This window comes from Bradyrhizobium sp. SZCCHNRI1029 (assembly GCF_032487555.1).
In the GTDB taxonomy this organism is placed as follows: domain Bacteria; phylum Pseudomonadota; class Alphaproteobacteria; order Rhizobiales; family Xanthobacteraceae; genus Bradyrhizobium.
Genome location: NZ_JAUEUK010000006.1, coordinates 1 through 57,286, shown reverse-complemented (window position 1 = coordinate 57,286; position 57,286 = coordinate 1). Strand labels below are relative to the sequence as shown.

The following is a 57,286-nucleotide window of genomic DNA, read 5'->3' as shown; positions in this document are numbered from 1 at the left end:
GACACCAAGCGCTATATCGAGGCCGCCAAGCTGACCCCCGAGCAGCGCCACCAGATCTATGAAGGCAATGCACGGCGCGTGTTCCCGCGGCTCGACGCCGCGTTGAAGGCCAAGGGCAAGTAATCTAAAGGGCAGGCGATATGAGCACCCCCATGAACAATCTCGGCATCGTCAAGACGAAGATCACCCGCGCCGACAAGGCGGCGGTGGAGAAGCTGTCGAAGTTCGGCGTCGCCACCATCCACGAGGCGATGGGCCGCGTCGGCCTGATGCAGTGCTACATGCGTCCGATCTATCCGACGGCGAAAATGTGCGGCACGGCCGTCACCGTGCTGCTGCAGCCCGGCGACAACTGGATGCTGCATGTCGCGGCCGAGCAGATCCAGCCCGGCGACGTCGTCGTCGCCGCCTGCACGGTGGAGAACACCGACGGCTTCTTCGGCGATCTGCTGGCCACCAGCTTCCGCGCCCGCGGCGCCCAGGGCCTCGTGATCGACGGCGGCGTGCGCGACGTTGCTGATCTGACTGAGATGCAGTTCCCGGTGTTCTCGCGCGCCATCTCGGCTCGCGGCACCGTCAAGGCCACGCTCGGCTCGGTCAACATCCCGATCGTCTGTGCCGGAGCCGCCGTCAATCCCGGCGACGTCATCGTCGCCGATGTCGACGGCATCGTCGTCGTCCCGGCGGCGGTTGCGCATCAGGCGGCCGACGCCGCTGCTGCGCGCGAGGCCAACGAGGCCGACAAGCGCGAGAAGCTGGCGTCGGGCGTGCTCGGCCTCGACATGTACAAGATGCGCGAGCCGCTGGCGAAGGCCGGGCTCAAATACATCGATTGAGCATGACCGCGGCGTCCAACCCAAATCCTTCGAACCGATGGCATGTCGGGCTGATCGGCTACGGCGAGGTCGGCAAGATCCTCGCCGAGGATCTGCGCAAGGACGGCGTGCGCGTCTCGGCCTATGACGTCAAGCTGGCCGACTCGCGCGGCGACGCGATGCGTGGCCACGCCGACAGCATCGGCGTGACGCTGGCCGCATCGCATGCGGAGCTGGCGGCGGAGGCCGACTTCATCGTCTCCGCCGTGACCGCCAGCCAGGACGTGGCCGTCGCCGAGGCCTGCGCTGCAGCCATCAAGCCTGGCGCGTGGTTCCTCGACTTCAACTCGGCCTCGCCCGGCGCCAAGCAGCGCGCCGCCGCGCTGATCGACGGCGCCGGCGGCCGCTATGTCGAGGGCGCGGTCATGACCTCGGTGCCGCCCTATCGCATCAAGGTGCCGCTGCTGCTCGGCGGCGCGGGCGCGCGCGAGTTGGCGCCGCTGCTCAACGATCTCGGCTTCGCCGCCAAGCCTGCCAGCGACAAGCTCGGCGTCGCCTCGGCGACCAAGATGTGCCGCAGCATCATGATCAAGGGGCTCGAGGCGATGGTGATCGAGAGCTTCACCACCGCGCGCGCCTATGGCGTCGAGGACGCGGTGCTGGCTTCGCTGAAGGAAACATTCCCCGGCATCGACTGGGAGAAGCAGGGCGCCTATTTCTTTCAGCGCGTGATCGAGCATGGCCGCCGCCGCGCCGAGGAGGTGAGGGAGGTTGCCGAGACCGTGCGCGACATCGGGCTGACGCCGTGGTCGGCGGAAGGCACCGCCGAGCGCCAGGCCTGGGTCGCCGATCTCGCCGATGAGGGCCTGTTCGGTACGCGCGGCACCAAGGAATTCGCGCGCAGCCCGGACTGGCGCACCGAGGCCGATCGCATTCTCAACAAGATCAAGTCCAAGGAGTAGGGAACCTCATGGAGTTCCAGAAGACCCCGGGATGGCTCGATTGGTATGACGGCCCGTCGAAGCCGCGCTTCAAGGTGCCGGCCGGCAGTGTCGACGCGCACTGCCACGTGTTCGGCCCCGGCGCCGAATTCCCTTATGCGCCCGAGCGCAAATACACGCCCTGTGACGCCTCGAAGCATCAGCTCTATGCGTTGCGCGACCATCTCGGCTTCGCCCGCAACGTCGTGGTGCAGGCGACCTGCCACGGCGCCAACAACCGCGCCATGGTCGATGCGCTGGTGCATTCGAACGGCAAGGCCCGCGGCGTCGCCACCGTCAAGCGCAGCGTCGGCGACGCCGAGCTGCAGGCGATGCACGACGCCGGCGTGCGCGGCGTCCGCTTCAATTTCGTCAAGCGCCTCGTCGACTTCACGCCGAAGGACGAGCTGATCGAGATCGCCAACCGCATCAACAAGCTCGGCTGGCACGTCGTGATCTACTTCGAAGCCGTTGATCTGCCTGAGTTGTGGGACTTCTTCACGTCCCTGCCGACCACGGTCGTCGTCGACCACATGGGCCGTCCTGATGTGACCAAGCCGGTCGATGGTCCCGAGTTCGAGCTGTTCGTGAAGTTCATGCGCGAGCACGGCAACGTCTGGTCCAAGGTGAGCTGCCCGGAGCGTCTCTCGGTCAAGGGACCGCCGGCACTGAATGGCGAGCAGAACGCCTATCGTGACGTGGTGCCGTTTGCGAAGCGCATCGTCGAGACCTTCCCGGATCGCGTGCTGTGGGGCACCGACTGGCCGCATCCGAACCTGAAGGACCACATGCCGGATGATGGCCTGCTGGTCGATTTCATTCCGCATATCGCCGTCACCGCGGAGCTGCAGCACAAGCTCCTGGTCGACAACCCGATGCGGCTGTATTGGCCCGAAGAATCCTGAAGGAGGGAAGCGATGTCGCTCGACAAACCCTATACCGACGTTCCCGGCACGACCATCTTCGACGCGGACATGTCGCGGATGGGCTATCACCTCAACCAGTTCTGCATGTCACTGATGAAGGCGGAGAACCGCGCCCGCTTCAAGGCCAATGAGCGCGCCTATCTCGACGAATGGCCGATGAGCGAGGAGCAGAAGCAGGCTGTGCTCGATCGTGACCTGAACCGCTGCATTGCGCTTGGCGGCAACATCTACTTCCTCGCCAAGATCGGCGCGACTGACGGCAAGAGCTTTCAGCAGATGGCGGGCAGCATGACCGGCATGACCGAAGACCAGTACCGCGAGATGATGATCAAGGGCGGCCGCTCGGTCGAGGGCAACCGCTACACCGGGGAGAAGAAGTAAATGGCAAAGATCTCCGCAAGCGTCTTCACCTCGCACGTCCCGGCGATCGGCGCCGCCCTCGACCTCGGCAAGACCGGCGAGGATTATTGGAAGCCGGTCTTCGCCGGCTACGACTTCGCCAAGCAATGGGAGAAGGAGCAGAAGCCGGACGTCGTATTCCTGGTCTTCAACGACCATGCGACCGCCTTCAGCCTGGACATGATTCCCACGTTCGCGATCGGCACCGCGGCTGAATATCAGCCGGCCGACGAGGGCTGGGGCCCGCGCCCGGTGCCCAAGGTGATCGGGCATCCGAAGCTCGCCGCGCACATCGCGCAGTCGGTGATCCAGGACGATTTCGATCTCACCATCGTCAACAAGATGGACGTCGATCACGGCCTCACCGTGCCGCTCAGCCTGATCTTCGGCCAGGTCGATGCCTGGCCGTGCCCGGTGATCCCGTTCGCGGTCAACGTCGTGCAATATCCCGTGCCGTCGGGCCGCCGCTGCTTCATGCTCGGCAAGGCGATCCGCAAGGCGATCGAGAGCTATGACGAGCCGCTCAACGTGCAGATCTGGGGCACCGGCGGCATGAGCCACCAGCTGCAGGGCCCGCGCGCCGGCCTGATCAATCGCGAATGGGACAACATGTTCTTGGACAAGCTCATCAACGATCCGGAAGGCCTGTCCAAGGTGCCGCATATCGAGTACGTCCGCGAGGCCGGCAGCGAGGGCATCGAGCTCGTGATGTGGCTGATCGCGCGCGGCGCCATGAGCGACGTCAACGAGACCAAGAAGGGCAACGCGCCGACCGTGCGTCACCGCTTCTATCATGTGCCGGCGAGCAACACGGCCGTCGGCCATCTGATCCTGGAGAACAACTGATATGGCCAAGACCATCAAGGTCGCGCTCGCCGGCGCCGGCGCCTTCGGCATCAAGCATCTCGACGGCATCAAGAACATCGACGGGGTCGAGGTGGTGTCGCTGGTCGGCCGCCGCTTCGACCAGACCAAGGAAGTCGCCGACAAATACGGCGTCAAGCACGTCTCGACCGAGCTCGCCGACAGCCTCAAGCTGCCGGAGGTCGATGCCGTCATCCTCTGCACGCCGACCCAGATGCATGCGGCGCAGGCGATCGACTGCCTCAAGGCCGGCAAGCATGTTCAGGTCGAGATTCCGCTCGCCGACTCGCTGAAGGACGCGCAGCAGGTGGTGGAGCTGCAGAAGGAGACCAAGCTGGTCGCGATGTGTGGCCACACCCGCCGCTTCAATCCCAGCCACCAGTTCGTGCACAAGAAGATCAAGGCCGGCGAATTCCACATCCAGCAGATGGACGTGCAGACCTACTTCTTCCGCCGCACCAACATGAACGCGCTGGGCCAGCCGCGCAGCTGGACCGACCATCTGCTGTGGCACCACGCCGCCCACACCGTCGACCTGTTCGCCTATCAGGCGGGCTCGCCGATCGTGAAGGCCAATGCGATCCAGGGTCCGATCCACCCGACCCTGGGCATCGCCATGGACATGTCGATCCAGCTCAAGGCCGCCAATGGCGCGATCTGCACGCTGTCGCTGTCGTTCAACAATGACGGCCCGCTCGGCACCTTCTTCCGCTACATCGGCGACACCGGCACCTATATCGCCCGCTACGACGATCTGGTGAACGGCAAGGAAGAGAAGATCGACGTCTCCAAGGTCGACGTCTCCATGAACGGGATCGAACTGCAGGACCGCGAGTTCTTCGCCGCGATCCGCGAGGGCCGCGAGCCCAACGCCTCCGTGGCCCAGGTGCTGCCCTGCTACCAGGTGCTGCACGATCTCGACGTGCAGCTCGCCAAGGGCTGATACTTCTTCCCTCCTTGCGCGCGTTGCGCGTGAGGAGGGCTTCTACGATGGCGCAGATCTACGGCGCCTTGGACGGCTTCAGCTTCGGCAGCGTCGCGACGATCTTCTGCTTGCCGTCGACGATCTCGGCCAGGAAGCTCTCACGGTCGATGTCGCCGTTCTGGTCCCAGCTTGCCTCCATCAGCATGCCCGGCGCCTTGTCCGGCGTCAGCGTCAATCCCTTCATGGTGGCGCCGAAAGCGTGGCCGTCGAACTTGCCGATCATCTCGGTCACGTATTTGACGAGATAGACCGCGGTATAGCCCTTGATGCCGTTATGGTCGGGCCAGTAGCGGTAGCGCTCGTTGAACTTCTTCGCAAAGGCCTGGATGGCAGGAATGGGCGCATCCGCGCTCAGGCCGACATGGCCGCGCACGCCGTTGGCGGCGGGGCCTGCGAGCTCCACGACCTTCTGGCTGAGCAGCGTTGTCTCTCCAAACAGCGGCACCGACAATCCCTGACGTTTGGCCTCGATCAGGAAACGCGCGCTTTCTTCCTCGTTGGTGTAGACGAAGATCGCGTCGGCCTTGACGTTCTTCAGCTTGATGACGTCGGAGCCGAAATCGACCTGGCCCTGTTCGGTCGAGATGTCCGACACCACCTCGATGCCGCGGGCCTTCATCTCCTTGACGAAGCTGTCGCGGCCGCCTTTGCCGAAATCGTTGTTCACCCAGACCACCGCGACAGACTTCACGTTCAGCTGGTCATGCAGATAGTTGGCGATCTTCGGCATGCTGAACTGCTGGCCGAAGGCGGTGCGGAAGATCCAGGGATTGCCCTGCGTCGTGATATCGGCGGCCTCGGCGCCGACGATCTGCGGCACCTCGGCCTGCTGCGTCAGCGCCATGTTGACCTTGACCGAGCCCGAATAGATCGGCCCCAGCACTACATAGGGCTCGCGGTCGAGCACCTTCTGCACCTGGGCCCGGGAGACGCCGGGATTGCTCTGGGTGTCGAGGTGCTCGGTCGCAATCTTGCGGCCGAGAATGCCTCCGGCATTGTTGATCTCGTCGACCGCCAGGGCGACGCCATCGCGCCAGTTCGTGCCCGACACGGCTCCGGGGCCGGACAGCTCGACGACATCGGGAATGTAGACGGTGTTCTCTGCCCAGGCCAAACCCGTCCACAATGACATGGCGGCCGCCAAGCCGCTCAATCTTCCCAGATGCCTCATGACGTCCTCCCGATTGTTTTTTGCTTATGATGATGAACTTGCGGGTGCCTCTGCAAAACCCAGTAGTCGCGACGGCGTTCGCCATAGCAGCCGGTGCTGATCGTCCGGGTCCGGAAAGATCTCGGTAATGCTGGCCAGCAGCGGCCCGTAGTCGAGGCGTTCGGGCGCGCGCAGGAACGGCCAATCGGAGCCCCACACGCAGCGGTCGAGCGTGAAGGCCTCGACCAGCGCGGCGATGAACGGCCATGTGTCGGCGTACGGATAGGGCTGGCGCGCGAATTTGTAGTAGCCGGACAGCTTCACATGCGCGTCGCGGTCGCGGCCGAGCGCGAGCAGGGCCTGGAAGGATGGGCGTTGCAGCCCATGCTCCACGGCAGGCCGGCCGCAGTGATCGAACACGAGGCGGACCGTCGACCGCTCGATGAGGGGCAGCAGGTCGAGCAACTGATCCTGCTCGACCTGGACCTGCAGAAACAGATCGAGGTCGGTCAGCTTGTCCAGCAGCGGCGCGGCGTCACGGTAATAGTCGGTGCCATGAAACGGCACGTTGAAGGCGACGCCGATGACGCCTGCGGCCTTCAACCGCTCCAGTTCTCCGATGTCGACGTCCTTCTCGACGACCGCGACGCCCTTGAACCTGCCATCTCCGAGCCTGAGTGTGTCGAGCAGGATGCGGCTGTCGGAGCCATAGCCGGAATTGGTTGCGACGATCAGCGCGTGCCGGACGTCGAAGACGTCGAGCACGCGAATGAGATGCGCGGCGGGCGCGATTTCCTGGCCGGTCGGACGATAGGGCGTATCCGGCGCGTAGGGGAAGCGCGCGGGATCGATGGCGTGGATGTGGCAATCGATCCTGGGGCCTGCCGGAAGTGCCATGGTCGAGCCCTCTCTGACCGACGTTCAGAACGTCGCCTGAATCGCCTTGATCAGTTCGGGCGTGACGTCGGGCAGAACCCCGAACCAGGCCTCGAAGGCGAGGCGGGCCTGGTTGAGCAGCAGGCCGAGCCCGTTCACCGTCGTGCAGCCGCGCCCGCGCGCGTCCACCAGGAAGGGCGTTTCGAGCGGTGTGTAGATCAGGTCCGCGACGAGCGTCTTCGCGGACAGTCGTCCCAGATCGATCTCCAGTGCGGGCTTTCCGATCATGCCGCGATCGGTGCTGTTGATGAGCAGCGCGACATCGGCGACTGCCGCCGAACGATCATCCCACGCCACCGTGCTGATGGCCGTCCCGAATTCGGCTGCGATGGACTGCGCCTTCTCGGTGGTGCGGTTGCTGATGCGGATGTCGCGGGCGCCATTCTCCAGCAGCGCCACAACGACCGCGCGCGCTGCACCGCCGGCCCCGAGCAAGAGAACAGGGCCTTCGTCGGCGCGCCAGTTCGGCCTGGCATCGCGCAGGCTCTGGACAAAGCCGTTGCCGTCATTGTTGAAGCCGCTCAGCGTGCCATCCGCTTCGACCACGATCGTGTTCACGGCGCCGATGCGTCGTGCGGTGTCGTTGACCCGGTGCAGCAGCGGCATCGCCGTCTGCTTGTGCGGCATGGTCACGTTGCAGCCGCGGAATCCGAGCGCCACCAGCCCAGCCAGCGCATCCTTCAGCCGCTCCGGCTGAACCGCGAGCGGGACGTAGGCGCCGCGCAGGCCGTGCGCGTTGAGCCAGAAATTGTGGATCGTGGGCGAGCGGGAATGAGCGACGGGCATGCCGATGACGCCAGCCAATCCGAATCCATTCGCTTGCGACATGCTGCGCGATGACCTCCCTTTTCAGATATCGACCTGTTCCGGCCAATGTGAAACCGTCTTATGAGCAATGACGCGCACAGGCAATTGAAACATTCGGCCACAAATCCTTGTCGCAATGCAGCGCATCATGGCTCAACGTCCAGTTCATGGGCGTCGTCGCGTGACCCGCCCCCCTGGGCAAAGCCAGGGGTGATTTCTATGATTGCGCAAGTCTGCCTCGACGACCGTCCGCCGGATACAAAGGATCGCCATTGACTGTCCAATCTCCGCCACCCGTGGCAACAGAAACCTTCACCGACGCGGCCGCCGCGGTGGCCCGGCTCGAAGAGATCTACGAGCGCAATACCGCTTTCCTGCGCGGCCATTTCGAGGCCTATGCCAACGGCGTCGTGCCGGCGACACGGATCCGCGCGACCTATCCCTTCGTGCGGCTGACCACCGCAAGTCACGCCCGGCTCGACTCGCGTCTCGCCTATGGCTTCGTCGCGGGGCCCGGCGTGCACGAGACCAGCGTCACGCGGCCGGACCTGTTCCGCTCGTACCTGACCGAGCAGATCCGTCTGTTGATCGAGAATCATGGCGTGCCGGTCGAGATCGGTGAGTCGGCCGAGCCGATCCCGGTGCATTTCGCCTACCGCCGCGACATCAACATCGAGACGGCGCTTCCGCACCACGAGAGCCCGCTGGTGACGCGCTCGCTGCGCGACGTGTTCGACGCTCCGGATCTCGCGACCATGGACGATGCGATCGCCGACGGCACGCTCGGACTGAAGCCCGGCATGCCCGAGCCGCTGTCGCTGTTTCGCGCCGCGCGCGTCGACTACTCGCTGCGCCGGCTCTATCACTATACGGGCACCGACCCGGACCATTTCCAGAACTTCGTGATCTTCACGAACTATCAGTTCTATGTCGACGCCTTCGCGGATTGGGGCCGCCAGCAACTGGCGGCCGGGCAGGGCGCAGCCGAGGCCTTCGTCGAGCCGGGCAACGTCATCACCCGCAATGCCCGTCTCGGCGGCGGCACCACCGGCTCCGCGCCGGCGCGCACGCCGCAGATGCCGGCGCTTCATCTCGTCGAGCCGGGGCACCAGGGCATCACGCTGATCAACATCGGTACTGGTCCGTCGAACGCGCGTAACGTCACCGACCACATCGCGGTGCTGCGGCCGCATGCCTGGCTGATGGTCGGCCACTGCGCGGGCCTGCGCAATACGCAGCGGCTCGGCGATTACGTGCTGGCGCACGGCTATGTCCGCGAGGACCATGTGCTCGACCAGGAGCTGCCACCCTGGGTGCCGATCCCGGCGCTCGCCGAGGTGCAGGTCGCGCTCGAGGAGGCCGTGGAGACGGTCACCGGCTATTCCGGGTTCGAGCTGAAGCGGGTGATGCGCACGGGCACCGTGGCCAGCGTCGACAACCGCAATTGGGAGATCTCCGGCCCGGCCGTGATCCATCGCCTCTCGCAGTCGCGCGCCATCGCGCTCGACATGGAGTCGGCCACAATCGCCGCCAACGGCTATCGTTTCCGCGTGCCCTACGGCACCTTGCTCTGCGTCTCCGACAAGCCGCTGCATGGCGAGATCAAGCTCGCCGGCATGGCGAGCGACTTCTATCGCCAGCGTGTCGGCCAGCATCTCCAGATCGGGCTGAAGGCGCTGGAGCTCTTGAAGCATCAGGAGTCGGAGCGGCTGCATTCGCGCAAGCTGCGCAGCTTCGCGGAGGTGGCCTTCCAGTAGCGGCCTTTGGCCGCCTGGGATTAGCGACTCCGGCGCTCGTCGAAGGCCTGCCGCGCCTGCTCGACCTCCGGCATCTTGGCGATGGTCCAGGCATAGAGCGCGCGGAACGGGGGCTGCAGGGTACGGCCGAGCGGCGTGATCTCGTACTGAACCGCGACCGGCGAGTCCGCGATCACCTCGCGGGCGACGAGGCCGTTGCGCTCGAGCCGGCGCAGGCATTGCGTCAGTGCCTTCTGGGTGACGCCCTCGAGCTGCTTCTTGATCGCGTTGAAGCGCAGTGGACCGGAGTCCAGCACGGCCAGCACCATCATCGACCATTTGTCGGCGATCTGGTCGATCAGCACCCGGCTCGGACATTCCGACGAGAAGTGCTGCGGCTTGCAGCGGAGCGGGGCGGTCTGTGATGTCGATGCGGCGGTCACGACAGCAGTTTCCTCCGATATACCTGAGCGACTTCGGGTGCCTGATTGACTTCAGGTTTACGAAGTATACTGGAGCGGTTCCGAACGCAATGGAGCCCCCTGAATGTCCGACCTCGATACCAGCGTGCTGTTTCGTCCGTTTCGCCTGAAGTCGCTGGAGCTGAAGAACCGCATCGTCATGGCGCCGATGACCCGCAACGCCGCGCCGAACGGCGTTCCCGGCGAGGCCAACGCTGCCTATTACCGCCGCCGCGCCGAAGGTGGCGTGGGGCTGATCCTCACCGAGGGCACTGTCGTCAACCGCCCGGCCTCGCGCAACGAGCCCAATATTCCCTTCTTCCACGGCGATGCCGCGCTGGCCGGCTGGCAGAACGTGGCGAGCGCCGTGCACACCGCCGGCGGCCGCATCGCGCCACAGATCTGGCACACCGGCTCGACCAAGGGCATGAGCCGCTGGGAGCCCGATGCGCCGGTCGAGAGCCCATCCGGGCTGGTTGCGCCCGGCAAGCCGCGCGGCAACGCGATGACCGAGAACGACATCGCCGACACCGTTGCCGCATTCGCGCAAGCCGCGGCCGACGCCAAGCGCACGGGCTTCGACGCCGTCGAGATCCATGGTGCGCACGGCTATCTGGTCGACGAGTTCTTCTGGTCCGGCACCAACCAGCGCGAGGACCGCTATGGCGGCGTCACCATCAAGGAGCGCTCCCGCTTTGCCGGCGAGATCGTCGCCGCGATCCGCAAGGCGGTGGGTCCCGATTTCCCGATCATCCTGCGCGTCAGCCAGTGGAAGCAGCAGGACTATGCGGCGCGCCTCGCCGAGACGCCGGCGCTGATGGCCGACTGGCTGCAGCCGCTGGTCGCGGCCGGCGTCGACATCCTGCACTGCTCGCAGCGCCGTTTCTGGGAGCCGGAATTCCCGGACGTGGACGGCGAGAAGGGCCTGAACTTCGCCGGCTGGGCCAAGAAGATCACGGGCGCCGCGACCATCAGCGTCGGCTCGGTCGGCTTGTCCGATGAATTCTTCTCGGCCTTCGCCGGCAAGCCGTCGACGACGGCCGATCTCGATGCGCTGCTGGAGCGCATGGCCAAGGAGGAGTTCGACCTCATTGCGGTCGGCCGCGCGCTGATCAGCGATGCCGAATGGGTCGCCAAGATCAAGGCCGGCGACAAAGCGGGCCTGAAGGGCTTCAGCGCAGCGGATCTCGGCGCGCTGGTTTGAGCTCTTGTAGACCCGTTGGTGCCCCTCGTCCGGCGTAAGCGGGGCGAGGGGGCGTACCGTCAGCGAGGCGCGAGCTCGAGCCTGCCATTAGTCCTCGCGATGACTAATGCACCGTCAGCTCGAGATACATCGGGCTGCGGAAGGTCGAAGACGGCATCCAGGGCAGTTGCTCCTGGGTGCGGCGATAGTCCGGCACGACCTTGTGCAGCTCGTCGAACGCGATCCTGATCGCCATGCGCGCGATCGCCGATCCCAGACAGGCGTGCACGCCGCCGCCGAAGCCGAGATGGCCGCGTGGCTTGCGCCTGATGTCATAGACATCCGGATTGGGAAACTGCCGCTCGTCGCGGTTGGCGGAGCCGTAGGCGAGGCAGACGAAATCGCCCTCGCGCATGGTCTGGCCGTGCAGGGTGACGTCCTTCTGCAGGCAGCGGCGGAAGCGCTGCGCCGAGGTGTTGTAGCGCAGAGACTCTTCCACGGCGTCCGCCATCAGGTCGGGATTGGCGACGACGGCCCGGCGCGCCTCCGCGTGATCGGCGAGATTATACGCCAGCATCGTCATGAAACCGCCGAGCGACTCGATGCCGGCCATGATCAGCGTGGTCGTCGTCAGCAGCACCTCGCGCTCGTCGAGCTTGTCGCCGTCGATCTCGGCCATGCTGAAGTGCGAGATCAGGTCGTTCTGCGGCCGCGCGCGGCGCTCCGCGATGATGCCGGCCGCATAGTCCTGCATCCAGTTGTAGGCTGCGATGTGCTGCGGTCCCTTGGCGCGGCTCACCGGATCGCTCTGCACCATCAGCACCGCCTTGTCGCGCACCGTCTGCTCGTCGCCGAGCGGCAGGCCGAGCGCGGCGAACAGCACGCGCACGGTGAATTTCGACGAGAATGCCTCGATGAAGTCGAACCGGTCCTGGCCGCGCAGCGCCTCGGCGCAGTCGCGCGCGATGTCGCGGATCGGGCCTGACAGGCTCTCCAGATTGCGCTTCATGAAGGCATGCTGGACGAGGCCGCGCAGCCGGTCGTGGCGCGGCGGGTCGGTGGTGCCGAGCGTCGCGCCGGCACGGTTCGGCAGCTCGGTCATCAGGTTGCCCTTGGCCGACGAATAGGTCTGCCAGTTCGTTCCGGCCGCCGCCACATCGGCATAGCGCGACAGGATCCACACCTGGGCCTGCGGGCTCCAGAAGCAGGGGTGTTCGTCGCGCAGCGTCTTGTAGAACGGGAACGGGTCGGCATCGACCGCAGGCGAATACGGGTCGAACGCGAACATGTTGGGCCTCCTCTCCATTGAGTGTGGTCGTTGTTGTTCTTTTCATTGATCTAGCCGAGCCGTGGCCGCGGCGTGAGACACGAAAGCCGGCCAAGACTTGTACTTTTCCGACATTCAGGGTTAGCTCTCGCTCATGCCCCGCTTTCGCACCAAGCCGTCGATCCCCGCGTTCGCGCTGTACGGCGAAGCGTCGGCCGCGCAGCCGGACATGCTGCATGTCGAGCCGATCCAGGTGCGCAGCAAGCTGTATCGCTGGGAGATCGAGGCGCACACCCATCAGGGCCTGCACCAGATCCTCTGGGTCGGCTCCGGCCCGGCCGAGATCGCCTTGGACGAAAGCCGCGAGCGCTGTGCCGGCCCGGTCGCCGTGATCATTCCCCCCGGCGTCGTCCATGCCTTCCGCTTCTCGCGCGACACTGACGGCTATGTGCTGACGTTCAATCCGCGGGCGGTGGTGGAGGGCGACGTGCCGGCGACCGGCGAGGCGTTGCGCGACTTGTTCGCAACCGCGCAGATCCTGCATCTCGACGCACAGGCGGTCGCGACGCGGCGCATCGCCGCGCTGTTCGTCGACCTCGCCGACGAGTTCGCCGCCGCCGATTCCGCGGCCTCGCCGGTTCCGCACTGGCTCGGTCGCTCGATCGTGTGGCGGCTGGCGCAGCAGAGCGCGCGGCAGTCGCAAGGCGCGCGGCGCGGCAGCGGGCATGCCGCGCTGTTCACCCGCTTCATCGTGCTGGTCGAGGCGCATCACCGCGATCACTGGTCGGTGGCGCGCTACGCCGACGAACTCGGCATGACGCCGGAGCGGCTCAATCGGTTGACGCGGGCCGAGACCGGTCAGTCCGCGCTCGACATCGTGCATGCGCGGCTCGCGCGCGAGGCGTGCCGGCGGCTCACCTATATTGCGGCGCCGGTGTCGAAGCTGGCGTTCGAGCTCGGTTTCAAGGACCCGGCCTATTTCTGCCGCTTCTTCAAGCGGCACACCGGGGCGAGCCCGCGCGACTATCGCCGTGCGATGGGCGTCGGAGACGACGCGGCGCCGCCGGCAGGCTGATCGGCGCCGCCGATACCATTGCGGCGTTCGTTGTGCATCGCGGCATGGTGTCGGAAAAGTGCAAGAGAATGCCGCGTCCATCCAAGTGATCCCTGCGCATTCCTTGCTAAAATCCGCGACTGAAAAGCATACCCAACAAGCCTGCGTCTGCGAATCCGGGAGAACACGCCCATGAAAGTCCAAGTCTGCATCATCGGCGGAGGCCCGTCGGGCCTGATGCTGTCGCAGCTCCTGCATCTGCAGGGCATCGATACGATCATCCTGGAGAAATCCAGCCGCGACTACGTGCTGTCGCGCATCCGTGCCGGCGTGCTCGAGCACGGCTTTGCCGAGCTGATGCGCGAGGCGCAGTGCGGCGAGCGCATGGACCGCGAGGGCGAGATCCATCACGGTTTCTACATCGCCCATGACGGCAAGCTCGATCGCGTCGACCTGCACAAATACTCCGGCGGCAACTCGGTGATGGTCTATGGCCAGACCGAGTTGACGCGCGATCTCTACGAGGCCCGCGACAAGCTCGGCGGCAAGGTCGTGCACAACGCGGCCGACGTGACGCCGCACGACATCGCTTCCGACAAGCCCTTCGTCACCTACCGTCAGGACGAGGAGGTCGTCCGCATCGACTGCGACTACATCATCGGCGCCGACGGCTTTCATGGCGTCAGCCGCAAGTCGATCCCGCACGACAAGCTGACGGAATACGAGCGGGTGTACCCGTTCGGCTGGCTCGGCGTGCTGTCGCGCACCAAGCCGGTGTCGCCGGAGCTGATCTATGCCAAGCACGAGCGCGGCTTTGCGCTGTGCTCGCTGCGCTCGCAGGTGCTGAGCCGGTACTATGTCCAGGTGCCGCTCACCGACAAGGTCGAGGACTGGAGCGACGACGCGTTCTGGGAGGAGCTGAAGCGCCGGCTGCCGGCGGAGATCGCTGGCCGTCTGATCACCGGACCGTCGATCGAGAAGAGCATCGCGCCGCTGCGCAGCTTCGTCGCGGAGCCGATGCGCTACGGCAGGCTGTTCCTGGCCGGCGACGCCGCCCATATCGTGCCGCCGACCGGCGCGCGCGGGCTGAACTCGGCTGCGTCCGACATCTATTATCTCTATCACGCGCTGCTCGACCACTACAAGAAAGGCGACGATCGCGGCATCGACGGCTACTCGCAGCGGGCGCTGGCGCGGATCTGGAAGGCGCAGCGCTTCTCCTGGTGGATGACGACGCTCTTGCATCGTTTCCCCGACCGGCTGTCCTACGACGACAGACTGCAGGACACCGAGCTCGCCTATCTGTTCTCGTCCGAGGCCGCGCAGCGGTCGCTGGCGGAGAACTATGTCGGGCTGCCGTTCTGAGCGAGGTCAACGCGACGCAGTTCGCCTGCGCTGCTTGATGGCACCACGCATCAGTAGCCTCGCTGTCGTCCCGGCGAACGCCGGGACCCATACCCAGGGAGCGGTTTGAGGCAGGCTGGCGATTGGCTTTGTGCCCATCCGCCTGCGGCTGCTTCGGCTGGTGCAACTTCGCTCAGCTCGAGATGGAGGGGGCAAACGATCCGGGACGCGCTGTCGGGATTGGCGCCGGCTGCCTCAGTTTGTCGGCTTCCCCGCCCGCCCTCAAAAATGAGTTGCGTACCTCAAAAACCGCGCTATGGTCCTCAACCCAAAGGGGAGGAGCATGAACGCGCCGCTGACATTGCGGGATATTGCGCGGCAGGCGGGCGTGAGCCTCGCCACTGTGGATCGCGTGCTGCACAACCGGCCGGGCGTGCGCCCGGATACGGTGCGACGCGTCAAGGACGCGATGGAGCGCAGCGCGTTCCAGCCGCATGCGGCGGCCTCCGAACTCGCCCGTGCCCGCGCGCGGCGCTTTGCCTTCGTGATGCCGTCCGGCGCCAATCCCTTCATGCAGCAGATTCAGGCGCATCTCGGCGATCTGACGAGCTGGATGGCCGCGCGCCGGCTCACGGTCGATGTGGTCACGACGGACGTGTTCGATGCGGCCGTGCTGGCCGCGAAGCTCGAGCAGCTCGTCGGTCAGGTCGACGGCGTCGCGGTGGTGGCGCTCGATCATCCGAGCGTGCGCGCGGCGATCAACGATCTCGTCGAGTCCGGCGCCAAGGTGGTGACGCTGGTGTCGGACGTGCCGTCGTCGCGACGGCATCATTATGTCGGCATCGACAACATCGCCGCCGGCCGCACCGCGGGCGCGCTGGTCGGACGCTTCGCCGGTGGCAGGGCGGGGCGGGTCGCGATCATGGCCGGCTCGCAAAGCCTGCGCGATCATGCCGAGCGCATCTTCGGCTTCGGCCAGGTCCTGGCGGCGGAGTTTCGGCAACTTGAGGTTTTGCCGGTCGCTGAGGGGCATGACGTGGACGATCGCTCAGAGCACCTCATGCGCAAGCTGCTGACCGAGCATCGCGACATCGTCGGGCTCTACAATGTCGGCGCTGGCACGGCCGGCGTCGCCAAGGCGCTGACCGAGTCGGGGCGCGCCGACAACATCGTGTTCGTCGGCCACGACGTGACGGCACTGACGCGCAAGCTGCTGTTGAACGGCGTGATGGACGCGGCGATTTCGCAGAACCCGGGACACGAGGCGCGCTCCGCGGTGCGCGTGCTCCTGGCGCTGGCGCGCGGCGAGCCGATCCTGAGCGAACAGGAGACGATCCGCATCGACATCGTGATGCGGGACAATCTGCCGTGAGCGGATGGCCGCGATGACGCGGTCGGCCTGAGCACGGAATGAGAAGAGACCGAGGTGCTGGTTTCGAGGCGACGGCAGATCGCCGAAGCGCCTTGCGGTCGGTGGGAGGAGTGGAGACGTGTTTCTCGGACTGGATGTCGGCACATCCGGCGTGAAGGCCGTGCTGGAGGACGAGACGGGCGCGCTGATCGCGAGCGCCGCGCGGCCGCTGGCGCTGTCGCATCCGCAGCCGCTGTGGTCCGAGCAGAATCCGGATCACTGGGTCGAGGCCGTCATCGGCGCGGTCGATGATCTCGCGCGGGAGCGTCCGCGCGAGACCGCTGCCGTCAGCGGCATCGGCCTGTCCGGCCAGATGCACGGCGCGACCTTGCTGAACCGCACCGGTCGGCCGCTGCGGCCGGCGATCCTTTGGAATGACGGCCGCTCGCAGGCCGAATGCGCCGAGCTCGAACGCCGCTGTCCCGAACTGCACGCCATCGCCGGCAACCTCGCGATGCCCGGCTTCACCGCGCCGAAGCTCGTCTGGGTGGCGAAGCACGAGCCGAAGATATTTGCCGAGGTCGCGAAGGTGCTGCTGCCGAAGGCCTATGTGCGCTATCGGCTGTCCGGCGAGATGGTCGAGGACATGTCGGATGCGGCGGGCACCCTGTGGCTCGATGTCGGCGCGCGGCGCTGGTCGGAGAAACTGCTGGCGGCGACCGGGCTCGGTCTCGATCACATGCCGCGCCTCGTCGAGGGCAATGAGCGCAGTGCCGTGTTGTCGCCCGAGCTGGCGCGGCGCTGGGGCATGGGCGCTGACGTCGTGATCGCGGGCGGCGCCGGCGACAACGCGGCGAGCGCAATCGGGCTCGGCGCCATCACGCCCGGCGATGCCTTCCTGTCGCTCGGCACATCAGGCGTGCTGTTCCGGGTGACCGACCGCTTCGCGCCAGCGCCGGAAGCGGCCGTGCATGCGTTCTGCCATGCGCTCGGCGGTCTCTGGCATCAGATGGGCGTGATGCTGTCGGCCGCGGCCTCGCTGGCGTGGCTGGCCCGCCTTCTCGAGACGCCGGAAGCCGCGCTGCTGGCGCCGCTCGGTATCAGCGTCGAACGTCCGAGCCCGGTGCAGTTCCTGCCTTATCTCGACGGCGAGCGCACGCCGCACAACGATGCCCATGCCGCCGGCGCCTTGGTTGGCCTGCGCAGCGCAGCCGGCCGCGGTGATCTCGTGCAGGCGGTGCTGGAGGGCGTGGCGTTTGCCTCACGCGACATGTTCGCCGCGCTCGCGCGCAGCGCGCAGCCGATCACAGAGCTCGATCTCGTCGGCGGCGGCTCGCGCTCTTTGTTGTGGGCGCAGATCATGGCCGACGTGCTTGGCGTCACCGTGCACCGGGTCGAGGAGGGCGAGGTCGGCGCCGCCATCGGCGCCGCGCGGCTCGGCCGTCTTGCCGCGACCGGCGCAGCACCGGCCGATGTCTGCCGCAAGCCGCAGCGGCTGCAGAGTTTCGAACCCCGCGCGCCGCAGCGCGCGGCATATGACGCCGCCTACGCGCAATGGCGCAAGCTCTTTCCTGCTCTCAAGGAGTAACGTCGTGAACGTCCAGGCCCCCTTCTTCCAGACCGGCGCGACCGTCAGCTATGGCGGGCCCGAGTCACGCAGCCCGCTGTCGTTCCGCTGGTACGACAAGGATCGCGTCATCCGCGGCAAGCGGATGGAGGATCATCTGCGCTTCGCGGTCTGCTACTGGCATTCGTTCTGCTGGCCGGGCAGCGATCCGTTCGGCGGCGAGACCTTCCTGCGGCCGTGGCAGCATGGCGACGACGCGATGGCGATGGCGCGGGCCAAGGCCGACGTGGCGTTCGAATTGTTCCGGCTGCTCGACGTGCCGTTCTTCACCTTCCACGACGTCGACGCCGCGCCGGAAGGCGCGACGCTGAAGGAGTCGGTCGCCAATCTCAACGCCATCGCCGACCTGTTCGAGCAGAAGATGGCGTCTGCCAAGGTGCGGCTGCTGTGGGGCACCGCCAACCTGTTCTCACATCGCCGCTACATGGCGGGCGCCGCGACCAATCCGGATCCGGACGTGTTCACCTACGCGGCGGGACAGGTGCGTGCCGCACTCGAGGTGACGCATCGTCTCGGCGGCGCCAACTACGTGCTGTGGGGCGGCCGCGAGGGCTACGAGACGCTGCTCAACACCGACATGAAGCGCGAGCTCGATCAGCTCGGCCGTTTCGTCGCGCTGGTCGTCGAGCACAAGCACAAGATCGGCTTCAAGGGCCCGCTGCTGATCGAGCCGAAGCCGAAGGAGCCGACCAAGCATCAGTATGATTTCGACGTCGCCACCTGCTACGGCTTCCTGCAGCGTTATGACCTTTTGAACGACGTCAAGCTCAACATCGAGCAGAACCACGCCATCCTCGCCGGCCATTCGTTCCAGCACGAGATCGCGCTGGCGCAGGCGCTCGGCGTGTTCGGCTCCCTCGACATCAACCGCGGCGACGATCTGCTCGGCTGGGACACCGACCAGTTCGCGATGAACGTGCCGGAGCTGGCGCTGGTGTTCCACGACATGCTCAAGGGCGGCGGCTTCACCACGGGCGGGCTGAATTTCGACGCCAAGATCCGCCGGCAGTCGATCGATCCGGATGACCTGCTGCACGCCCATGTCGGCTCGATGGATGCCTGCGCGCGGGCGCTGATCGCCGCCGACGAGATGCTGACCGACAGCGCGCTGACCGCGCCGCTGGCGCGGCGCTACGCCGGCTGGGACGGCGACGAGGGGCAGGCGATCCTCGCCGGCCGCCGCTCGCTCGCCGAGCTCGCCGACCGCGCCGTCAACACCGGCCTCGATCCGCAGCCGCGGTCCGGCCGGCAGGAATATCTCGAAAGCGTGGTGAACCGCTATGTTTGACGACAGCAGCCTGCGCACGATGACGAATGACGCTGAGCGCGCCGTGACGAGCACCGCCGCGCAGCCGGTCCTTGAGCTGAAGGGCATCGGCAAGCAGTTCGGCGCGATCCGCGCGCTGCAGGGCGTGGATCTTTCGATCGGCTCCGGCGAGGTCGTCGGCCTGATGGGCGACAACGGCGCCGGCAAGTCCACGCTGGTGCGGATTATCGCCGGCAATTTTCCGCCGAGCCAGGGCACGATCCATTTCGGCGGCCGCGAGGTGCATTTCCATCGCCCGATGGATTCGCGCAGCGTCGGCATCGAGGTCGTGTACCAGGACCTGGCGCTCGCCAACAACCTCACGGCAGCGGCCAACGTGTTTCTCGGCCGCGAGCTGAAGCGCAATTTCGGCCCGCTGGCGCTGCTCGACCACAAGGGCATGGAGGCGCGCGCGCTGGAGCTGTTTCGCGAGCTGCGCTCCGAGACGCGGCCGCACGATCTCGTCAAGGACATGTCGGGCGGCCAGCGCCAGGCGGTGGCGATCGCGCGCACGCGGCTGTCCAACGCCAGACTGGTGATGATGGACGAGCCGACCGCGGCGATCTCGGTGCGCCAGGTCGAGCAGGTGCTGAGCCTGATCCATCGCCTGAAGGAACAGGGTATCGCCGTCATCCTGATCTCGCACCGCATGCCTGACATCTTCGCGGTGTGCGATCGCGTCGTGGTGATGCGCCGCGGCGAAAAGAAGGCCGACAAGCCGGTAGGCGAGACCAGCCCCGAGGAAGTGACCGCGCTGATCACTGGCGCCAAGGAGGCGGCGTGATGTCCGTTCCATCCGAGACCAGCTCCGCCGGCACCGACGTCACCTTCACCAATGTGGGCGTCATCAGATGGTGGCACCGCGGCGTGTTCGCCTCGCAGACGGCCTACGTCACGCTGGCGCTCATCGCCCTCATCATCGTGATGAGCTTCGCCAGTCCCTATTTTCTGACCGAAGGCAATCTGCAGAACGTCGCCAAGAACTTCTCCTTCATCGCCATCGCGACGCTCGGCATCACCTTCGTCATCATTACCGGCGGCATCGACCTGTCGGTCGGCTCGATGATGTGTTTCGCGGCGATGATCACCTCGATGGTGATGACGACGCTATCGACGCCGGGGATGCCGCTGTCGTCGCTATTCGTGCATCTCGCCGCGGACGGCAAGACCGTGGTCGCGAACGTGCCCGGCCTGATCCTGATCGTCTCGGTGCTGGCAGGCCTGGCGGTTTCGCTGGTGGTCGGCCTGATCAACGGCGTCTGCATCGCCTTGCTCGGGCTGTCGCCGTTTGTGACCACGCTCGGCATGCTGTCGATCGTGCGCGGCCTCAGCTACGTGATCTCGAACGGCAAGGGCAGCTTCCCCGGCGGCCCCGACGCCGATTATTTCTATGCGCTGACGCAGGGCGATGTGTACGGCGTGCCTGCGCCCTTCATCTATCTCATCGTGCTGGCGCTGGTGATGGCGCTGGTGCTGCACCACACCGCGTTCGGCCGCCACGTGTTCGCGATCGGCGGCAACGAGAAAGCCGCGGAGCTCACCGGCGTCTCCGTGCCCCGGGTGAAGATCGAGGTCTATGTGATCGGCGCGCTTGCCGCCGGCCTGCAGGGCATCATCATCTCGGGCTGGCTCGGATCGGCGCCCGCGAACATGGCGACGTCCTACGAGCTCAACGTGATCGCCGCGGCCGTGATCGGCGGCGCCAACCTCGCCGGTGGTCTCGGCGGTCCGCTCGGCGCCATCGTCGGCTGCGTCCTGCTTGAGGTGATCCGTAACGGGCTGGTGCTGGCGCAGGTCAACTCCTACTGGCAGCAGACCCTGGTCGGCGTGATCATCATCGCCGCCGTGCTTGTGGATCGTATCCGCGCGCGCCTGCTGTGACGAATACTGGCCGGGGTGACAATCGCGTCTATCCTCACCCGGAACAGACAATGATCAGGGATAGACATGGAGGAGGGAAACCCATGAAGAAGCTGCTCTATGCGGTCGCATCGCTCGCGATTTTGATGGCCCCGGCGCAGGCCGAGACCAAATACCGCTTCGCCATCGTGCCGAAGGCGATGAACAATCCGTTCTTCGACGTCGCGCGCGACGGCTGTCTGAAGCGCGCCAAGGAGCTCGGCAATGTCGAGTGCATCTACAAGGGCCCGGTCGAGCACGAGCCGGCCACGCAGGCGCAGATCATCCAGGACTTCATCACCCAGAAGGTCGACGGCCTCGCCATCTCGGTCGCCGACGTTCCATCGATGACGAAATCGATCGAGGCGGCGACGGCGGCCGGCATTCCCGTCATCACCTTCGACGCCGATGCGCCGGGCTCGAAGCGCATTGCCTATATCGGTACCAACAACAAGGACTTCGGCCTCGCGCTCGGCAAGCAGCTCCGCGAGCTCCGGCCTGAGGGCGGCAAGTACGCCGTCGTCTCCGGCGGTCCCGGCGCCAAGAACCTTGCCGAGCGCGTCGACGGCGTGCGCGAGGCGCTGAAGGGCTCGAAGTGGACGGAAGTGGCGGGCTCGCCGACCTTCTGCAACGACGATCCCGCGCTCGCCGTGCAGCAGATGGCCGATCTGCGCACCGCGACGCCGGATCTCGGCGCCATCGTGCCGATCGGCGGCTGGCCGATGTTCGCGCCCGAGGGCTACAAGGCCTTCGTCAACAAGAACCGCAAGGACATCGACGCTGGCAAGCTGACGCTGGTCGTTGCCGATACGCTGAAGATGCAGCTCGAGCTGCTGCGCGACGGCTATTCCAACGCGCTGACCGGCCAGCGTCCGTTCGAGATGGGCGAGAAGGCGATGGACACGCTGCTCGCGATCAAGAAGGGCGAGAAGGTGCCGGAGGTGATCTACACCGGCCTCGACCTCGTCACCAAGGACAACGTCGCCAAGCTTTTGAACTGAGTTCCTCCCGGGGAAAACCTGGCGGTCCGGCAACCGGCTTCGGCCGGCGGCTGGGCCGCCCTTTTTTGCTTGGAGATGCTTTTGGTACCCACGGACTGGACATGACGGTTGTGATCAATCGAAACGCTGCGGCGTACTGGATGCCCTGCTTGCGCAGGCAATGACGACAGAGGCTGGAGCGGCCGCCTGCACTCGACTACGGGCACAATTGACAGACGGAAATGTCTGACTTAAGTCAGGCATTATGCTCGACCCCATCTCCCGCGTCCGCCGCTTCAACCGCGCCGTCACCTCGGAGGTCGGCGCGCTCGACACCTCGTTCCTCGGGCGCGGTCGGCCGCTCGGGGCGGCCCGCGTGCTCAATGCAATCGGTCATGGCCGCAGCGACGTGGCCGAGCTGCGCGACTATCTCGCACTCGATTCCGGGCTGATGAGCCGGCTGCTGCGCAGCCTGGAGGAGGAGGGGCTGGTGATGACCAGGCCGCATCCCGACGACGCGCGCCGCCGCATCGCCAGGCTCACAGCCGCCGGGCGGCGCGAATTCGAGGCCTATGAGACGCTCTCCAACGCTCAGGCCGAATCGATGCTGGCGCGTCACGGGCAGCCCGAAGCGCTCTTGGCGGCGATGGACCTGGTCGCGGCCGCGCTGGGACGCAGCCGCATCGCCATCGACGAGGTTGATCCGCGCGGCGAGCAGTCGCGCTACTGCCTCGGCGAGTACTACGCCGAGCTGTCGCGGCGCTTCGAACGCGGCTTCGATGTGTCGCTGTCGCGCGATCCCGATGCCTTGGACATGATGGCGCCGCGCGGGGCTTTCTTCGTGGCGTTGTCCGACGGCCTGCCGCTCGGCTGTGTCGGGCTGAAGGGCAGCGGCGGCGATGTCGCCGAGATCAAGCGGCTCTGGGTCGCGCCCGCCGCGCGCGGCCTCGGCCTCGGCCGCCGCCTGATGGATGCGGCCGAAGAGGCTGCCCGCACGCTCTCGATCAGCATTCTTCGCCTCGACACCAACAGCGCGCTCGCCGAGGCCGTCCAGCTCTATCGCCGCGCCGGCTGGACGGAGATCGACCGCTTCAACGACGATCCCTATCCGGACCTGTTCTTCGAGAAGCAGCTCTAAGATTGATCTCGCGCGGCGCCTGCGCCCCGCCGTTCTCCAGTCCAGCCACGGACCAGATCGCCCTGGTCGGCGTTAAGCGATGAGCAACTGGTAGGGTGGTGGAATGCGGGCCTTCGGGGGAGCTTGCGACGGAAGGGCGCGCCTTGAGTCCGATTCGTTGCCCGATCCTGCCCCAATTGCGGCGAGGGGGGCCCGATGACATGAGGACGCGCCTTCGCCTCACTTCACCCCAAGACATGATCGAGCGTATAGATCGTCCTGCGCCGATCGCGCCGGCGGAACAGCAATAACGAATTGGGATAGGGCATGGTGACACGATCCACGGCGGCTCAGAACCTTGCAGCGATGCGGCGTCGGGGAGCGGTCCTGATGACTGTCGCGGCCGCCACCGTGCTGGCTCTGCAAGGTTCCGAGGCCCGCGCGCGACAGGCACGTCCGGCGCCGGTGATCGAGGCGACGGCGCCGCGTGCGCATGGCGATCCGATCATGGCGATCGTGTCGATCAAGACCCAGAAGGTGACGTTCTACGACGCCGATGGCTGGATCTGGCGCGCACCGGTGTCGACCGGCGTCTCGGGCCGCGAGACGCCGGCCGGCGTGTTCGCCATCATCGAGAAGGACAAGGACCACCACTCGACTCTTTACGACGATGCCTGGATGCCGAACATGCAGCGCATCACCTGGAACGGGGTGGCGCTGCATGGCGGGCCGCTGCCCGGCTATGCCGCCTCGCATGGCTGCGTCCGCATGCCCTACGGCTTTGCCGAGAAGCTGTTCGACCGGACCTGGATCGGCATGCGGGTGATCATCGCGCCGGGTGACCCGGCGCCCGTCGAGTTCTCCCATCCCGCCCTGTTCGCGCCGAATGCGCAGGCGCTCGCCGCGGTGCCCTCGCGGGCCGCGACGCTCGGCCGCGAGGCCGAGGACGCCGCCAGGAGCGCCGACGAGGCCAAGGCGGCGGCTGCCGCGGCCGAGCGCGAGGCCAAGGCTCTGAAGGCGTCCTTGCGCAAGCTGGAGCAGGCCAAGGCGCGCGCCGAGGCCGAGCTCAAATTCGCCGACAGGAAGTTGGCCGCCGCCAAGACCGATCAGGCCAGGACGCTGGCCGAGGATGCGGAGCAGAAGGCCGCCGCCAAGGCGACCGACGCGGCAGCGCAGCTCGAGGCCGCCAAGTCGGACGCGACCGCGAAGCTCGCTGCGGCGACCTCGACCAAGGATGCCGCCAAGGCGGCGGCGGCCAGGAAGTCCGATGCGAGCAAGGCTGCGACGGACGCCAGGCTCGCGACCGAGCCGGTCTCGGTCTATATCAGCCGTTCGACGCAGATGCTCTATGTCAGGCGCAACACGCACAAGCCGGCCCCCGATGGCGGCGGCGAGGTGTTCGACACCTCGATCGAGGCGCCGGTGACCATCCGCGATCCCGACCGGCCGATCGGAACGCATGTGTTCACCGCGGTGGCGCAGAACGGCGCGGAGCTGCGCTGGACGGCGGTGACCATCGACGACGGCGACACCGCCAAGGACGCGCTCGACCGCATCACCATTCCGAAGGACGTGCTCGACCGGATCGCGCCGACGGCCGTGCCGCGCTCCTCGATCATCGTCTCGGACGAGCCGCTGTCGAGCGAGACCAATTATCGGACCGAGTTCGTCGCGGTGCTGAGCAACCAGCCGCAGGGCGGCTTCATCACGCGCCGGCCGACGACCAATGTCGACGTCGTCGCCAGCGGGGACGAATATGACGACGGCTTCGGCAGCTTCTTCCAGCGCAGCTGGGATGGCCAGCCCGTCGCGGCGCCGCGCCGTCGCGGTCCGCCTCCGACCTACTACCGGCCGGTGCAGCCGGGCTGGTGGTGACCAGCCGGGCTGGTGGTGACCAGCCGGGCTGATGCCTGACCGCGATTCGCGGGTCAGGCCGGATGGCGCTTCAAATCAGTTGCGACCTGCGGGGATGACGCCGGGCCACTGCATCAGGAAAGGCTGCGGCTCGTGCTGCGCCTCGGTCGCGCGCGCCACGCGCCTGACACGGTGAGGCCTGCGGGAGATCGAGCTGGTCGCCTCGCGAGCGGTCTCGATGCGCGTCAACTGCTGACGCATCTCGCCGGTGGAGGTCCGGAGCTGCTCGATGGTCATGTCGCTGTTCGCGGCCGCGGTGCGCAGCCCGCTCAGCTCGGTCGCCGTATCTTCCTGGGCGCCGCGGAGGCGGATCGTCTGGCGCTTCAGCAGCGCGAGATCGGATTCGATCTTGTCGGCCGTATCGCGGCGGCGCGCCTCGGTCTCGTCGGCGGCGGTGCGCAAGACGGCCAGGCCCGTTTCGGCCGTGGTGAGGCTGGCGCGCAATTGCAGAAGCTCGCCGGAGGTGTCGCTCTGGCGGTCGCGCAGCTGGGCGGTCTCGGCCTTGAGCTGCGCCAGCTCCGAGGTCAGCGTGGCGACGCGGCTCTCGAGCGAAGGCGCTCCGGTGCCGAAGGAGAAGCTGTTGGCGCCGCCGCTGCTCCACCACATCGCACCGGCGCTGGCTGCGAGCGCCAGGCTCAGGACAATTCGTAGAGAGGCCGTGCCGCTGCTCGGCGGGGCGTCCGGCGTCTTGGTGGATCTGCGCATCGACGGGTCTCCGGGATTTGATGGAGACAATTATGATCATATTAAGGTTGCCAATGTTCTAAGCGCGCCGCTCCAGCGGAACATTTCATCCACGTAGTTTTGCGGGAATGGGCTCTCGCAGCCTCGAGTTGTGAGCATGACCGGCGGCGCTCAAGAGTGCGGATGCAGGGACGGTGATGGCCTAGCCTGGATCGTTGGCACTCAGATCGGATCCGTCGGAAAAGGCTTCGTGCGTCCTCGGGATCGTGATCTAAATCGCGCATGTCCGACATTCCACCCACCGCCGCACCGCCGGCATTCGACGCGCTTGCCGAGGCCATCGGGCAGCGCCGCTCGGTCTATGGCCATATCAGCGGGCTCAGGATGGATCGCTGCGCGCCCGGCGAAGCCTGGTCGACCCTGCCTTATCGTCCCGTGTTCGTCGGTGACAGCGAAACCGGGGTGATCCATGGCGGCGTCGTCACCGCGATGCTCGACGAGAGCTGCGGCATGGCGGTGCAGCTTGCGCTCGACGGCAGCCGGGCGATCGCCACGCTCGATCTGCGCATCGACTATCAGAAGCCGGCGACCCCCGGTCTCGACATCAAGGCCCATGCGGTCTGCTTCCGCGTCACGCGCTCGATCGCGTTCGTGCGCGCCACCGCCTATCAGGAGGAGGAGACCGCACCGGTCGCCACCGCGACCGCCTGCTTCATGATTGGCGCCAACCGCACCAACATGCTGACCGACCGGGCGGCCTTCGACGGCGTGCCACCGCCGCTCGACGCCCCGGACGATCCGGCGGGGCCGTTTCCCACCAGTCCGTTCGCGCGCTGCCTCGGCATCCGCTTCGCCGAGAACGACACGCTGGTGATGCCGTTCTCGCGCCGGATCATCGGCAATCCCGTGCTGCCTGCGATCCATGGCGGCATGACCGGTGCGTTTCTCGAGACCGCAGCGATCGTCACCGTGATGCGCGAGCTCGGCGCCACGGCGCCGCCGAAGCCGGTCGGCCTCACCATCAACTATCTGAGGTCGGGCCGCGCGCTCGACACCGTCGCATCGGCGTCGATCGTCAAGCAGGGACGCCGCGTCGTCGCCTTCGAGGCCCGCGCCTGGCAGGACGATGCGACGAAGCCGATCGCCACCGCCTTCGGCCATTTCATGCTACGACCGGCGCCAGGGCAGGAGCAGGATTGAGGGAGACCGGGTCGCGAGACACGATCAGGCCTTGCGCAGGATCTTGTCCATTGCCTTTCCCCGCGCCAGCTCATCGACCAGCTTGTCCAAGTAGCGGATCTCCCGCATCGTCGGTTCCTCGACATCCTCCACGCGGACGCCGCAGATCATGCCCTTGATCAGGGTCCGCGCCGGATTCATCGCTGGCGCCTGTGCGAAGAAGGTCTCGAAGTCCGTCTGACGCTCCAACCGGATCTCAAGCTCGCTTTGGCCATAGCCCGTCAGCCAGCAGATCACCTGATCGACCTCTGCCTTGGTGCGTCCCTTCTTCTCGGCCTTCGCGACGTACAATCGGTACACGCTCGCGAAGCTCGTCGTGTAGATGCGGTGTTTTGCCATGCTGACTCCATCGGATCGTAGGCGAGGCATGTCGGGTCTGCGAGGGGCGACGGCGCGGCACGAGCGCGTGCTTCATGTCCGCGTTTCGGATCGTCGGACAGCACGTTCGTTCGCACATGTCGGAAACGGACGCTAGCCCGGCAGGAACATCGGAAACGACACCCCGAGCGACCACGCCAGGATCAGGCCGAGACCGAGGCCTTCGGCCATCGGCGAGCAGGTCCTGCGACCGACACAGCCGCCGATCAGTCCGAACACGATGAAGAACAGCACGATCACGGGGATGATGATGAGCAGGAAGAACAGCCGCTTGAGGTCGAGCGCGACTGCCCCGCCCAACGAGGCCAGGAAGGCGGTGCGGATCCACACGGTGCGCCACAGCGCGGCGTGGCCGCCCCTGTTGGCGATGCAGTCCGCCAGCATGTAGGGCACCGCGCCCATTGCGATCGCGGCGATGATCGGCAGGCGCGCCGCGATCGGCATGAACGAGGCGACGTAGCGGTCGAGCGCGCCACCGAAGCCGCAGATGCCGTAGGCGGCCAGCGCCAGCGCCGCGAGCCAGGCCACGCGGCCGAAGTGAACGCCCTGCGCGCGTAGCAGCGTGAGCGACAGCGTGCCGTACACGAAGAGATGTACGGCGAGGTAGTCGGCGATCAGAACGGGCAGGAAGCGGGTCTCGACGAACCTCAGGACGATCGGTGTCGTCACCGCCGGCACCAGCGTGGCGATCGCAAGACTGCGCAGCGGAATTGTCGGCGGCGGCGCATCACCCTTCGGCAGCAGCTCGGCCAAGGGCCACGCCAGCAGCACGATGCCGGCGAGCAGCAGCGCGACCGCACCGCCAGTCGAAGCGACCGGGCCGCTGCTGGCGCGGCCGAACGCCCGATCGAGCCAGTCGCGCGCCTCGCGCAGTGCGGTCGTCGAATACAGCACGCTAACGTGTTCGACTCCGGGCGCGACGACGGCGCGGCGTCCGCCATTTGCGGCGGGATCGCCCACGGTGTCGCCCTCGCGCGCGGCGGGATCGGCGAGCCGGAGGTTGCGCAGCGCATCCCGGCGCAGGGCCGCCTCCCATTCGCCTGTGATGATCAGCAAGTTGCGCGGCGCGCTCGCCGTGACGGCCTCGGAAAACATCGAGATCGCCACCGTCGCCCTGATACGCGGATCGGCCAGCGCCTGGCGGACGATGATGTCGGAAGCCATCGAGTGTCCGAGCAGGGCGACCTGGCCGTCGTTCCCCGGCAGGGACAGCGCGGCGTCGGTGACGCGGCCGATCTCGCGCATCAGCTTCTTCGTCGTGCCGTCGACGCGCGTGACGTCGCCCGACATCGGCGTCGGATTGCGGCCATGCCCCTCGAAGTCGAACGAGACCGCGACATAGCCCGCGCGCGCCAATGTCAGCGCATAGGCCTCCATGAACTGGCGTGAGCCCGCAAAGCCGTGGGCAATGACGACCACGGGCGACGCAGCCGCGTCGTCGCGCCGATAGACGGTGATGGGGGTGGTGCCTGCCTGCAGCAGGGTGATCGTGATGCCCGCGCGCTCGGCTTCGAGGCGCCAGATCCCGGCGACGCAGAGCGCGAGGCCGGCGAGCGCTGCGGCCAGCAGGGCTGCCCCGCGCAAACCGATGGCGTCTCGTCTGCGCGGCGCAGCGTCCATGATCGGCTCCGTTTGCAGCCGAAACTAGCGCAGGAATTGGTGCGGTAACAACGACAGCGCAGGCGAGCCGCACCGGCGCAATCGAACGAAACGCACGCCACTTCGTTGACAACGCCGCCGGAGCGATATTCGGTGACCCCCGTTCAGCGGCGACAAGGAGGATGCATGAAACCGGAAGTCATCTGCCTGATGGCGTCGAGCGTCGACGGCCGGACCCTGCCGAGCCGCTGGCGTCCGAAGGGATCGGGCGATCTGTTCGAGCAGGTGCATGACAAGCTCGGCGGCGACGCCTGGCTGATCGGCCGCGTCACCGGCCAGGAATTCGCCAAGGGCTCGGCCTATCCGGCCGAGACGACGGAGCGATTCCCGCGCACTCAGTGGATCGCGCGCCGCGATGCCAAGGCCTACGGCATCGTGCTCGATCCCCATGGCAAGATCTGCTGGGGTCGCTCCGACATCGGCGGCGATCCGATCGTCGTCGTGCTGACCGAGGCCGTGTCGGATGCGCATCTTTCGGGACTGCGCGGCGAGGGCGTGTCGTACATCTTCGCCGGCCAGGCGAAGCTCGATCTTTCGCGCGTGCTCGAGATCGTCGCGCAGGAGCTCGGCGTGAAACGCCTGCTGCTCGAAGGCGGTGGCGGTGCCAACGGCGCGTTCCTTCGCGCGGGCCTGGTCGACGAGTTCAACCTCGTTCTGTGTCCGGCGGTGGATGGCGCCAAGGGGGCGCCCAGCGTGTTCGATTCGACGGAAGCCGAGTCCGGCGAGCGTGCCCCGATCACGGCCATGACGCTCGAAAGCAGCACGGCGCTGGAGGGCGGCGCGCTGTGGCTGCGCTACAAGATCACCAACGGCTCGGCCTTGCCGACCCAGGCAAGTCATGGCTGAGCGGCGAATGCACATCATCATCGTCGGGGCCGGTGCCGCGGGCCTGATGGCGGCGCGCGAACTGGCCCGCTCAGGCCAGCAGGTGACGCTGCTGGAGGCGCGCGATCGCTGCGGCGGGCGCATCCATCCGCTGCCCGCGAGCAGGTTCGGATATCGCGCGGATGCAGGTGCGGAATTCATCCATGGCGAGGCGCCCGTCACCCACGCGCTGATGGCCGAGGCGGGGCTCACCTCGACGCCGGTCGATGGCGCGCGCTGGTACGTGACGGATGGCGCGTTCTCGCGCGAGGATCCCGCTGATCGGCAGATGCGCCAGTTGCACCGCGTGGCGCGTCAGCTCGACGAGGATATGACCGTGACGGCGCTGCTCGATCGGCATTTCGCCGGCGCGGAGTTTGCCGCCCTGCGCAAGTCGGTCTTGGGGATGGTGCAGGGCTATGACGCGGCCGATCCCGGTCGTGCCAGCGTGTTCGCGCTGCGCGACGAATGGATGGGCGGCGACCGCGGCGCTCAGGCGCGCATCGTCGGCGGCTACGCGGCGCTGCTCGATCATCTCCTGGCGGAGTGCCGGGCGCATGGCGTGGCGATGCTGCTCGAGGCGGTGGTCCGCGCGGTGGAGAGCTCCGACGATGGTGTCGTCGTGCGCTTGGCTGACGGCCGTGCGCAGCGCGGCGATCTCGTCATCCTGACCGTGCCGCTGCCGCTGCTGCGAACCATCGCGCTGCCGCCGGCCATGCGCCCGCAATTGGCCGCAGCCGAAACCATCGGCTTCGGCAACGTCATCAAGCTGCTGCTGCGCTTCGAGCGTCGCTGGTGGCGAGAGGCCCGGACCGAGGACCTTTCCGACATGCTGTTCGTGCTGTCCGACGCCGACGTGCCGGTGTGGTGGACGCAGCATCCGAACGATGACGCGGTGATGACTGGCTGGCTCGCCGGGCCGCCGGCCGGCGCCTTCGCCGCGTGCGACGAGGCCGCGCTGATCGAAAACGGGCTTTCGGCGCTCGCAGACGTCTTCGTACAGCCGGCGGGCTTGCTGAAGCAGCAGCTCGTCGCGTCGCATGTCACGGATTGGGCGAAGGATCCGTTCGCGCGCGGGGCCTATTCCTATGCGACGCTGACATCCCACGAGGCGCAGGATACGCTTTCGCGTCGGGATGGCGGACGGGTGCTGATCTCCGGCGAAGCGCTGTATCGCGGACGCGACATGGGAACGGTCGAGGCGGCGCTGGCGAGTGGGCAACAAACGGCGCGGCGCATCCTCGCGATGTGATCGGGCCGTGTTCAACACGTTGCGCCGGTGCGCCCACGGCGCTAGCATTCGCCGGTCACCATGGCGAGGATCACCATGCTCGACCACGTCGGCTTCCCTGTCTCCGACTTCGCCCGCGCCAAGGCGTTCTATGCGGCCGCCCTGGCGCCGCTCGGCTATGTCCTGATGATGGAGATCACCGACGCGCAGACCGGCGGCCACGGTGATCACGCCGGCTTCGGCGACGGCCGTCCGGATTTCTGGATCGGCACCGGCGGGACGGCCGCGACCTCGACGCATGTCGCGTTCCACGCCAAGGATCGCGCCACGGTCGATGCGTTCTATCAAGCGGCGATCGCCGCAGGCGGAATGGACAACGGCGCGCCTGGACTGCGGCCGCATTATCACGAGAACTATTACGGCGCGTTCGTGCGCGACGCCGACGGCAACAACATCGAGGCGGTGTGCCACGCGCCGGCGTGAGGGCCGCTCACCCCTCGGGATGAGTCATGCCATCACCGGCATGTGCTCGGCGGCCGCGGCCAAGCTCGGCGCGACCACGATCTCGAGCTGCTGGCGCAGCCAGCGGTGCATCGGATCTTCGTGGTGTCGCAGGTGCCAGACCATGTACATCGGCATCGCCGGGCAGGGGACCGGGACCGGCGCCACGGCCAGGCCGCGCAGCATGTAGGCGCGCAGCAGGCTCGGCAGGGTCGCGATCATGCGGCTGCCGCGCAGGAACGGGCCGATGCCGCCGAAGCCCGGCACCTGCGCCGCGAAACGCCTGACGAGGCCGCGCTCGGCCAGGACCTCGTCGATGTCGAGGCGGCGCCGCGGCTCGTACAGTACCGTGACGTGGTCGCTGGCGAGATAGTCCTCCAGGCTCTGCGGCGGCTCGCGCTGGCTCGCATCGTAGAACACGCGATAGCTGTCCTCGAACAGCCGCTTCTGCAGGATGTCGCTGCCCTCGGGCGGGCGCGGCGTGATGATGAGCTGACAGTGCTCTTCGCGCAGCATCTCCGGCGTCGGTGCGCCGGAAGGGATCACGCGCAGGCTGAGGCCCGGCGCCTGCGCGCGGGCGTAACGGAGCAGGGACGGCAGCAGCAGGTCGCGCTGCAGATCATTGGCCGCGATCGTCACCTGCGCGGAGATTTTCGCCGGCTCGAACGCAGCGGTGTGCGAGAAGCTCCGGAGATCGTCGAGCAGCGCGCGGGCGCGCAGCGCCAGGAGCTGCGCATGCGCAGTCGGCACGATGCCGCGGCCGGACTTCACGAACAGCGGATCTCCGGTGATCGCGCGCAGCTTGTCGAGCAGATGGCTGACGGCCGACTGCGTGACTCCGAGCCGCTGCGCCGCGCGGGTGACCGAGCCTTCCTCGATGACGGCGAGCAGGAGCTGCAGCAGGTGGCCGTCGAGGTCCAAATGATCGAATTGGCTCATGGATCGGATCGGTCGCGCGGCCTTTATTGACGGTGTCTGTCGGCGATACTGGCGGGCACGAACGGCGCCGCGTTTGATCCAGATCAAGCGCGGCCGTCCGAAACACGCCCAGGGGAGGCTCAGATGTCCACCACGTCAGCCCGGCAGCCCGTGCCCGGCACCACCATCTTCGACGGCGAGCAGGCCCGCAAAGGCTACGCCCTCAACAAGATGTGCTACTCGTTCAACGATGCCGCCAACCGCAAGGCGTTCGTCGCCGACGAGGACGGCTATTGCGCCAAATATGGCCTCAATGCACAGCAGCGCGCGGCGATCAGGAACCGCAACGTGCTGGAGCTGATCGAGGCCGGCGGCAACGCCTACTACCTCGCCAAGTTCGCCGGCATCTTCGGGCTCGACATGCAGGACATCGGCGCGCAGCAGACCGGGCTGACGAAAGAGCAGTTCAAGGCCAAGCTTCTGGCGGCGAGGGGGTAATCGTCATGGCAAAGATCGTCGGTTGCATCACCACCTCGCACGTTCCGGCCATTGGCGGCGCGATCGCCAAGGGCCTGCAGCAGGATCCGTATTGGAAACCGTTCTTCGACGGCTTCCCGCATGTCCGCGAGTGGCTCGCCAAGGTCAAACCGGATGTGGTCGTGCTCGTCTATAACGACCATGGCCTCAACTTCTTCCTCGACAAGATGCCGACCTTCGCGGTCGGCGCGGCCGACAGCTACAGCAATGCCGACGAGGGCTGGGGCATTCCGCAGACCGCGCCGTTCAAGGGTGACAGCGAATTGTCCTGGCATTTGATCGAGCATCTGGTGAAGGAGGATTTCGACCTCACCACCTGCCAGGAGATGGTGGTCGATCACGCCTTCACGCTGCCGATGGCGCTGTGCTGGCCCGATCAGAAATGGCCGGTGCGGGTGGTGCCCGTGGTCGTCAACACGGTGCAGGCGCCGCTGCCGTCGGCCGCGCGCTGCTACAAGCTCGGCCAGGCGCTGGCGCGGGCGATTCAATCCTGGCCGAAGGACGAGCGCGTCGTCGTGATGGGGACCGGCGGCCTGTCGCATCAGCTCGACGGCGAGCGCGCCGGCTTCATCAACAAGGATTTCGACGAGAAGTTCATGGCCAGCATGGTCGACGATCCCGCCTGGGCGACGAAGTATTCGACCACCGAGCTGGTCGAGCTGTCGGGCACCCAGGGCGTCGAATTGCTGAACTGGATGGTGGCGCGCGGCACGCTGCCGGAGAAGGTCCGCAAGGAGCACGCCAACTATCATATCCCGATCTCCAACACGGCGACGGGACTGATGGTGCTGGAGCCGGTGTAGGGCCCCTGCGAGAGTCTTTTTCGGAAGGCGACGACTGAGAGTCGTCTGCCAACGACGATCACGCGGTATGGGTCTCGGCTCAAGGCCGGGACGACACGGGTGGGCTTGGATAGGCCGCGCCCCACCACTGCTGTCGTCCCGGCGAACGCCGGACCCATACCGCGGATGCTATCGAGGGATGTGGCTGTCAGTGGCTCCCTTCGACCGACTTCCGTGCGGTTGCCCTTACCCCGACCCTCTCGCCGTGAAGAACGGTTGAGAGGGAGCGCAGCGTCTGGGCGGCGCGAGCACGGATATCAATTCCGGCTGCCACGGCTCCGCTCCTGGCTGATGTTGATGTCAGCTCGCGGTGCCCTCGTCGCCCTGGATATCGGCGATGGCGCGGGTGAGGATGTCGCTGACACGCTTCGCTTCCGCGTCGCTCCAGCCCTGCCGGTGCATCTTGAGCGCCATCTTTAGCGTCTGCACGCTCTGCAGCACCGGCTCCGGCGGGCGCATGCCGCCCATGGTGCGGGCCATGATGCGCAGCCGGCTCAGCAGGCCATCGATGGCGGCTTCATCCTCTTTCAGTGCCTGACGGCCGGCGTCGGTGATCGCGAACAGCTTCTTGCCGCCCTCGGCCGATGCCGCTTCGATCTGGCCCATGTCCTCGAGCAGATTGAGGATCGGATAGACCGAGCCCGGGCTCGGCGAGTACGCCCCGCCGACCAACTGTTCGACCGCCTTGATCAGCTCATAGCCATGGCGCGGCTTCTCACCGATCAGCCACAGCAGCAGGCTGCGCAGATCGCCGGGACCGAAGAAGCGGCCGCCGCCGCCACGCCCGAACTCCTCGCGACCGCCGCGGCGGCCACGCTCGAACAGGCCGGCCGCCCGCGGGCCGAACCCGCCGCCGCGCCCGCCCATGCGCATCTCCTCGCAGGCTTCGTCGAAGCCACGCCGTCCATGACGTCCGCGATGTCCCCAGCCGCGCTCTTGGTTGTCGTCGTCTCTGCGGGAGGGGCCAAACGTCCAATGATGATGTCTCATACGATATGATCTCCGTTTCGTACGAACGATATATCGTTTATAGGTTTCGTTTGTCAACCGTGACCGATGCAGGTTTCCGAATCTGCAAATAACGCGTTGATTTCACGCGATTTATGGGATTGCCTCGGTCACGCGACCCGCAGCCTCGTGCGCCGTGCCGCGATGCGCAATCAGCGCATAGGCGACGGGGACCACGAACAGCGTGAACAGGGTGCCGATCGCGAGTCCGGTCGCGATCACGAGCCCCATGTTGAAGCGGGACACCGCGCCGGCGCCGCTCGCGGTGATCAGCGGGATCACGCCGAGCACCATCGCCGCCGTGGTCATCAGGATCGGCCGCAGCCGGACGGTCGCCGCTTCGATGATCGCCTCGGTGCGGTCCTTGCCCTGTTCGCGCAGCTCGTTCGCGACCTCGACCATCAGGATGCCGTGCTTGCTGACGAGGCCCATCAGGGTGACCAAGCCGACCTGGGTGTAGATGTTGATGCTGGCGCCGCCGATGCCGAGGCTGATGAAGATCAGCGCGCCCGCCAGCGACATCGGCACCGACACCAGGATGATGATCGGATCGACGAAGCTGTTGAACAAGGCGGCGAGCGCCAGGAAGATGATGATCAGCGCGAACACGAAGGTGGTGACGAAGCCGCCGGATTCCTGCTCGAGCTGTCGCGACGCGCCGCCATAGTCGATCGAGTAACCCGATGGCAGCGACTTCGCGATCTCCTTCAAGGTGGCGAGCGCGTCGCCCATCGCGATGCCCGGCATCGCCACGCCGGAGATGGTCGCCGCATTGATCTGCTGGAAGTGATTGAGCGACTCGGGAATCGTCTTGCGCTCGAGCCGGGCCACGGTCGACAGCGGCACCATGGCATTGCCGCCGGCGCGGATCGAATAGTCGAGCAACTGATTGTCGGTGAGGCGGTCGTTCTGCCGCACCTGCGGGATCACCTTGTAGGAGCGGCCCTCCAGGCTGAAATAGTCGAGATAATTGCCGCCCAGCATGGTCGCGAGCGCGCCGCCGAGATCGCTCATCTTGAGGCCGAGATCGGCGGTCTTGTCGCGATCGAACACCACGGTGGTCTGCGGCTTGTCGATCTTCAGATCGCTGTCGAGGAAGATGAATCGGCCGCTCGCCAGCGCCTTGGCCATGAAATCGCGCGACACGTCGTTGAGCTCGCCGAACGCGCCGGTGGTGCCGATCACGAACTGGACCGGCAGGCCGTTGCTGCCCGGCAGCGGCGAGGGCTGGAACGCCACCGAGCGGGCGCCGGCGATGCCGTTCAGGAGCTGCTGGAATTCCGGCTGCAGGGTCTTGGTCGTCGCCTTGCGCTGATCCCAGGGCTTGAGCACCCAGCCGCCGATCACCTGTGTCGAGGTGTCGATCTGGAACACGGTGCGCGTCTCCGGCCGCTGGGCAATCAGGCCGTACAGCTGCTGGCCGTAGAACTGGCGCTGCTCGAGCGTGGCCGAGGGCGCCGAATTCGTCAGCGACAGCACGATGCCCTGGTCCTCGTCCGGCGCGAGCTCGCTGGTGGAGCTGACATAGAGCCAGGGGATCATCGCCAGCAGCAGCAGCGCGAACACCACGACCACCGGCTTGGTCGCGAACACGCTTTCGAGCCCGCGGCGATAGCCCTGTGCGAGCCGTTCGAGCACGTGGTCGATCGCACGCACCAGCCGCGCCTCGACCGTGGTGGCGTCGCGCTCGGTCCGGCGCAGCAGCCAGGCGCAGTTCATCGGCGAAAGCGTCAGCGCGATCACCGCCGAGACGGTGACGGCGCCGGCGAGCGTGAAGGCGAATTCGGTGAACAGGGCGCCGGTGAGGCCGCCCTGGAAGCCGACGGGCACGTAGACCGCGATCAGCACCACGGTCATCGCGATGATCGGGCTCGCCAGCGCGCGCGCCGACTGGATGGCAGCCTCGACCGGCGGCACACCCTCGTCGATCAGGCGGTGCACGCTCTCGACGACGATGATGGCGTCGTCGACGACCAGGCCGATCGCGAGCACCAGCGCCAGCAAGGTCAGCAGGTTGATGGAGAAGCCCATCAGCAGCATCAGGCCGAAGGTGCCGATCAGCGACAGCGGAATGGCGATCACCGGGATCAGCACCGAGCGCCACGATCCCAGGAACATGAAGACGACGACAATTACGATCCCGATCGCCTCCACCAGCGTATGGATCACCTCGTCGATGGACGAGTTCACGAAATCGGTGGAGTCGTACAGGATCTCGCTGGTGATGCCGTTCGGCAGCTGTCGCTGCAGCTCCGGATAAACGACCTTCACGCCGTTGATGACGTCGAGCAGGTTCGCCGTTGGCGCCACCTGGATGCCGATGTAGACCGCGGTCTTGCCGTTGAAGCGCGTCGCGCTGTCGTAGTCGTCATTGCCGAGCGTGACATTGGCGACATCGCGCAGGCGGATGATGGCGCCATTGACCTGCTTGACGACGAGATTGCGGTATTGCTCCAGCGAATGCAGGTTGGTCGCGGCGGCGAGATCGACCTGCACGAGGCGGCCCTTGGTGGTACCGAGCCCGGAGATGTAGTCGTTGCCCGACAGTGCCGTCGACACGTCGGTTGCCGTCAGGCCATAGGCCGCAAGCTTGTCGGGGTCGAGCCAGGCGCGCAGCGCGAATTTCTTGGCGCCGAGCAGTTCGGCGGTCTGCACCCCGGAGACCGCCTGCAGCTTCGGCTGTACCACGCGGGTGAGGTAGTCGGTGATCTGGTTCGGCGCCAGCACGTCGCTGGCGAAGCCGATATACATCGAGTCGATGGTCTGCCCGACCTTCAAGGTCAGGGTCGGCTGCTGCGTGCCGGTCGGAAGCTGGTTCAGCACCGAGTTCACCTTGGCGTTGATCTCGGTCATCGCCTTGCCGGAATCGTAGTTGAGCCGCAGGTTCACGGTGATGGTGCTGCTGCCGGTGACGCTGGTCGACGTCATGTAGTCGATGCCGTTGGCCTGGGCGATCGCATTTTCCAGCGGCGTGGTGATGAAGCCGGCGATGATGTCGCTATCGGCGCCGGCATAGGCCGTGCTCACCGTGACGATGGCGTTCTGCGTGCGCGGATATTGCAGGATGGCGAGCGTCGTCATCGAACGCAGGCCGAGCACGAGAATAAGGGCGCTGACCACGAGCGCCAGCACCGGCCGGCGGATGAAGATGTCTGTGAAACGCATAGTGATGACTCTGATGGGTGCGGGCTGGCCGGATTATTGGTCGACGACATCCGGCGCGGCTTCCGCGACCGGCACGTGCGAATTGTCGATTTTCACCGGGCTGCCGTTGCGCAGCTTGATCTGTCCCGCGATCACCACCGTCTCGCCCGGCTTGATGCCGTCGGTGATCGCGATCCGGTCGCCCTTGGCCGGCTTGCTCTTCACGAACGTCTGCCGCGCCTTGCCCTCGCCGTCCTTCAGATCGTCGACCACGTAGACAAGATCGCCATAGGGATTGCTGACGATCGCTGTCAGCGGCAGCGTGACGAGCTGTTCGGGCTTGCCGGTCGCGATCTCGACCTTGGCGAACATGCCCGGCAGCAACCGCGTCGCATCGTTGTGCAGCGTGGCACGAATCTGGACGTTGCGGCTCGTCGAATCGACCTTGGCGTTGATCGCCGAGATCTGACCGGTGAAGCGTTCGCCGGGATAGGCGTCGACGGCGATTCCGACGTCCTGGCCGATCCGGATGTCGGCGAGCGACTGCTGCGGCAGGTAGAAATCGACGAAGATCGGATCGAGGCTCTGCAGGGTGACGATGGTGGTGCCGGCGCCGAGATACTGCCCGAGATCGACGGCGCGGATGCCGAGCCGGCCGGCGAACGGCGCCTTCAGCGTCTTCTGCTCGACGATCGCCTTCTGCTGCGTCACCAGGGCCTGCGCGTTCTTGAGGTTGGCGCGATCGCTGTCGAGCGTGGCCTGGCTGACCGCGTTGAACTTGATCTGCTCCTCGTCGCGCTTGACGACGATGGCATAGTTCTCGGCAGTCGCCTGCAGCGACTGCAGCTTGGCGACGTCATCGGTCGCGACCAGCTGCAGCAATTGCTGGCCGGCTTCGACGGTGTCGCCCGAATTGAACTGGATGCCCTGCACGATGCCTGCAGCCTGCAGCGCCAGATCGGCGCCGTTGACGGCGCGCAGCGAACCGACCGCGGTGAGGTTGGAGCGCCATGCTGCGGTCGCCGCAACGACCGTCGAGATCGTCTGCGGCGGGTTGGCCATGGCGCCGATCGCCTTGGCGATCATGATGCCCTTGAAGGTCTGAAAGCCGTACAGGCCGCCGAACAGCACCGCCATGGCGGCCAGCATGATCGTCATGCGTTTCTTCATTACATTGCTTCCTGGGTCGTACGATTGGGACCGGCGAAATAACCGGGATTGGCACGCGGCAGCGCCGCCGGGGTCTCGTCCTGGCGATTCCACCAGCCGCCGCCGAGCGCCTGGAACAGCGCCGCGGTGTCGGTGAAGCGCGTGGCCTGCGACTTGATGCGGGAGACGCGTGCGTTGAGATAGGATTGCTGCGCGTTGATGACGTTGGCGTAGGGCACCGCGCCGCTCCTGAACTGCTCGACCGCCATGGCGAGACTGTCGGCGGTGGCCTTCTCGGCGGCGGCCTGGGCCTTCAGCGCCTCGGCGTCGTACTGGATGGCGCGCAGCGAATCCGCGACATTCTGGAACGCCGTGATGACGGTGCTCTTGTAGAGCGACAGATCCTGCTCGAAGGTGGCGACGTCCGCCTCCTTGGTGTGATACAGCGTGCCGCCGTCGAGCAGCTTCTGGCTGACGCTCGAGGCCGCATCCCACACGATGGTCGTCGGCGAGAACAGCCGGCCCGGTCCGCTTGCGCCGTAGCTGCCCGACAGCGTCACCTGCGGCAGCAGATTGGCGACGCCGACGCCGACCGTCGCTGTGGCCTGGTGCAGCGTGGCCTCGGCCTGCCGGATGTCGGGACGCTGCCGGACGAGCGAGGAGGGCAGTGACATCGGCAGCTTGCGCGGCAGCCGCAGCTCCGCGAGGGTCACATGCTCGCCGCGATCCTGGCTCGGCAGCCGGCCGAGATAGGCCATCAGTTGATTGCGCTGCTGTGCGAGTTGCTTCTGCAGCGGCGCCAAGGTCGCCTTGGCCTGCGCCAGCGTCGCTTCCTGCGCCAGCACGTCGGATTTGGAGATGGCGCCGACGTCAAACTGGTGTTGGATCCGGCCAAGCTGGTCGGTCTCCGCCTTGATGATCTCCTCCGTCGCGGCAATCTGATCGCGCAACGAGGCGTCGCTGATCGCGGCGGTGACGACATTGGCGGTCAGCGACAGATACGTCGCTTCCATCTTGAAGGCCTGGTAGTCGGCCTGCGCCTGCAGCGCCTCCACCTGGCGACGCGTGCCGCCCCATAGGTCGAGCGCGTAGCTGACGCTCACCGACGTGCCATAGAGCGTGTACAGCGAGGTCTGACCAGGCCATTGTCCTTGCTGCGTGCTGGAGGCCTGCGTACGCTCGGCCGAGCCGCTCGCGCTCAGCTGCGGAAATAGCGCGCCCTGCTGCGATAGCGCGTTCTCGCGCGCAGCACGCAGCGCCAATTGTGCGGCTTCGATGTCCGGGTGGTTGCGAATCGCCTCCTCGACGAAGGCGTTGATCTGCCGGGAATGAAACAGCGCCCACCAAGTGCCGGGCAGATCGCCTCCGGGCGCGAAGCTCTGCACATTGCCGCCCGGTGTCGAGGCGCTGGCGGTCGCGGCGAGCCGACGTTCGGCCACATAACCGGTTGCGGCCGGCGCGTCCGGAGACATGAAGTCCGGACCGACGGCGCAGGACGCGAGCAGCATGCTGCAGCCGAGGAGGCCGAGCCGCAAGGGCAGCGCGCTGCATCTCGGGACCAGCCCCAAACAGGCATGAAACATTTTGACATCATCGGACATAAAACTGAACCGTTTCGTTTTCTGTCGCCGACGATGCGTGGCGGTTCCGGCCTAGTCAAGTCACGTTGATGACAAAGCGAGCTTGCTCACAGCTTCACGTCTCGCGCACCGCTGCGCGGCGCCGGCGCTCGCCTGCATCGGGACGCGGGCATGACAGCTCCGAGACGAACGCCGAGAACGCGCCGCTGCCCTTCCCGCGGTGGCGGGCAGCTACGTCGTTTCTCACAATGATCGAAAAAGCGCCGTCGCGCCTACATTGTCCAGGGCAGGCCCGAGCGAAGCAGCGCGTGCAGATCGCGCTGGAAGCCGGCCCGCGGTGCGAGCCGGCGTCTGCAACGTAGCGCCGGTCAGGATGGCATCGAGGATGCGACCACCGGCTTCGCCGGCACGTCGCGCACGCGGCTCGGGCGCCGCAGCCGGCGTTGCGTCCAGATCAGCAGGCCGGTGACCAGCAGCGCGAACAGCGCGACCGAGATCAGAACGTTGGCCGCGCTGCCGATCAGAGACCAGTTGCCTTCATGCAGCAGGCGCGGCCAGTTGCGCGGCAACGCGGAGAGCCCGTCGGCCGTGACGGCATAGGCCCTGAGCTCATCGCCCTCGATGATGCGCGCCATCATCCGTCCGCCGCGATTGCCGATCGAGTTCACCGACGACAGGTCGTGGTCCTTGGCAACGATGCTGACGGCGTCAGGCAGCGAGACGCGCTTGGCTGCGGCAGGAGGAGTGCCGCCTGCGAAGGTCAGGCCGAGCTCGAGGCAGAGTCCGGTGAGCGGGCTGAGCAAAATCAGCGGCAGCGTGAACCAGGCCGTGCCCTTGTGCCAGCCGGACAGCGTGTTGCGCAGCCGCGGCAGTCCCATCAGAATGCCGATGATCATGATGCTGATCATGGCGATGGTCGAGATCAGGGTGAGGCCGGGGATTCCGATCAGATGCTCGTGGGTCCTGCGCGCCCACGAGAAGACGCTGGGCATCGCCGGCTTTTCGACGGCGGCACCGGTTGTCATGTCGACCTCGGCGCCCGGCGCGCCCTGCAAGGTCAGATGCTGCGTGGAGGCGTCGATCGACAGACCGCGTGCCTTGCCGTCGGGATCGTATTGCTTGATCAGCGCGACCACGCGCGCCGGATCGACGCTTTGCGGCTTCACGGCGGCGACCTGCGCCATCGGCTCGAAGGAGAGGATCAGCCCGGTCACGATGATGACAAGCAATGGCAGCGCGAAGACGAGGCTGATCCAACGGTGAAGTTTGAGCAGAAGCTGCTTGTTCATGATCGTCTCCGATTGATCGTCTCGCACGCGGTATCATGCGGGACCGTTGTCCGCAGGCGTCTGCTCCGTGAACGTTTCTGATCGTTCTCGCTGGACGACGCCGGGATATCAACCTGTCGTCCGCCGCGCTTCATTAGCTGAGCGCAGCAGCGAGACGAAGGAGATAACTATTAATTTTAGGTCATGCGCCGTTTGATCGGCATCAATGCGGCAGAGGTCGTTTCAGGACTGCTGGGATGATGTCAATTTGTATCAGATGCCGTCTTGCGGCCATCGAGCACCTCGCGCAGGCATGTCGCGTCCAAGCCGTCCTCCCACTTCGCGATGACAATGGTGGCGACTGCATTGCCTATCAGGTTGGTCGGCGTCAGCCCCTGCGACATCAGGCGATGGATGCCGAGCACCAGCGCGACGCTGGCGACCGGAATCGTACCGGTCGCGGCGAGCGTGGCGGCCAGCACGACGAAGGCGGCGCCCGCGATGCCGGCCGCGCCCTTCGACGTCACCAGCAGGATCAGCAGCAGCCCGATCTGGTGGCTGATGTCGAGATGCGTGTTGGTCGCCTGCGCCAGAAACACCGCGGCGGTCGCGAGGTAGAGGCAGGTGCCGTCGAGATTGAACGAATAGCCGGTGGGGATGACGAGACCGACGATGCTGCGTTCGCAGCCAGCGGCTTCGAGCTTCGCCAGTATGCGCGGCAGCACGGTCTCCGATGACGTGGTGGCGATGCAGACCAGCACCTCGTCCCTGATGTAGCGGATCAGCTTCCACAGGCTGAAGCCGGTGAAGGCGGCAATCGGGCCGAGCACGGCGGCGATGAAGATCAGGCAGGTGAGATAGAAGCTGCCGAGCAGCAGGCCGAGCTTGGCCAGCGAGCCCAGACCGAACTTGCCGACGGTGAAGGCGATGGCCCCGAATGCGCCCAGCGGCGCTGCCCACATCACGATCCGAACGACACCGAAGATCATCCGGCCGGCGACATCGATCACGTCCGTCACCGGCTTGGCGCGGTCGCCGAGCCAGATCAGCGCAAAGCCGCACATGACCGAGATGAACAGCACCTGCAGGATATTGCCCTCGGCAAAGGCGCCAACGAAGGTCTGCGGGATGATGTTGAGCAGGAACGGCACGAAGCCGACCGCAGCGGTCTGCTTGACATAGGGCTCGATCGTCGCGGAGTTGATCGTCGCCGGGTCGACGTTCATGCCGACGCCGGGCTGAAACAGGTTCACCGCGGTCAAGCCGATGATCAGCGCCAGCGTCGTGACGGCCTCGAAATAGATCAGCGCCTTGATCGCGACGCGGCCGACCTTGGCCATGTCGGCCATGTGGGCAATGCCGTTGACCACCGTGCAGAAGATGATCGGCGCGATCAGCATCCGGATCGCCTTGATGAAGGCGTCGCCGAGCGGCTGCATCTGGGCGCCCAGATCCGGCTTGATGGCACCGAGCAGGATGCCCGCTGCCATCGCGATCATGACCTGGACCCAAAGCTCCTTCCACCAGCCGCGGCGGGCGCCTGCCTTGCTGTCGGCGGTGAGGGTCGTGGTGGTCATGATCGGTCCTGTTGCTGAAGGGGCGAATTCGCAGCTGGCGGTGACTCAGCTCTTGGGCTCGAACTTGAACAGCCGTTCGGGATTGCTGACAAGCAGCTTTCGCTGCATGGCCGGATCCGGGGCGTAGAGTGGGATCAGATCGACCAGATCGCCGTCATTGGGCATGATCTTGACGTTCGGATGCGGCCAGTCGGTGCCCCAGATGACGCGATCCGGCGCGTTGTCGATCAGCTTGCGGGCGAACGGGACCGCGTCGTGGAACGGGGGGCCGGAGGCCGAAGCGCGCTCGGGACCGGTGATCTTGATCCAGCACTTGTCGTCGCTCGCCTGCAGGTCGAGCAGCGCCTTGAACCCGGCATCGTCGATCCCCTTGGCGGCGCTGATCGTGCCCATGTGGTCGATCACATAGGTGACCGGCAGCGCCTTCAGGATCGGCACGAATTCCTGGATCGTCCCGGCCTCGAGATAAACGTCAACGTGCCAGCCGATCGCCGCGACGCGGTCCACCAGGGTGCGGAAGACGTTCATGTCGCCGACGCCGCCGAGGCGGCGGAGGAAGGCGAACCGGCAGGCGCAGATGCCGGCCTTGCCGAGCGCCGCGAGGTCGGCATCGGACATCGCCGCGTTGATGTTGGCGACGCCCTTGTAGTTGCCGTTGCTCTGCGCGATCGCATCGGTCACGACCCGATTGTCGGTGCCGTGGACGGTGGCGTTGACGATGACGGCGCGCTCGACGCCGATCTTGGCGTGCAGCGCCTGGAACATCTCCAGCGATGCGTCGGGCGGCGTGTAGGGGCGAGTGGGCGAGAATGGATAGGTCGCGGCCGGCCCGAAGATGTGGGTGTGGGTATCGACGCTGCCCGGTGGCGCCCTGAAGCTCGGGGTCTTCGGTGCCGGATCCGGGCCGGCGATGCTGGGGATCTTGGCCTCGTCGGCGGAGAGGGCAGGGCCTCCGAGCACGCTCGCCGCTCCCAGTCCGGCCATGGTGGCCAGCAGGTCTCGTCTCAACATCAGAGCGTCCTCCTCGGGATGGCCGCGGTCACAGGCAGGCGCTGCCCGCCAGGCTCCGGCATCGTTCGTGTTTGCTATCGTCACGCCACGAAGGAGAGGTCGGGCGACCTCTCAACGTGGCGTCGTGATCATGGGGGTTCCGGCTCCCGAGCCGGCGGATCGCTGTGATCCCAGTCGTTCCTGATCGAGGATCTTGCAGCCTCTGCAGCATGACAAGAAGCATTGGGTGAACGGTCAGTTCGCTTGGTTGGACAATGCTCTGCCGTCCTACTGCCAACGTTGCTGAGACCCTCCGTTCGAGCTGCGTTGCAGCGCGACTGGGCGAGATGGGCTGCTCTTCAACCAGTCTGCGAGAAGGCAGCCCGAGCGCGCCGATCTGCAGAATTGTTCGTGCGACGGAAAGGTGAGTTGCGTCAACGCCGTGGCGTGCGTTTTGGTCATGCGCCGGCAGCTTCAAGCGCCGTTGTGAAGACCGCATGCGCAATGCTATGCGACAGCAAAGAGAGGCGTGCGGGCGCCGAGATGCTGCGCGGCTGTCAGCTCACAACAATATCGGGCAAAGGAAACACCATGGTCGACGCGCTCATCATCGATGCCTGCAGAACGCCGCGCGGTATTGGCAAGGCCGGCAAGGGCGCGCTCGCCGGGCTGCACCCGCAGCATCTCGGCGCCACCGTGCTGCGTGCGCTGGCCGACCGCACCGGCATCAATACCGGCGATGTCGATGACATCATCTGGGGCTGCTCGTCGCAGCGCGGGCCGCAGAGCGGAGACCTCGGCCGCATGTCGGCGCTCGATGCCGGCTACGACATCCGTGCCTCCGGCGTCACGCTCGATCGCTTCTGCGGCTCCGGCATCACCAGCGTCAACATCGCCGCGGCCTCGATCATGGCTGGGCAGGAGGACCTCGTCGTCGCCGGCGGCTGCGAGATGATGTCGATGGAAGGCCGGCGCGGCGAGGGGCCGCTGATGATGGATGCCGGCAATCTGCATCTGCGCGCGCTGCATCCGCAGTCGCATCAGGGCGTCTGCGCCGATGCCATCGCCACCATGGAAGGCATCACCCGCGCCAACGTCGACGCGCTCGGGCTGGAGAGCCAGAAGCGCGCGGCGGCTGCGATCGCTGCCGGCCATTTCAAGAAGAGTCTGGTGCCGGTGCATCGCGAGGACGGCAGCGTCGCGCTCGACCACGAGGAATACCCCCGGCCGCAGACCACGGCCGAGGCGCTGGCCGCGCTGAAGCCGGCGTTTCCGGCGATCGCCGACTACGCGCTGGACGAGAAGGGCACGACGTATCGCAACCTGATCCTGCAGCGCTATCCCGGCCTCGAGATCGAATTCGTGCATCACGCCGGCAACTCCTCGGGCGTGGTCGACGGTGCGGCGGCGATCCTGCTGGCGTCGCCGTCCTATGCCAAGGCCCATGGCCTGAAGCCGCGGGCACGCGTCGTGGCGATGGCCAATATGGGCGACGACCCGACCCTGATGCTGAACGCCCCGGTGCCGGCGACGCGCAAGGTGCTGGCCAAGGCCGGGCTCAAGCTTGATGACATCGACCTGTTCGAGATCAACGAGGCGTTCGCCGTCGTCGCCGAGAAGTATATCCGCGACCTCGTGCTCGACCGCGCCAAGGTCAATGTGAACGGCGGCTCGATCGCGCTGGGACATCCGATCGGCGCCACCGGTTCCATCCTGATCGGGACGCTGCTCGACGAGCTCGAGCGGCGCGATCTCAAGCGCGGCCTGGTCACGATGTGCGCGGCCGGTGGCATGGCACCCGCGATCATCATCGAGCGGATCTGAACGGGACATCTCCTCGATTTGAGTTGCGCGCGCCCGTTGCGGAGTCTCCCGTGGCGGGCGCCGTTGTTTTGCACCTGGGCCGCTTGTGACCTCGGCGGTGCCGCGCAGTTGAGGCGCAGGATCGCGCGAGCCGCGGCGGTTCCAGTTTCCGGACCAGTCAACCACGTTTCGATCGGACAGGAATTCGCGCTTGTTCCGCTAGTTGCGACAGGTTATTGCCACGGCGAGGCCTCATCGTAGAAGAAATGGCTCTCCGTGCTGTCGACGCTGTCGCATATCATCGATCGCAAGGCTTCGAACCGGGTGGTCACGCGGCTGCGGGCCTTGCTGCGCAGCAACGAGTTCTACCTGATACCGCTGGCGCTGGTGATCGGCGTTGCGACGGGTGCGATCGTGACGGTGATGAGCCTGATCGCGCAGGTCGCGCATGTGGTCATCTACGGCATTCCGATCGATGTCCGGCTCAGCGCTCATACCTCGGTCAACCCGGCCGTCGCCCTGATCGCGCCCGCCTGCGGCGGCCTTGCGCTCGGCATCATGGAATGGCTGCGGCGGCGCTGGAAGATTGCGGCCGCGGTCGACCCCGTCGAGGCCAATGCGCTGCGCGGCGGACGGCTGTCGATGCGCGACAGCATCGTGGTGAGCGGCCAGACCCTGGTCTCCAACGGCTCCGGCGCGTCGGTCGGGCTCGAGGCCGGCTACACCCAGATCGGCGCCGGCGTCGCCTCGCTGCTTGGGCAGTATCTCACGCTCCGCCGCAACGATATGCGCCTCATCCTCGGCTGCGGTGCGGCCGCCGCCATTGCGGCCGCTTTCGGCGCGCCGATCACGGGGGCGTTCTATGCCTATGAGCTGATCGTCGGCGTCTACTCCGTCGGCAGCGCGGCGCCGATCCTGGCGGCCTCGCTGGCGGGTGCGCTGACCTCGCAATATCTCGCCGGCGCGCCGTATTCGCTGGAGGTCGCCAAGGTCGGCGCGGTCGGCTTCGAGCAATACATCGCGCTGTTCGTGCTGGCGCTCCTCGTCGCCGGCATCGGCATCGTGGTGATGCGTGCCTCGCCGGCGGTCGAGCGGCTGTTCGTCCGCATTCCGGTGTGGCTGCGCCCGGTGATCGGCGGGGTCTGTGTCGGCGCCATGGCGATCGTGACGCCGCAGGTGCTGGCGGCAGGCCACGGCGCAATGCTGCTCGACCTGCATCGCGAGATGGCGGTCGGCATGATCGCCACCATCATCGTGCTCAAGCTCGCCGCCTGCCTGATCTCGCTGGCCTCGGGCTTCCGCGGCGGTCTGTTCTTCGCCTCGCTGTTCGTCGGCAGCCTGCTCGGCAAGCTGTTTGCGGGACTGCTCGCGCTGGCCGGCCTCGGGCTCGCGATCGACCCGCTGGTGGCGATGCTCACCGGCATGGCGACGCTCGGTGTCGCCATCGTCGGCGGGCCGCTGACGATGTCGTTCCTGGTGCTGGAGATGACCCGCAGCGTCGACGTCACGGCCGTCGTGCTGGGCGCTTGCATCGTGACGTCGGTGTGCGTCCGCGTCCTGTTCGGCCACTCGTTCTCGACCTGGCGCCTGCATCTGCGCGGCGAGACCATCCGCAGCGCCAATGACGTCGGCTGGCTGCGCAACCTCACGGTCGAGCGGCTGATGCGCTCCGACGTCGCCAAGGTGCCGACCACGACCAGCATCGCGGCCTGCCGGCGCGAGTTCGCGCTGGGCACGCGCCAGGCCGTGGTGGTGGTGAACAACAGCGACGATTATTGCGGGCTGGTCTCCTTGCCCGATCTGTTCTCGGGCGAATTGGACTCCATCGCCGACGAGATCCAGGTGGTCGAGCTCGCCAAATATTTCGACGTCGCGCTGTTGCCCGAAATGAACGTCAAGACGGCGATGAAGATCTTCGACGATTCCGGCGCCGAAGAGCTGGCGGTGCTGGAATCGGAGAACAGCCGCAAGGTGATCGGCTTCCTGACCGAGTCCTTCGCGCGCCGCCGCTATGTCGAGGAGATCGACCAGGCGACGCGCGGCGTGCTCGGGGCGCTGTCGTGATCGCGTCCCGTCGCCGCGACACGTGATCGCCGGTCCTCGACCGGGGTAGACTGCCGGCCGTTCGAGACGCGCGAGGACCGCATGACGAGACTGATCAGCACGGCTGTCGTGGCGACCTTGAGCGCGCTGGCGGCGACCGCCGCCGCAGCCGAACCTGTTGTGCTGAAAGGCAAGGACGCGTTCGGCAGTTGGCAGGGTGATGCACCTGGCACAATCAGGCTGATCCGTCCCGAAGACCTGCCCAAACCGGGTGCGACGGCGTCCGCGGCCAACGTCTCCCGCGTGATGCAACGACCGGCCTCCGCCGTGCCGAGGGTCATCGACGGTTTCAAGATCGCGCTGTTCGCCGAGGGGCTGAGCGGGCCGCGCATCCTCCGCACCGCGCCGAATGGCGACATCTTCGTTGCCGAGACCCGGGCAGGGCGAGTCCGCGTGCTGCGTCCGAGCGAGGACGGCAGCAAGGTCGCGTCGAGCGAGATCTTCGCCGACCGTCTCGGCCATCCCTTCGGCATCGCCTTCTACCCGAGCAGCGATCCGCAATGGATCTATGTCGCGAGCACCGAGCGCGTCATGCGCTTTCCCTATCGGGCCGGCGACATGAAGGCGTCGGGGCCACTGCAGGTCGTCGTGCCCGATCTGCCGGCTGGCTACGGCCATTCGACGCGCGATATCGTCTTCACCAGGGACGACAAGCGCATGCTGGTGTCGGTCGGCTCCACCGGCAATGTCGGCGAAGCTCTGGGAGAGCCAGCCGGCGGAGTCAGTGCCTGGATCAAGGCGCACCCGCTCGGCGCGGCCTGGGGCGGGGAGGCCGACCGTGCCGGCGTGCTGGCGTTCGATCCCGACGGCAAGAACCGCAGCCTGTTCGCCACCGGCATCCGCAACTGCGTCGGCCTCGCCATCCAGCCCGCGACCGGAACGCCGTGGTGCTCGACCAACGAACGCGACGGGCTCGGCGACGATCTGGTGCCGGATTATGTTACGCGGGTGAAGGAGGGCGGCTTCTATGGCTGGCCCTGGTACTACATCGGCGACAACCCCGACCCGCGCCATGCCGGCGAGCGCCCCGACCTGAAGGGCGGGATCACCGTGCCCGACGTGCTGCTGCAGCCGCATTCGGCCTCGCTCGGTCTGACCTTCTACGACGGCAATCTGTTTCCGCCGGAGTATCGCGGCGATGCCTTCGCGGCCGAGCACGGCTCGTGGAACCGGTCCAAGCGCACCGGCTACAAGGTGATCCGGGTCAGGCTCAAGGACGGCGTGCCCACCGGCGAATACGAGGATTTCGTCACCGGATTCGTCGTCAACGATCGCGAGGTCTGGGGCCGGCCGGTCGGCGTCACCGTGGCGCGCGACGGCAGCCTGCTCATCTCCGAAGACGGCAACAGCACGATCTGGCGCGTGAGCCGCTGAGCGGATCTTTGCGGCGCAGGAACCTCTCGACCCGGTGTGGGTTGGGAGCGCGGATGAATGCCGGATGAGCGTATGAACATCTTCGATCCGCAAGGGCCGATCGCCGCCGCCGAGCAGACGATCCTGATCGATTCCGTCATCATCATGCTGGCGATCATCGTGCCGACATCGATCGCGGTGCTCGCTTTCGCGTTCTGGTTCCGCAGCTCCAACACCAGGGCGCGCTACCGGCCGGACTTCGCCTATTCGGGCGCGGTCGAGCTCGTGGTGTGGTCGATCCCCGCGCTCACCGTCATCCTGCTCGGCGGCGTCGCCTGGATCGGCTCGCACCAGCTCGACCCGGGCAAGCCCGTCGACGGCACCGGGCTTCCGATCCGCATCCAGGCGGTGTCGCTCGACTGGAAGTGGCTGTTCATCTATCCCGACCAGCGCATCGCCACCGTCAACAGCCTCACCGTCCCGATCGGCGCGCCACTGCGCTTCGAGCTGACGTCCGGCAGCGTCATGACGGCCTTCTTCATCCCGCAGCTCGGCGGCATGATCTACACCATGAACGGCATGGTCACGCGGCTGAACCTGCGCGGAGATCATGTCGGGACCTACAAGGGCTTGGCCTCGCATTTCAGCGGCGACGGTTTTCCCGACATGATGTTCGACACCAACGTCGTCTCGCAGCCCGACTTCGCCAACTGGGTGACGAATGCTGCCAGGAGTGGCCAGGTGCTCGACGAGGCGGGCTACAAGGAGCTCGCGGCGCAGTCCGTCGAGACCCGTCCGAAGACTTATCGGCTCGCGGATCCCGAGTTGTTCGGCAACATCGCCAGCCAGAAGATCCCTCCGGCGCCGGGACCGCAGCTCAGCGAGAACCAGTCGCGGCCGGAAGGCGGAACGGCGCATGCCCACTGAAGTCGTCGCAAAGGGAGTGGGCCGATGTCGGTGACCACCGTCGCTCAGGCGCCTGCCTATGCCGATCCGCATCAACTGCGTGCCGCCGAGCATCCTGGGCCGGCGCCGAAACGGATCGTGACCGGATTCGGCTTCTGGATATTCCTGCTCTCCGACATCGTGATGTTCTCGTGCTTCTTCGCGAGCTTCGCTGTGCTGTCGGGTGCGACCGCCGGCGGTCCGGGCGGCGCCGAACTGTTCGACGTCCGCAACGTCGCGGTCGAGACCGCTTTGCTGTTGCTGTCGAGCTTCACCTGCGGCATGGCGAGCATTGCCGCCGAGCGCCACAACCAGCTCTGGTTCCAGGTCGCGATGGCCGTCACCGGCCTGCTCGGCGCCGGCTTCCTGCTGCTCGAGGTCCGAGAGTTCGTCGACCTCGTCGGCCGCGGCGACGGGCCGAGCCGCAGCGCCTTCCTGTCGGCGTTCTTCACTCTGGTCGGCTGCCATGGCCTGCACGTCGCGGCTGGCATCCTGTGGCTGCTGACCATGATGGCGCAGGTGGTCGCCAAGGGCTTCCGCGCCGACATCGAGCGTCGCATCCTGTGCTTCGCGCTGTTCTGGCACGCGCTCGACATCATCTGGGTCGCGGTGTTCTCCGTGGTCTATCTGCTCGGGAGTGCGACATGACCGATCAAGCGCCCGCGGAATTCGATCTCGCGCCCGGCGAGCAGCAGCATGGCAGCCTGCGTTCCCGCGTCCTGTTCTATGTCGCCGGCCTCGGTCTCGCGATCCTGCTGACGGCGACGTCGTTCTTCGTCGCCGGCACCGACCTCGTCTGGCAGCCATCGATCCCGGTCGCGATCATCGTCCTGGCGATCGCCCAGATGGGGGTGCACCTGGTGTTCTTCCTGCACATCACCACCGGGCCCGACAACACCAACAACGTGCTGGCGCTGGCCTTCGGGCTGCTGATCGTGTTTCTCGTCGTCGGCGGCTCGCTGTGGATCATGGCGAACCTCAACCACAACATGATGCCGATGGATCAGCTGCTGCAGATGCAGCACTGAGCGTCGTTGCGGCAATCCAGGGGCCGCGCGACAGCTCTCGATTGCTTCGTCGTGCCGACTCGTCGACCGTCCGATCTCACTTCTTCGGCGCGCGGCAGTTGAATGCACGGCGGAAGCCGGCGGCGCGTGCATCGTCCTCCGAGCAGAACCAGCGGTCGGGCTCGGTGGTCGCGGGATAGCTCGGGCAGCCCTGCAGATGGTAGATGCCGATGTTGCCGGTGACGCGGGCGCGCACCGCGAACTTCCCCTTGATGCTGCAGCCCGGCGGCGCGCTCGGCGCGTCCGGGAACAGCACCGCACGGATCTCGCGGTCGCGGTCGGCGCGGCAGGCCGCGCCGACCAGGGCGCCGTCCTTCTTGTCGGCGCGGAACTCGGCTGGGGCGACGAAACATCCCTTCCACAGCCCGCGCACCGCCTCCTTGGCCGCGGCGACATCGTCCTTGGCGCGATACTTGATCGCCGGATCCGCGCTCATGGCGTAGCCCGCGCGCGCGACCTGTTGGTTCAGGCTGACCTTGTCGCCGTCGATGGTGCAGAGGCCGATCCTGCGCGTCTTGAGCGGCTTGTCGGGGCCGAGATCGTCGCAGCGCACCGAGCGGCCGCCGATCAGCTTGCCAAGCTGCTCGCGTGCCTCGACGCCGCAGCTCCAGGAATCGGCGTGATCGTCGATGCAGAGCTGGTCGACCTCCGGCGCATCGATGCCGTCGAGCCGGAACACCGTGTCGCCGAGCTGGATCGTGTCGCCGCTGCGTACCGTGGCGCTCGCCGCCAACGATGCGCCGGTCATGTCGGCTCCCAGCACCATGGCCCCACACAACGACAACAGCCGGTCTCGCAGCCGCATGCTTCCTCCCGCAATCAGATTCATCAAATACCCAGCCGTAGTCCTATCACAGCGCGCGTGAGTCTCGCCAAGGACGGCGCGGAACGGCGCCGCCGGATCGCCACCTTGCGCGGGGGGCGGCTGCTACCCATCTGACCGGGCGAAGGAAATCTTGCCATGTTGGACTTTACCTCCGATCTCGCCGGCGATGCGCTGTCGCCGGCGCGCGCGTCTGATGCTGCGCCGGCCGACGACCGCGCGCTGCTGGACGCCTATTCCAATGCCGTCATCGACGTCACCGAGCGGGTCGGCCCTGCGGTCGTGCGCGTCGAAACCGGCCCCAGGGCTGGGTCGACCGCCGGCTCCCGCGCCGAGCGCGGCGGGCTCGGCTCGGGCATCGTGATCTCGCCCGACGGTCTCGTGCTGACCAACAGCCATGTCGTCGGCTCCTCCAAGAGCATCCGGCTGCGCGACGTCGAGGGCGTCGTCACCGACGCTCAGGTGCTCGGCGTCGATCCCGACACCGATCTCGCCTTGCTGCGCGCCAATCACGCGCGCGACCTGCGCTACGCCGCGCTCGGCAACTCCAAGAGCCTGCGCCGCGGCCAGCTCGTGGTCGCGATCGGCAATCCGCTCGGCTTCGAATCCACGGTGACGGCTGGCGTGGTCTCGGCGCTCGGCCGCTCGATCCGCTCGGTCTCGGGCCGCATGATCGAGGACGTCATCCAGACCGATGCGGCGCTCAACCCAGGCAATTCCGGCGGGGCGCTGGTGTCGTCGGCCGCCGAGGTGATCGGCATCAACACCGCCATCATCCAAGGCGCGCAGGGCATCTGCTTTGCGGTCGCCAGCAACACCGCGCAGTTCGTGCTGTCGGAGATCATCCGCCACGGCTACGTCCGCCGCGCCTATATCGGCGTGTCCGGGCAGACCGCGCCGGTGCCGCGGCGACATGCGTTGCTCGCCGGCGTCGAGAACAAGATGGGCGCGCTGTTGATGCAGATCGAGCCGGACGGGCCCGCGGCCCGCGCCGGCCTGCTGCCCGGCGACGTCGTGATCAAGCTCGACGGCGTCGACATCAACGGCGTCGACGACCTGATCCGCGTGCTCGACCGCGACCGCATCGGCCGTACCGTCGCGATGGACGTGCTGCGGCTGGGACGGCTGCGCGGCATCGACATCCACCCGGTCGAGCGCAAGCCGGCGGCGCGGCAGGCGTCGTGATCGTCGTGAGATATCGAAAGCCATAAACAACACCGCGGTCGTCCCGGCGAACGCTGCCGGCTTGTCCGGGACGACAGCAGAAGGTCTGGCGGGATTTTACGTTTCAAACAGCCAACGGATGAGGGACATGTCATCGCATTCTCGCGGCGTAGCACGCCCGAGTCCCGCGATCAGTCCGTCCCTCGCAACTCATGCAGAGGGCGCAGGGAATGCCGGGTGAAGGCCTCACCCATGGCCCGCCTGCGAAAAGAATGCAGGCGGCAGGTACCACAGGCAAAGCCGAAACACGCCGGCATTCCCTGCGCGATGGTCTTCACGCTTATACGCAGTCTCCCTGGTGCACCGGGCTTGTTGGCCACCATTCGCGGCAACGCTTGCGCATTGCGCGGGACACCAGCATCGGGGTGTCAGGACGCTGCGACTTCACGTCCACGACAGATCGTTCGTCCGCGCCCTCGTTACCGAAGACGCTGCGATCTCTCGCGGCCATCGCTCCCCACCTCGCGTGTCGTGACGATCGCGCGCAACGCCCCTCTGCATGAGGCGGGATACGCATAGACAATCACGATTTCCGTAAAAGCGCAAGAAATTGATTTTTATCTGAAATGTCGCCCGATCAGCCGGTACCGGGGGCGAAGCCGTTGCCGGACGATTGATGACGAGAAAAACCCGAGTCGGCTGTTGAACGGGAAGGCCGACCAGGCTTGCGCCCTTGAAAATCCGATCAACATAAAACGTCGAGCGGCAATAAAAGTTAGATAACTAACCGAAACTCGGGATAGTGGAACGGAGAGCTTCAGGTCGGCAGAAGCCACGAAGCATCTGCTCATCTAGGCTTACTCCGAGTGCTTCTCCCTCTTGGCACATTACTCTCACGGAACGCCCGAAGCTGGCGCGACTAAGCTCCGCATCCTCCAGAGGAATCAGTGTTTGATCGGGATTTAGCGGATCTGAGAACAACTGTATCCGCTTCGGTGCCACGAAACGACGGGCATCAAGGATCCGTTTCGAGACCGCGGCGGGTTCCGTCACTAGGCTCCCGTCGCTCCGCCATTGCCCGAACGACGTGAATTTCGGATTGAGTACATTGGTATCGATCTCACCATAGGGGCGGGCTAGATCAGTCTTGGTTTGAAATAGATGCCAATTGCCTGAATTGTAAAATTCTGCTGTGCGCCAATAAGCGACAGAAGCCGAAAGCCAATAGTACATATCCCACTGTTCTTCTGCGAGGATTTCGCAGGTTTTTCCGCAGCCGTAGACACCGATTTTGCGACCAGATTTGGCTACTTCTTTTTGCGCGTACTGAAAATACTGTTTTATCGCCAGAATATTTTTCTCACGGTCGCCGCTCGCTAGGTCAAAATCCGCGCCAAAGTAGATAGCGCTCCCTTCGGGCTGCTTCATGTTGTCAGCATTCTTCACTGCGTCGCGCACGTCATAAATTTTCTTGGTGGGCTCTTGAAAAGTTCGGCCACTCCCGCCGCTAAAATACTGGAATACAGTTGCGACGGCGATCCTCTGGTCTTCAAGCGCATTTAGTTCCGCTTTGGATAGAACTGCGTTCTGATAAGGGCCGTGATCCAAATTTTCGAGGCGTGTATAAAACCGGATCACTGTAGTGACGCCGGCGTCTGCTACCCGCTTGGCGGATCTGGTAAGATTCTTGCTGGCATCAATGATGCGTATGTCGGTTTGATTTGAGGTCCTACAAGTCGCTTCAGCGCGAGCCATCGAAGGGAAGACACCGATCGTAGCGCCTATACACATGCCAGACAGAAATTGTCGACGCTCCATAGCGTGTCCTCGTCATTCTATAGACAATACCCATACATCAGGCTGCCGGGCCTGAGATGCGGCGTCGTTTGCTATTTCATGAGCAGCACTAGTTTGTTGGGATATAAATTCCTCGCCGAGGTGGGCGATATGGAGATCGCCCGTCTCGTGACGCTCACTAATGCTTCCTATCCTTATTCCACAAAGAAGCGTTCGCTATCCCCGCCGGGGCCGCAAAAGCTCTTCAGCGAGCCCTTGCTGATAGTACCGCTTTTGACTGACACATCGCCCCCGCGCATTTTTCTAACACGATAGTCAAAACGCATCTGAACGTTACAAGTGGTCCTCACCTGCCACCTGTAGCAAATCTCCTCTGAGCGAAAAGGATTGTCCGTATCAGCGGGAGTGATCTGATCTTCGAGATAGCTTGCAATAACCGAACAGTCGCCGACCCGTACCCTGTCTTCGGCTAACGAAAAAGTGGTAGACGCAACGAGTATTAAGGCGATTAGTGCGTTTCTCATCGCTTAGACTCCATGCAAAATGTTATTCGTTCTATTCGAGCATGCATGCGCAGTTACAAAGCAACCGCGGCCAGAAACGTCATCTGGCCGCCGGGCGCCATATTAATTCCGTACATTTCGGGTTGAGAAAGTGGATGGTAGTCCGGACTGCCGGGCCACGGATCGAGCACGCCCACTTGCTGGGGAGCCGGACCCATTGGACTCATAACATAGTTGAAATCGACTATGACCATTGCGTGGTGAGTGTTGCAGTACAAGACGGGTCGGTCGTTCGCCAGTTCGTTGATAATGAAGTTATTACTGATGGCCATAATGCCGTCAGTCGGATCGTAGGCTGCGCTGATGCTCGCCTGGAAAGACTGGCCGCTGTCGTCTACCCACGGCGCACTGAGTGCTTGCGCTATGGCGAGCGGCGTTCCAGCGGGTTTGCATGCGAGGCCGCCAAATACTTTGGCTACGATTTTCTTTTGATCGGTACGATGTCCGTGCGCCGCAAAGATCATTGCTGTGGAGGCTGCCCAGCACCATTCAGGACATTCCTGTTTAATGATTTGCGGCTTGGCAACGTAGGCGCGCTGCAAGGTGCCAACGCTGTCTTTCATGGCCAAAAGTTTGGAGCTCGAAATCGCGACTGCGCCAGCGCCTGTTAGTAATGACCTTCGACTAATTAGCCTCATGCAATCCCCCTTGAGCCCGCCCAGTGCGAAAGTTTAGAAGTATACCGAAAGGTTGTAAATGTTACAAACATATATTAATGAAGGAGGCTGCTAAATAGCGCCGCCAATTTTCACGCTTTGTCACTGTCCAATTGACCGATCCCCTGTAGTGGCAACTCTCAAGGCGTCATCCGGCAGTGGCGTCTGACTGCCCGGTGACAACGGCCGCGACTCGGGCTCCCTGATAAAGTTCAGATTGCAGCGCGCAGCACCGTTGTTCTGATGTCCGCTTCGGGACGATTTCGTTGAAAAAGTCAGCAGTTGCGACGCAGAGATATCGGTGATTCAGTCTGTCTAGTGGGCAGGACTGAAGGTCATGAT

51 protein-coding genes (1 of these 51 cut by a window edge) are annotated in these 57,286 nt (G+C 65.8%); 32 read left to right on the top strand and 19 right to left on the bottom strand.

Annotated elements, in window-relative coordinates; genetic code table 11:
* The 7 genes in view from QW861_RS18070 to QW861_RS18040 are tightly spaced (at most 17 nt apart) and all read left to right on the top strand, a layout consistent with a single transcriptional unit that may run on beyond the window.
* Nucleotides 1-123, top strand: partial view of an amidohydrolase family protein gene (locus QW861_RS18070; RefSeq protein ID WP_316193342.1) — the final stretch only. The gene continues 903 nt to the left of window position 1, outside the view; 123 of the gene's 1,026 nt are visible here — the last part of the coding sequence; its start codon lies off the left edge, out of view; it ends in the stop codon at nt 121-123.
* 17 nt (nt 124-140) lie between these two features.
* Nucleotides 141-836 (top strand): 4-carboxy-4-hydroxy-2-oxoadipate aldolase/oxaloacetate decarboxylase, encoded by a 696-nt coding sequence (gene ligK, locus QW861_RS18065; RefSeq protein WP_011925385.1) that lies wholly within the window; start codon nt 141-143, stop codon nt 834-836.
* Nucleotides 837-838: 2 nt separating this feature from the next.
* The gene (locus QW861_RS18060; RefSeq protein WP_316193341.1) at nt 839-1,777 is read left to right on the top strand and encodes an NAD(P)-dependent oxidoreductase; all 939 of its coding nucleotides are present in this window, start codon (nt 839-841) and stop codon (nt 1,775-1,777) included.
* A gap of 8 nt (nt 1,778-1,785) precedes the next feature.
* Entirely contained in the window at nt 1,786-2,700 is a 915-nt protein-coding gene (locus QW861_RS18055) for an amidohydrolase family protein (RefSeq protein ID WP_316193340.1), read from the top strand.
* Between the two features lie 12 nt (nt 2,701-2,712).
* Complete coding sequence (ligA, locus tag QW861_RS18050) at nt 2,713-3,102, top strand: protocatechuate 4,5-dioxygenase subunit alpha (RefSeq protein WP_257168873.1); 390 nt, start codon at nt 2,713-2,715, stop codon at nt 3,100-3,102.
* Nucleotides 3,103-3,966, top strand: a complete 864-nt coding sequence (locus QW861_RS18045; protein WP_316193339.1) for a class III extradiol dioxygenase subunit beta — start codon at nt 3,103-3,105, stop codon at nt 3,964-3,966.
* Between the two features lies 1 nt (nt 3,967).
* Complete coding sequence (locus QW861_RS18040) at nt 3,968-4,927, top strand: Gfo/Idh/MocA family oxidoreductase (RefSeq protein WP_316193338.1); 960 nt, start codon at nt 3,968-3,970, stop codon at nt 4,925-4,927.
* Between the two features lie 58 nt (nt 4,928-4,985).
* On the opposite strand, the gene QW861_RS18035 is transcribed toward QW861_RS18040, so the two are convergent.
* Genes QW861_RS18035 through QW861_RS18025 form a run of 3 tightly spaced genes read right to left on the bottom strand, consistent with a single transcriptional unit; the run spans nt 4,986 to nt 7,883 of the window.
* Entirely contained in the window at nt 4,986-6,140 is a 1,155-nt protein-coding gene (locus tag QW861_RS18035) for an ABC transporter substrate-binding protein (protein ID WP_315751988.1), read from the bottom strand.
* Nucleotides 6,141-6,164: 24 nt separating this feature from the next.
* Entirely contained in the window at nt 6,165-7,016 is an 852-nt protein-coding gene (locus QW861_RS18030) for an amidohydrolase family protein (protein ID WP_316193337.1), read from the bottom strand.
* Between the two features lie 24 nt (nt 7,017-7,040).
* Nucleotides 7,041-7,883: a shikimate dehydrogenase gene (locus QW861_RS18025; RefSeq protein WP_315751987.1), complete on the bottom strand. Its 843-nt coding sequence runs from the start codon at nt 7,881-7,883 to the stop codon at nt 7,041-7,043.
* 251 nt (nt 7,884-8,134) lie between these two features.
* On the opposite strand from QW861_RS18025, the gene QW861_RS18020 reads away from it, so the two are divergent.
* On the top strand, nt 8,135-9,619 hold the full coding sequence (locus QW861_RS18020; RefSeq protein ID WP_315715638.1) for an AMP nucleosidase: 1,485 nt from the start codon (nt 8,135-8,137) through the stop codon (nt 9,617-9,619).
* Nucleotides 9,620-9,639: 20 nt separating this feature from the next.
* Here the strand turns inward: QW861_RS18020 and QW861_RS18015 are convergent, their stop codons facing one another.
* Nucleotides 9,640-9,963 carry a winged helix-turn-helix transcriptional regulator gene (locus QW861_RS18015; protein ID WP_409977936.1) on the bottom strand — a complete coding sequence of 108 codons (324 nt, stop codon included), beginning with the start codon at nt 9,961-9,963 and terminating at the stop codon, nt 9,640-9,642.
* A gap of 181 nt (nt 9,964-10,144) precedes the next feature.
* Here QW861_RS18015 and QW861_RS18010 point away from each other — a divergent pair, with 181 nt between their 5' ends.
* Nucleotides 10,145-11,263, top strand: coding sequence for an NADH:flavin oxidoreductase (locus QW861_RS18010; protein WP_315751986.1), 1,119 nt, complete (start codon nt 10,145-10,147; stop codon nt 11,261-11,263).
* A 103-nt stretch (nt 11,264-11,366) separates the two neighbouring features.
* Here QW861_RS18010 and QW861_RS18005 read toward each other — a convergent pair whose 3' ends face one another.
* Entirely contained in the window at nt 11,367-12,530 is a 1,164-nt protein-coding gene (locus QW861_RS18005) for a cytochrome P450 (RefSeq protein WP_315751985.1), read from the bottom strand.
* 133 nt (nt 12,531-12,663) lie between these two features.
* Here QW861_RS18005 and QW861_RS18000 point away from each other — a divergent pair, with 133 nt between their 5' ends.
* From QW861_RS18000 to QW861_RS17955, 10 genes are all read left to right on the top strand, one after another.
* The gene (locus tag QW861_RS18000) at nt 12,664-13,584 is read left to right on the top strand and encodes a helix-turn-helix domain-containing protein (RefSeq protein ID WP_315751984.1); all 921 of its coding nucleotides are present in this window, start codon (nt 12,664-12,666) and stop codon (nt 13,582-13,584) included.
* Between the two features lie 171 nt (nt 13,585-13,755).
* A complete protein-coding gene (gene pobA / locus QW861_RS17995; RefSeq protein WP_315715643.1) occupies nt 13,756-14,928 on the top strand; it encodes a 4-hydroxybenzoate 3-monooxygenase in 1,173 nt (390 codons plus the stop codon).
* Between the two features lie 322 nt (nt 14,929-15,250).
* A complete protein-coding gene (locus QW861_RS17990) occupies nt 15,251-16,279 on the top strand; it encodes a LacI family DNA-binding transcriptional regulator (protein WP_315751983.1) in 1,029 nt (342 codons plus the stop codon).
* A gap of 118 nt (nt 16,280-16,397) precedes the next feature.
* Nucleotides 16,398-17,846, top strand: a complete 1,449-nt coding sequence (xylB, locus tag QW861_RS17985) for a xylulokinase (RefSeq protein WP_315751982.1) — start codon at nt 16,398-16,400, stop codon at nt 17,844-17,846.
* Between the two features lie 4 nt (nt 17,847-17,850).
* On the top strand, nt 17,851-19,173 hold the full coding sequence (gene xylA, locus QW861_RS17980; protein ID WP_315751981.1) for a xylose isomerase: 1,323 nt from the start codon (nt 17,851-17,853) through the stop codon (nt 19,171-19,173).
* A 19-nt stretch (nt 19,174-19,192) separates the two neighbouring features.
* Entirely contained in the window at nt 19,193-19,975 is a 783-nt protein-coding gene (locus QW861_RS17975; RefSeq protein ID WP_315752141.1) for an ATP-binding cassette domain-containing protein, read from the top strand.
* A complete protein-coding gene (locus QW861_RS17970; RefSeq protein WP_315751980.1) occupies nt 19,975-21,072 on the top strand; it encodes an ABC transporter permease in 1,098 nt (365 codons plus the stop codon). Before QW861_RS17975 ends, QW861_RS17970 begins: the two co-directional genes overlap by 1 nt.
* Nucleotides 21,073-21,155: 83 nt before the next feature.
* Nucleotides 21,156-22,091: a sugar-binding protein gene (locus QW861_RS17965; RefSeq protein ID WP_315715648.1), complete on the top strand. Its 936-nt coding sequence runs from the start codon at nt 21,156-21,158 to the stop codon at nt 22,089-22,091.
* 244 nt (nt 22,092-22,335) lie between these two features.
* Complete coding sequence (locus QW861_RS17960) at nt 22,336-23,208, top strand: helix-turn-helix domain-containing GNAT family N-acetyltransferase (protein WP_315715649.1); 873 nt, start codon at nt 22,336-22,338, stop codon at nt 23,206-23,208.
* Nucleotides 23,209-23,514: 306 nt separating this feature from the next.
* Nucleotides 23,515-25,062, top strand: a complete 1,548-nt coding sequence (locus tag QW861_RS17955) for a L,D-transpeptidase (RefSeq protein ID WP_315751979.1) — start codon at nt 23,515-23,517, stop codon at nt 25,060-25,062.
* A 75-nt stretch (nt 25,063-25,137) separates the two neighbouring features.
* On the opposite strand, the gene QW861_RS17950 is transcribed toward QW861_RS17955, so the two are convergent.
* Nucleotides 25,138-25,806 (bottom strand): hypothetical protein, encoded by a 669-nt coding sequence (locus QW861_RS17950; RefSeq protein ID WP_315751978.1) that lies wholly within the window; start codon nt 25,804-25,806, stop codon nt 25,138-25,140.
* A 261-nt stretch (nt 25,807-26,067) separates the two neighbouring features.
* Between QW861_RS17950 and QW861_RS17945 the strand changes: the two genes are divergently transcribed.
* A complete protein-coding gene (locus QW861_RS17945; RefSeq protein ID WP_315751977.1) occupies nt 26,068-26,985 on the top strand; it encodes a PaaI family thioesterase in 918 nt (305 codons plus the stop codon).
* Between the two features lie 24 nt (nt 26,986-27,009).
* Here QW861_RS17945 and QW861_RS17940 read toward each other — a convergent pair whose 3' ends face one another.
* Nucleotides 27,010-27,363 (bottom strand): DUF2200 domain-containing protein, encoded by a 354-nt coding sequence (locus QW861_RS17940; protein WP_315715654.1) that lies wholly within the window; start codon nt 27,361-27,363, stop codon nt 27,010-27,012.
* A 132-nt stretch (nt 27,364-27,495) separates the two neighbouring features.
* Nucleotides 27,496-29,022, bottom strand: coding sequence for an alpha/beta hydrolase (locus QW861_RS17935; RefSeq protein WP_315751976.1), 1,527 nt, complete (start codon nt 29,020-29,022; stop codon nt 27,496-27,498).
* A 165-nt stretch (nt 29,023-29,187) separates the two neighbouring features.
* On the opposite strand from QW861_RS17935, the gene QW861_RS17930 reads away from it, so the two are divergent.
* From QW861_RS17930 to QW861_RS17920, 3 genes are all read left to right on the top strand, one after another.
* Nucleotides 29,188-29,907, top strand: a complete 720-nt coding sequence (locus QW861_RS17930; RefSeq protein WP_315751975.1) for a RibD family protein — start codon at nt 29,188-29,190, stop codon at nt 29,905-29,907.
* Nucleotides 29,900-31,177: an NAD(P)/FAD-dependent oxidoreductase gene (locus tag QW861_RS17925; RefSeq protein WP_315751974.1), complete on the top strand. Its 1,278-nt coding sequence runs from the start codon at nt 29,900-29,902 to the stop codon at nt 31,175-31,177. Before QW861_RS17930 ends, QW861_RS17925 begins: the two co-directional genes overlap by 8 nt.
* Before the next feature lie 75 nt (nt 31,178-31,252).
* Nucleotides 31,253-31,639, top strand: a complete 387-nt coding sequence (locus tag QW861_RS17920) for a VOC family protein (RefSeq protein ID WP_315715658.1) — start codon at nt 31,253-31,255, stop codon at nt 31,637-31,639.
* 24 nt (nt 31,640-31,663) lie between these two features.
* On the opposite strand, the gene QW861_RS17915 is transcribed toward QW861_RS17920, so the two are convergent.
* Nucleotides 31,664-32,596 carry a LysR family transcriptional regulator gene (locus QW861_RS17915; protein ID WP_315826444.1) on the bottom strand — a complete coding sequence of 311 codons (933 nt, stop codon included), beginning with the start codon at nt 32,594-32,596 and terminating at the stop codon, nt 31,664-31,666.
* A gap of 123 nt (nt 32,597-32,719) precedes the next feature.
* On the opposite strand from QW861_RS17915, the gene QW861_RS17910 reads away from it, so the two are divergent.
* Both QW861_RS17910 and QW861_RS17905 read left to right on the top strand, forming a co-directional pair.
* Entirely contained in the window at nt 32,720-33,073 is a 354-nt protein-coding gene (locus QW861_RS17910) for a protocatechuate 4,5-dioxygenase subunit alpha (RefSeq protein ID WP_315751972.1), read from the top strand.
* Nucleotides 33,074-33,078: 5 nt separating this feature from the next.
* Complete coding sequence (locus QW861_RS17905; protein ID WP_315751971.1) at nt 33,079-33,915, top strand: class III extradiol dioxygenase family protein; 837 nt, start codon at nt 33,079-33,081, stop codon at nt 33,913-33,915.
* Nucleotides 33,916-34,254: 339 nt separating this feature from the next.
* Here the strand turns inward: QW861_RS17905 and QW861_RS17900 are convergent, their stop codons facing one another.
* The 7 genes from QW861_RS17900 to QW861_RS17870 form a co-directional block, all read right to left on the bottom strand.
* Nucleotides 34,255-34,944 carry a PadR family transcriptional regulator gene (locus QW861_RS17900; RefSeq protein ID WP_315715662.1) on the bottom strand — a complete coding sequence of 230 codons (690 nt, stop codon included), beginning with the start codon at nt 34,942-34,944 and terminating at the stop codon, nt 34,255-34,257.
* A gap of 111 nt (nt 34,945-35,055) precedes the next feature.
* Nucleotides 35,056-38,127, bottom strand: coding sequence for an efflux RND transporter permease subunit (locus tag QW861_RS17895; protein ID WP_315751970.1), 3,072 nt, complete (start codon nt 38,125-38,127; stop codon nt 35,056-35,058).
* 33 nt (nt 38,128-38,160) lie between these two features.
* The gene (locus QW861_RS17890) at nt 38,161-39,276 is read right to left on the bottom strand and encodes an efflux RND transporter periplasmic adaptor subunit (RefSeq protein ID WP_315751969.1); all 1,116 of its coding nucleotides are present in this window, start codon (nt 39,274-39,276) and stop codon (nt 38,161-38,163) included.
* Complete coding sequence (locus tag QW861_RS17885) at nt 39,276-40,838, bottom strand: efflux transporter outer membrane subunit (RefSeq protein WP_315751968.1); 1,563 nt, start codon at nt 40,836-40,838, stop codon at nt 39,276-39,278. Before QW861_RS17885 ends, QW861_RS17890 begins: the two co-directional genes overlap by 1 nt.
* A 365-nt stretch (nt 40,839-41,203) precedes the next feature.
* A complete protein-coding gene (locus QW861_RS17880) occupies nt 41,204-42,124 on the bottom strand; it encodes a PepSY-associated TM helix domain-containing protein (protein WP_315751967.1) in 921 nt (306 codons plus the stop codon).
* 242 nt (nt 42,125-42,366) lie between these two features.
* Entirely contained in the window at nt 42,367-43,680 is a 1,314-nt protein-coding gene (gene dctA, locus QW861_RS17875; RefSeq protein WP_316193336.1) for a C4-dicarboxylate transporter DctA, read from the bottom strand.
* A 45-nt stretch (nt 43,681-43,725) separates the two neighbouring features.
* Nucleotides 43,726-44,691, bottom strand: a complete 966-nt coding sequence (locus QW861_RS17870) for an amidohydrolase family protein (protein WP_315715668.1) — start codon at nt 44,689-44,691, stop codon at nt 43,726-43,728.
* A 570-nt stretch (nt 44,692-45,261) separates the two neighbouring features.
* Between QW861_RS17870 and QW861_RS17865 the strand changes: the two genes are divergently transcribed.
* The 6 genes from QW861_RS17865 (at nt 45,262) to cyoD (ending at nt 51,902) form a co-directional block, all read left to right on the top strand.
* Nucleotides 45,262-46,494 (top strand): acetyl-CoA C-acetyltransferase, encoded by a 1,233-nt coding sequence (locus tag QW861_RS17865; RefSeq protein WP_316193335.1) that lies wholly within the window; start codon nt 45,262-45,264, stop codon nt 46,492-46,494.
* Between the two features lie 255 nt (nt 46,495-46,749).
* Nucleotides 46,750-48,537 (top strand): chloride channel protein, encoded by a 1,788-nt coding sequence (locus tag QW861_RS17860; RefSeq protein ID WP_315826439.1) that lies wholly within the window; start codon nt 46,750-46,752, stop codon nt 48,535-48,537.
* 81 nt (nt 48,538-48,618) lie between these two features.
* Complete coding sequence (locus QW861_RS17855; RefSeq protein ID WP_316193334.1) at nt 48,619-49,950, top strand: sorbosone dehydrogenase family protein; 1,332 nt, start codon at nt 48,619-48,621, stop codon at nt 49,948-49,950.
* A gap of 72 nt (nt 49,951-50,022) precedes the next feature.
* Nucleotides 50,023-50,856 carry a COX aromatic rich motif-containing protein gene (locus tag QW861_RS17850; protein WP_316193434.1) on the top strand — a complete coding sequence of 278 codons (834 nt, stop codon included), beginning with the start codon at nt 50,023-50,025 and terminating at the stop codon, nt 50,854-50,856.
* Nucleotides 50,857-50,880: 24 nt separating this feature from the next.
* Nucleotides 50,881-51,522, top strand: a complete 642-nt coding sequence (gene cyoC / locus QW861_RS17845; protein WP_315715672.1) for a cytochrome o ubiquinol oxidase subunit III — start codon at nt 50,881-50,883, stop codon at nt 51,520-51,522.
* Nucleotides 51,519-51,902: a cytochrome o ubiquinol oxidase subunit IV gene (gene cyoD / locus QW861_RS17840; RefSeq protein ID WP_316193333.1), complete on the top strand. Its 384-nt coding sequence runs from the start codon at nt 51,519-51,521 to the stop codon at nt 51,900-51,902. The genes cyoC and cyoD overlap by 4 nt, the downstream gene beginning before the upstream one ends.
* 76 nt (nt 51,903-51,978) lie before the next feature.
* Here the strand turns inward: cyoD and QW861_RS17835 are convergent, their stop codons facing one another.
* Entirely contained in the window at nt 51,979-52,746 is a 768-nt protein-coding gene (locus tag QW861_RS17835; RefSeq protein ID WP_409998655.1) for a thermonuclease family protein, read from the bottom strand.
* 156 nt (nt 52,747-52,902) lie between these two features.
* On the opposite strand from QW861_RS17835, the gene QW861_RS17830 reads away from it, so the two are divergent.
* On the top strand, nt 52,903-53,949 hold the full coding sequence (locus tag QW861_RS17830) for a S1C family serine protease (protein ID WP_315751960.1): 1,047 nt from the start codon (nt 52,903-52,905) through the stop codon (nt 53,947-53,949).
* A 762-nt stretch (nt 53,950-54,711) separates the two neighbouring features.
* Here QW861_RS17830 and QW861_RS17825 read toward each other — a convergent pair.
* A complete protein-coding gene (locus QW861_RS17825) occupies nt 54,712-55,746 on the bottom strand; it encodes a glycoside hydrolase domain-containing protein (RefSeq protein WP_315751959.1) in 1,035 nt (344 codons plus the stop codon).
* 556 nt (nt 55,747-56,302) lie between these two features.
* Nucleotides 56,303-56,851: a hypothetical protein gene (locus QW861_RS17820; RefSeq protein WP_315751958.1), complete on the bottom strand. Its 549-nt coding sequence runs from the start codon at nt 56,849-56,851 to the stop codon at nt 56,303-56,305.
* Between the last annotated feature and the right edge of the window lie 435 nt (nt 56,852-57,286).

Bases quoted from the DNA above. Each gene is read 5' to 3' on its own strand.
- ligK (WP_011925385.1), top strand. From the start codon at position 141: ATGAGCACCCCCATGAACAATCTCGGCATCGTCAAGACGAAGATCACC.
- QW861_RS18060 (WP_316193341.1), top strand. From the start codon at position 839: ATGACCGCGGCGTCCAACCCAAATCCTTCGAACCGATGGCATGTCGGG.
- QW861_RS18055 (WP_316193340.1), top strand. From the start codon at position 1,786: ATGGAGTTCCAGAAGACCCCGGGATGGCTCGATTGGTATGACGGCCCG.
- ligA (WP_257168873.1), top strand. From the start codon at position 2,713: ATGTCGCTCGACAAACCCTATACCGACGTTCCCGGCACGACCATCTTC.
- QW861_RS18045 (WP_316193339.1), top strand. From the start codon at position 3,103: ATGGCAAAGATCTCCGCAAGCGTCTTCACCTCGCACGTCCCGGCGATC.
- QW861_RS18040 (WP_316193338.1), top strand. From the start codon at position 3,968: ATGGCCAAGACCATCAAGGTCGCGCTCGCCGGCGCCGGCGCCTTCGGC.
- QW861_RS18035 (WP_315751988.1), bottom strand. From the start codon at position 6,140: ATGAGGCATCTGGGAAGATTGAGCGGCTTGGCGGCCGCCATGTCATTG.
- QW861_RS18030 (WP_316193337.1), bottom strand. From the start codon at position 7,016: ATGGCACTTCCGGCAGGCCCCAGGATCGATTGCCACATCCACGCCATC.
- QW861_RS18025 (WP_315751987.1), bottom strand. From the start codon at position 7,883: ATGTCGCAAGCGAATGGATTCGGATTGGCTGGCGTCATCGGCATGCCC.
- QW861_RS18010 (WP_315751986.1), top strand. From the start codon at position 10,145: ATGTCCGACCTCGATACCAGCGTGCTGTTTCGTCCGTTTCGCCTGAAG.
- QW861_RS18005 (WP_315751985.1), bottom strand. From the start codon at position 12,530: ATGTTCGCGTTCGACCCGTATTCGCCTGCGGTCGATGCCGACCCGTTC.
- QW861_RS18000 (WP_315751984.1), top strand. From the start codon at position 12,664: ATGCCCCGCTTTCGCACCAAGCCGTCGATCCCCGCGTTCGCGCTGTAC.
- pobA (WP_315715643.1), top strand. From the start codon at position 13,756: ATGAAAGTCCAAGTCTGCATCATCGGCGGAGGCCCGTCGGGCCTGATG.
- QW861_RS17990 (WP_315751983.1), top strand. From the start codon at position 15,251: ATGAACGCGCCGCTGACATTGCGGGATATTGCGCGGCAGGCGGGCGTG.
- QW861_RS17975 (WP_315752141.1), top strand. From the start codon at position 19,193: ATGACGAATGACGCTGAGCGCGCCGTGACGAGCACCGCCGCGCAGCCG.
- QW861_RS17970 (WP_315751980.1), top strand. From the start codon at position 19,975: ATGTCCGTTCCATCCGAGACCAGCTCCGCCGGCACCGACGTCACCTTC.
- QW861_RS17965 (WP_315715648.1), top strand. From the start codon at position 21,156: ATGAAGAAGCTGCTCTATGCGGTCGCATCGCTCGCGATTTTGATGGCC.
- QW861_RS17960 (WP_315715649.1), top strand. From the start codon at position 22,336: ATGCTCGACCCCATCTCCCGCGTCCGCCGCTTCAACCGCGCCGTCACC.
- QW861_RS17955 (WP_315751979.1), top strand. From the start codon at position 23,515: ATGGTGACACGATCCACGGCGGCTCAGAACCTTGCAGCGATGCGGCGT.
- QW861_RS17950 (WP_315751978.1), bottom strand. From the start codon at position 25,806: ATGCGCAGATCCACCAAGACGCCGGACGCCCCGCCGAGCAGCGGCACG.
- QW861_RS17945 (WP_315751977.1), top strand. From the start codon at position 26,068: ATGTCCGACATTCCACCCACCGCCGCACCGCCGGCATTCGACGCGCTT.
- QW861_RS17940 (WP_315715654.1), bottom strand. From the start codon at position 27,363: ATGGCAAAACACCGCATCTACACGACGAGCTTCGCGAGCGTGTACCGA.
- QW861_RS17935 (WP_315751976.1), bottom strand. From the start codon at position 29,022: ATGGACGCTGCGCCGCGCAGACGAGACGCCATCGGTTTGCGCGGGGCA.
- QW861_RS17930 (WP_315751975.1), top strand. From the start codon at position 29,188: ATGAAACCGGAAGTCATCTGCCTGATGGCGTCGAGCGTCGACGGCCGG.
- QW861_RS17925 (WP_315751974.1), top strand. From the start codon at position 29,900: ATGGCTGAGCGGCGAATGCACATCATCATCGTCGGGGCCGGTGCCGCG.
- QW861_RS17920 (WP_315715658.1), top strand. From the start codon at position 31,253: ATGCTCGACCACGTCGGCTTCCCTGTCTCCGACTTCGCCCGCGCCAAG.
- QW861_RS17915 (WP_315826444.1), bottom strand. From the start codon at position 32,596: ATGAGCCAATTCGATCATTTGGACCTCGACGGCCACCTGCTGCAGCTC.
- QW861_RS17910 (WP_315751972.1), top strand. From the start codon at position 32,720: ATGTCCACCACGTCAGCCCGGCAGCCCGTGCCCGGCACCACCATCTTC.
- QW861_RS17905 (WP_315751971.1), top strand. From the start codon at position 33,079: ATGGCAAAGATCGTCGGTTGCATCACCACCTCGCACGTTCCGGCCATT.
- QW861_RS17900 (WP_315715662.1), bottom strand. From the start codon at position 34,944: ATGAGACATCATCATTGGACGTTTGGCCCCTCCCGCAGAGACGACGAC.
- QW861_RS17895 (WP_315751970.1), bottom strand. From the start codon at position 38,127: ATGCGTTTCACAGACATCTTCATCCGCCGGCCGGTGCTGGCGCTCGTG.
- QW861_RS17890 (WP_315751969.1), bottom strand. From the start codon at position 39,276: ATGAAGAAACGCATGACGATCATGCTGGCCGCCATGGCGGTGCTGTTC.
- QW861_RS17885 (WP_315751968.1), bottom strand. From the start codon at position 40,838: ATGTTTCATGCCTGTTTGGGGCTGGTCCCGAGATGCAGCGCGCTGCCC.
- QW861_RS17880 (WP_315751967.1), bottom strand. From the start codon at position 42,124: ATGAACAAGCAGCTTCTGCTCAAACTTCACCGTTGGATCAGCCTCGTC.
- dctA (WP_316193336.1), bottom strand. From the start codon at position 43,680: ATGACCACCACGACCCTCACCGCCGACAGCAAGGCAGGCGCCCGCCGC.
- QW861_RS17870 (WP_315715668.1), bottom strand. From the start codon at position 44,691: ATGTTGAGACGAGACCTGCTGGCCACCATGGCCGGACTGGGAGCGGCG.
- QW861_RS17865 (WP_316193335.1), top strand. From the start codon at position 45,262: ATGGTCGACGCGCTCATCATCGATGCCTGCAGAACGCCGCGCGGTATT.
- QW861_RS17855 (WP_316193334.1), top strand. From the start codon at position 48,619: ATGACGAGACTGATCAGCACGGCTGTCGTGGCGACCTTGAGCGCGCTG.
- QW861_RS17850 (WP_316193434.1), top strand. From the start codon at position 50,023: ATGAACATCTTCGATCCGCAAGGGCCGATCGCCGCCGCCGAGCAGACG.
- cyoC (WP_315715672.1), top strand. From the start codon at position 50,881: ATGTCGGTGACCACCGTCGCTCAGGCGCCTGCCTATGCCGATCCGCAT.
- cyoD (WP_316193333.1), top strand. From the start codon at position 51,519: ATGACCGATCAAGCGCCCGCGGAATTCGATCTCGCGCCCGGCGAGCAG.
- QW861_RS17835 (WP_409998655.1), bottom strand. From the start codon at position 52,746: ATGCGGCTGCGAGACCGGCTGTTGTCGTTGTGTGGGGCCATGGTGCTG.
- QW861_RS17830 (WP_315751960.1), top strand. From the start codon at position 52,903: ATGTTGGACTTTACCTCCGATCTCGCCGGCGATGCGCTGTCGCCGGCG.
- QW861_RS17825 (WP_315751959.1), bottom strand. From the start codon at position 55,746: ATGGAGCGTCGACAATTTCTGTCTGGCATGTGTATAGGCGCTACGATC.
- QW861_RS17820 (WP_315751958.1), bottom strand. From the start codon at position 56,851: ATGAAAGACAGCGTTGGCACCTTGCAGCGCGCCTACGTTGCCAAGCCG.